Origin of the sequence: Alicyclobacillus suci, from assembly GCF_017329615.1 — a bacterium.
Lineage (GTDB): Bacteria > Bacillota > Bacilli > Alicyclobacillales > Alicyclobacillaceae > Alicyclobacillus > Alicyclobacillus suci.
This window is the reverse complement of sequence record NZ_JAFMTW010000023.1, coordinates 1-56,356: the sequence shown is the minus strand read 5'-3', so window position 1 is coordinate 56,356 and position 56,356 is coordinate 1. Positions and strand designations below refer to the sequence as shown.

Here is a 56,356-nt window from a genome sequence, read left to right as displayed (position 1 = left end):
GTCGGATCACTGAGCGAGCGATCTGAGAAGTGGCACTTACTTTCAAACTGCAGCTCAAACAGCGGTGCAGTCGGATCACTGAGCGAGCGATCTGAGAAGTGGCACTTAAGTTCTTCAGGCGTTTCGGCACGCTGCATCACGTCGGATCACTGAGCGAGCGATCTGAGAAGTGGCACACGAGGCACTCGCACAACTCCAGAGCGGCGAATTTGGTCGGATCACTGAGCGAGCGATCTGAGAAGTGGCACGAGCCTCGATGGTATTCGTAACCGCAACGTTCTGCGTCGGATCACTGAGCGAGCGATCTGAGAAGTGGCACTGGCTGTGTTCCATTAACTGTCGTAGCCGAATTGGCGTCGGATCACTGAGCGAGTGATCTGAGAAGTGGCACCGTACATCATGATCATCGCTCTGAGCGGCCAGAAATGTCGGATCACTGAGCATAGTAAAATACGTTTGCGAGGTGCTGACATGGATCAGGAATTGAAAAACTACCTGGATGAAAAATTTAAGGCGCAGGAAACAAGGTTCACCAAAGTCATCGAAGAACGATTTACCAAAGCGCTTGAAGAACAAGAAAAGCGGTTCACCGATACGATGACGAGATTCGCGACAGAGATAATCGATCAATGAAAGAGCTACGCCGAGAAATCCGACCTAAATGTAGATCAAAGGCATTTAGCGGAAATGTACGGCACTCACGAACTAGTACTGAAACGACTGAAAGAACGTCATTCCGTCGAGGGGGAGCTACGCTAAACGTTGGCACTCAAGTTGGATAGTCATATGCTCTAGGCAACCTCAATAACCGCTAGGGGACCTACGGATAAGATAAGTAAAGTCCGATAGAGCTTTCCCAAACCGCCTCCTGCGGGATTCGAATCCCTTTGAGTGTGTCACAAACATAAGTAAAACGCCGGATTCAGTTTATCCAGTCCAGCGTTTTTCTTTTACTGTCGCGTTCTACGCATCTTACTATGCCATTGTAATACGAAGATTTGCGAACATGTTGGAATACAGGGCATGTGCATCTCCATCTGTGATCAACGTATGTGTTTCGGATAGGGTTCCAAATGTTCCAACGGAATATTTTCCTAATTTTGAAGAGTCAAGTAAGCAGTAACGCTGCATACTTTTATCAAACATACGCTTTTTCAACTCGACTTCATGTAAATCAAAATCCATCAGATCTCCGTTAGGAGATGCCGCTCTTGCTGAGAAGAAAAACTTTTTTACATACACTTTGTCAAGTAATTCTGCACCCAGCGTTCCTTCGACGTTGTTTTGATTACGCAAAACTCCACCAATTAACATTGTTGTAATGTTCGGGTTTTCTACAAGAATCTGGGCGGCATGAAGGCCATTGGTGATAACAGTCAGCGTAATGTTGCTCTTGCGGATGAGTTTTGCCAGTTCCAGACAAGTGGAACTTGCATCAAGGAGAATCGAATCGTGATCGTGAATGAATTGAAATGATGCCTCAGCAATCCTTTGTTTTTCCTGAATGTGTTGTGTAATTCTATTTGCAAAACTGAGATCATTCTCCTCGGATACGATAGCTCCGCCACGTGTGCGTTGAAGTAAATTTTTGTCCTCTAGGTAACGGAGATCTGAACGTATGGTTGCGCCCGACACGTTAAAGTGTTTGGCGAGTTCTCCGACTGATACCCGTGAATTTTCTTCGACCATCTTAAGAATCAAAGCGCGCCGTTCTTCTGTATATAAATCTTTCACAAGTTCCCTCCTGTGACGTTGTATCAGTTCATGCTTCTATTGTATTTCATATCAATTGTTTTCGCACCTTTTTAATTTACTAAATGAAAGCTAATGAAATATAATAAAAGCATAATTGACAAATAATCGATTATGAATAAAAATTAAAGAAACAAATTGAAATGCGGTGTACGCGGTACAATGAGAAGTCAGAAATCGGTTCTTCGTCTGTATATTCTCAATTGTAAGCGTTACACTTTCATTTCTCATCCCAAATTTAGAAAAGGTGTGATGTTTGTGGCACTGCCGCAGAATATGAAAGCTGTCGTTTGTCACGGCCCTGGGGACTATCGCTTAGAGACTGTCCCGGTTCCAAGAGCGGGTAAGGGTGAAATCGTGATCCGCGTTGAGGCGTGTGGTATCTGTGCGGGAGATGTAAAGGCGTGGGAAGGGGCGCCGAGTTTTTGGGGTGGCGATGGGCAACCAAAGTATATTAAAGAGCCGATGATTCCAGGTCATGAGTTTATTGGTGAAATCGTTGAGCTGGGGGAGGATGTAAAGGGTGATTTCTCTGTTGGGGACAGAGTGATTTCGGAACAGATTGTGCCTTGTTGGGAATGTCGCTTTTGTAACCGCGGTGAGTATTGGATGTGTGAGAAGCACGATTTATATGGCTTTCAAAACAATGTGAACGGCGGCATGGCTGAATATATGAAGTTCCCTATTGAGGGGATTAATCACAAAGTTCCGAAGGATCTCGCGTTGGAACAAGCGGTATTAATTGAGCCATATGCGTGTTCCATGCATGCTGTTCAGCGGGCAAATATTCAACTTGGAGATTTTGTTGTTATCTCTGGAGCCGGAACGCTTGGACTTGGCATGATTGGCGCTGCGAAACTGCGGGGGTCGGGAAAGCTCGTTGTGCTGGATTTGCGCCCCGAACGACTTGAACTCGCGAAGAAGTTTGGTGCGGATTTGGTAATGAACCCAAAAGAAGAGGATGTCGTTTCAAAGATTAAAGAAATGACAGACGGTTACGGCGCTGATGTGTATATCGAAGCGAGTGGTGCGGGTTCGAGTGTTGTACAGGGTTTACAGCTGATTCGGAAGTTGGGGCGTTTTGTGGAATTTAGTGTATTCAAGGACCCTGTAACCGTAGATTGGAGCATCATTAGTGACAGAAAGGAACTAGATTTGCTCGGTTCGCACTTGGGTCCGTACTGTTATCCGCTCGTTATCGAGGGAATTCAGAACGGCACGTTGCCCACGGAAGGCGTTGTGACACATAAGTTGCCATTGGAAAGATTCCACGAAGGTTTTGAAATGATGAAAAAAGGTGTCAACTCTCTGAAGGTTGTCTTGATTCCCTAACCACTGACGAATTCGCGTGAAGGGGTGGGCTCATTGCGTAAGGAAGTGCAGGCAACAGATTTTAACGTGGCGGGTAAAACGGTTCTCATTACTGGCGGTGCGCGGGGGCTTGGACGAAGTTACGCGGAAACATTTGTCCAGCATGGCTGCAATGTCGTACTTGGAGACGTAAATACAGAGCAGGTGAAACAGACGGCAGCAGAACTTCAGAAGCTGGCCTCAGGAGAAACGCAGTGTATTGGTGTTGGACTGGACGTCACGCAAGAGGCGCAAGTTGAACAAGTGGTCGCCGATGCTGTGCAGACTTTCGGGTCTATCGATATTGTCGTGAATAATGCTGGAATTGTTGATCGCGTCGGGATCGAGGAGATGACACTTGACGCCTGGAATCGGACGATAGGCGTCAACTTAACAGGTGTGTTTCTCGTTTCGAAGCATGCTGCACGGGCGATGATTGAGCGCAAGATGCGAGGGTCTATCATCAATATGGCATCCATGTCGGGCATCATTGTCAATGTTCCAATGGAGCAAGCAGCCTATAACACGTCGAAAGCCGCTGTCGCGATGTTTACGAAATCCTGCGCGGTGGAGTGGGCTGAGTACGGCATTCGAGTAAACGCGATTGCGCCAGGTTATATGAAGACGGATATGACGGGATTGGATTTTGAACCGGGAGGCAAATATTATTCGCTTCTCGACATGATTCCGATGCGCCGCCTGGGATTGCCGCAGGAACTGAACGGACTGGCACTATTTCTGGCCTCTGAGGCTTCGTCGTACGTGACAGGTGCTGTACTGAGCGTCGATGGTGGTTATACGTTGATATAAAGCTAGGATGGCTTGTTCGGGTTCACCGTATGAGTCGTTAGTAGAGAAAGGGGAGAACATCATGGACATTGCAATTGGTTGCGATGACGCTGCCATTGAATTAAAAGAAATCATCGAGGAGCATTTGAAGTCGTTGGGACATAATCCTGTGGACTTTGGATGTAGTGATTGCGATAACGTCGATTACCCGGATGTGGCGTACAAAGTTGCCAAAGAGGTTCAAAAAGGCCGTTTTGAACGCGCGATTCTCATTTGTGGTACGGGTCTTGGTGTTGCCATCACGGCAAATAAAGTAAAGGGCGTGCGTGCTGCTGTTTGTCACGACACATATTCCGCTGAACGGGCCAGAAAGAGTAACAATGCACAGATTCTCACATTTGGATCTCGAGTCATTGGTCCGGAGCTTGCTAAAAGCATTGTCAGTGTGTGGATGACGAGTGAGTTCCAAGGTGGCAACTCGGCACGGAAGGTCGACAAGATTGCACACTACGAGTCGGAGGAATTAGGTGAAACAAATGGCCAAAAAACTTATTAACCACCCTGATGAAATTATCGACGATATGCTTGTTGGTATTCTGCGAATGCACGGCGATGTGCTGCGTAGATGTGAGGACGACCCGCGTGCAGTTGTTCGCACAACGTTAGAGCCCGGTAAAGTCGGTATCGTCATTGGCGGCGGATCCGGACACGAACCCGCCTTCATTGGTTACGTTGGAGAGGGACTCGCTGATGGTGTTGCTGTAGGGAATATTTTCGCTTCGCCTTCACCTTATCCAATTTTGACAGCCGCCAAGGAAGTCGATCAAGGCAATGGTGTTCTACTCATCTACGGTAACTATTCCGGTGACAATATGAATTTCTCGATGGCTGCAGAGTTAGCTGAGATGGATGGTCATCAAGTTAAGGAACTTGTGGTTCATGATGATGTGGCATCTGCTCCGAAAGGTGAAGAGCACAAACGGCGAGGGATTGCTGGCGAGGTCTTTGTTTACAAAGTTGCTGGTGCCAAGGCAAGAACAGGCGCATCGTTGGATGAAGTCTACGCGACGACTGAAAAGGCGAATAACTGGACGAGAACGATTGGAATTGCATTGGAACCTTGTTCACTTCCTCAAACTGGGAAGCCGATTTTTTCGATTGGGCCCGATGAGATGGAGATTGGCATGGGTGTGCATGGCGAACCTGGCATTCATCGCGTGAAGTTGATGTCAGCTGAAGAAGTTGCCAATCGTCTCGTTGAAGCAATCTGTGAGGATTTCGATTATGACGGCTCTGATGTGGCGGTCTTGGTTAATGGACTAGGAGCGACTTCCTTGCTTGAACTTTATATCCTGTATGACAACATGGCGGATGCGCTCGCGAAGAGAAACATCCGCATTCACCGTTCGTTTGTCGGAGAATACATCACGTCTCAGGAAATGTCAGGGTGTTCTTTGACGATGATGAAGTTGGATGAAGAGCTAAAGGCCATGATAGACGCACCTGGGAAAACGTGTTGTTTCCATTTCTAAGAGCGCCTTCGGAGGGGAAAACGATGATTGGGACTCAGCAATTGCACGAACTGTTTTTGGAGATTTCAAAGTGTATCCACGAGAAACGCGATGAGCTGTGCGACCTGGATGGTTTTGCTGGCGATGGGGATCACGGCATCAGCATGGACATTGGGTGGGCTGCAGCGTGTAGCGTGTCCCCAACGGACTATACGGACATTGGGGAGTATCTCAAGGTTTGTGCTAAAGCGTTTATTCAGGCTGTCGGTGCATCGATTGGGCCATTGTATGGCACGGCACTTCTTCGCGCGGCTAAATACGCTGCCGGAAAATCCGCTGTTTCTCCTGAGGATTGCGCGCAAATGATTCTGCTCGGGGTTGAGGGGATGCAGGAGCGCGGCAAGGCGAAAATCGGAGATAAAACGCTGATTGACACGTTGCTCCCATTTGCGACGACATTTGCAGAGTCGATAAATCGTTCGGGACCGCTCGAGCAAAAAGTGCTCACAGCACTGGATGCGGCCCGGGATGGAATGGAGTCCACTCGCGATATGGTTGCAAATATTGGTCGCTCTAGTCGCCACGGCGAAAAATCGCGAGGTAGGTTAGACCCAGGGGCAGCCTCGGCGTTTGTAGTGTTGCAGGCTGGAGTTTCTATGTTGGTGAAAACAAGGGTTTCTTAAAGAGGGACATTTTGGAAGAATCATAACTGCCATTCCATAAGGAAGATGAACTTGTGTATGGACTGAGACGTCTCAAAGAACTAGGCCAAAGCGTTTGGTATGACAACATCGAGAGAGGGTTGATTCAATCCGGTGAATTGGATGGGTTGATTCAATTGGGCTTCACTGGCGTGACATCTAACCCAGTGATTTTTGAACGTGCAGTAACGCAGTCTCAAGTCTACGATGAAGCGATTATGGACGGTTTTCAACGCGGCCTGCAGCCAGAGCAGTTATACTGCGAGCTTCTTACTCAAGATATTCGAAGTGCGGCAGATATTCTGCGTCCTGTGTATGATGCGTCCGGCGGCCAAGATGGATACGTGAGTGTCGGCGTTTCACCGAAACTGGCTTATGACGCTCATGCGACAATCGATGAGGCGCTTTCTAGGTGGGCGGCGGTGAGGCGCCCGAATGCCATGATTAAAGTCCCCGCGACAGATGAAGGCATTGATGCAGCGAGACAATTGACCCGTTTGGGCGTGCCCGTCAATATCACATTGATTTTTAGTTTGCGTCAGTATCGCAGGGTGTTACTTGCGTATCTAGAGGGGCTTGAGCAACGGTTGCAAGATGGCAATAGTATAACAGGGCTTGCATCTGTAGCTAGTTTTTTTGTCAGTCGAGTAGATGATGTGGTTGATAGGCTTATCATTGAAGAACGGCTAGATAGGAAGTATCTGGGGTGTGCCGCGATTGCGAATGCTAAACTGGCCTATGCGCAATTTAAAAATACTTTCGTGAGTGAACGTTTCGCGCCACTGCGGCAACAGGGCGCGAAAGTACAGCGAATATTATGGGCTTCGACAGGGCCGAAAAATGCGGCATACCCTTATTTGATGTACGTCCGTTCACTGGTTGGCAAGGATTCGGTGAATACCATGCCACCACATATTTTAGATTTATCAGCTAAGCAACACAACTACGAGGCACTTGTAGAAATTGGACTATCCGATGCAATAACATGCGTAACCGAATTGAAGAATCATGGTATTCATCTTGAAGAGCTCTCAGCAGATCTGCTTTTGAAGGGTGTTGCAGCATTTACAGATTCTTATCAGAACTTATTGGAGCAGATTCGAAAAAGGGCGATACGTGTGAGCCATAGATAGCGACTTTGCTTCCATCGAAGCACCAACTGGACAACAGAATAAACAGGAAAAGAGGGATGTTTAGTGTCTACCCATGTACAAAGCTCGAGAGAGCGTGAAATATTAGGAATGCCCACCAGTTTATTTTGGGGCTTTGTGGCAGTTTTTCTCTTTATGGTTGGCGATGGCGTAGAACAAGCCTTTTTGTCCAAGTACATGGTACAGCTAGGGTTTAGTTTAAATCAGTCCGCCATGGTTTTTAGTATTTATGGCGTTACGCTAGCCATTGCGTCTTGGCTGTCAGGGGTTCTCGCTGAGGTGTGGGGGCCTAGACGTGCGATGATTCTTGGATTCATCATATGGGTTGTTTTTGACATTGGATTTTTGTACTTCGGATTAGATCACAAAAACTATGCCATGATGCTCATTATGTATGGATTACGAGGTTTCGGATATCCGTTGTTCTCTTTCTCCTTTATCGTTTGGATTTCCTACGTATCTAAAACAGATAAATTGGGTAGTGCAATGGGGTGGTTCTGGTTAGTTTTTGCCGGCGGACTTGGTTTTATTGGCTCGTACTATCCGAGCTTCACAATTCCCTTATTCGGATTTATGGGAACGCTATGGAGTGCACTGGTTTGGATCATCGTTGGCGGCCTAATGGGCATCTTGTTGATTCGTGAAAAAGGTGACCGCAGGGAAAGCGTTTCCAATAAATCTGTCTCCGAGAGTAGTCATAGTGTTCGAGGATTAATGAAAGGTATTACAATTGTCTTTGAAAATCCACGCATTGGAATGGGTGGTATTGTTCGCGTAATTAATACTTCAGCTCAGTACGGATTTGTTGTTGTTCTCCCAATTTTCTTTACTCAGACACTGCATTTCTCTACGTCGCAGTGGCTTCAAATCTGGGGAGATATGTCTATCAGTAACATGATATTCAATTTAATTTGGGGAATGATAGGCGATAAAATTGGTTGGCGGACACAGGTAAAGTGGTTTGGTGGTGTAGGGTGTGCCCTCACATCGCTCTTCTTTTACTACGGACCCCTCGCTGCCGGCCACAACTATTGGGTTGCTGTCCTCGCCTCTGTACTATTCGGCATTACACTGGCAGGATTTGTACCCCTTTCAGCAATTATGCCGTCCCTTGCGCCGGATCATAAAGGTGCTGCGATGTCAGTCCTGAATCTAGGTGCAGGCTTAAGCACATTTGTCGGTCCGGCAATCGTCGGCCTATTGAATGACTCTTTCGGCTTGAAGGGAATTGTTTGGACGTTTGCTGTTTTGTATATTATCAGCGCCGTTCTAACGCATTTTCTTGAAGTGCAAAATACGACTAAAACTTCAAGGCAACTGGGTGAAGTCGGAACGGATTCTACGAGCGGTAACATATAGTCCCACATTCATATTAGATGTTATGCGAGCGGCGTAGTTTGCGCCGCTCTTTTTTGCGATTGGTTTCCTATCTGACCAAGCCGAGTCGAATCCCCCGTCTAGACAGACATATATTTCTGTGCGAATAATATAAACACTATGACCACTGCGGAGGGATTTCGTGTTTGATGGACTAGACGGCATTGATGCGGTCGATTTGAAGATTATCAAGTTCCTTCAGGAAGATGGACGGATGTCGTACCGTGAAATCGCTGACCAGATTGGGGTAGCGGAACGTACTGTCCGGTTGCGGGTGTCCCAGCTTCGAAGTAGCGGTGTATTGCAAATTGTTGGCGTGGTCAATCCGATAAAGGTCGGGTTGAAGATGATTGCAGCGATTCAATTGGCCATCGCGCCAGAACAACTGGATTCTTGTATTCAGACATTGAATGAGATGCCTGAGGTGCGTTTTGTCGCACTGACCTCTGGGGAATACCACCTAATGGTGGAAGTGATGAGTCGTTCGCATGAGGAACTCGGGGAATTTATTCAAAAGCGATTGAATGGCATCGCGGGGGTGCAGAAGACCAACGTGATCATGGAGTTAAAGATTTTGAAGAACCAGTTCCGTTTTGTGCGGTAGCTGCGCATTTACACCACTTTGCACGACATCATGTACACGAACCCATGCTGTACGCAAAGTGTAACGATGGCGGTACATTTAGATTTTAAGTTTACCTCTTTCATCGGTTCTAAACCCTACTTTCTGAAAGCCACCCACCTTTGTGTTTCTATGAACCACTCATTCGTGCGATATGCGTGCTACATCGGTAGCTCTTCTATGTAGACTGCCAATTCAGAACAAAGTTATTGACATTCAGTGATTATTCAGTAATATTTGAGTAATTCATTAACGGTTTGAGCAGAACAGAGTCGCATTATCTGCCGAAAATGGAGGTGTGGTGATTTTCGGAATCATTTTTGGAATCGTAGATAGGCACTTTTAAGCGACGACGGGGAGGTTACTGTATGAAACAATTGCTGCAAGAGTTGACAGGGCTATTGGGACCGTGTGGGCATGAGCATGAAGTAGCACGCTATATTGCCAAGAGGATAGGGAAAGTTGCGGATGAAGTGACCGTTGATGGCGTGGGAAACGTCATCGCGACCAAGCACGGCGTGTTGTCTGGGCCGACATTGCTGGTGTCGACGCACATGGATGAGGTCGGTTTCATTGTTAAGAAAATTGAGGAAAATGGATTGATTCGCTTTGACAAGTTAGGTGGTCACGATGACCGCATCTTGCTTGCGCAACGTGTGCGGATTGGGACGGAGAACGGTGTGGTGCCAGGGGTGATTGGTACGATATCGGCGCATATGACCAAGTTTGATGATCCTGACAAGGTACGTCGTCATGCGAAACTTTACATCGACATTGGGGCGAGCAATCGGCAAGAGGTAGAAGAATTGGGTGTCCAGGTGGGGGATCCGATTTCGTGGGCGACGGAACTCGAATCTATCGGTAAGACGCGGATTGCTGGGAAGGCATTTGACGATAGGGCTGGATGTGCGGTGCTGATACAGGCCTTGGAGGAACTGGATTTTTCGAAGGTCAATGGGACGGTACATGCGGTGTTCTCCGTTCAGGAAGAGGTGGGCCTGCGCGGTGCACGTGTTGCGGCGCATCAGTTGCCGGCGGACGTTGCGTTGGCGATTGACACGACGGCGGTCAGCGACACGGGCGAGGAGATGATGGATGATACGCTTGGACTTGGCCGGGGGCCGGGGATTAAGGTGATGGATTTCAGCTTGATTGCGAGCGTGGCTGTGCGCAAGAAACTCGTATCTCTTGCAAAAACACACGACATTCCGTATCAGCTCGAGGTATTCAGCGGCATTGGTACGGATGCGGGGGAATTGTCTCTAGGGCGGGCTGGCGTTCCCACAGGGGTGTTGTCTATTCCGTCGCGTTATGCGCACTCTCCGGTGGAGGTCATCGATTTGAAGGATCTTATGTACACCAAGGATTTACTTGTGCGCTTTATCGAGGATTTCACATCGGACACCACATTCCGATTCATTTGACATCTCAAAAGCGCGCGTCGATGTGGCAATGTGTATTGAATGTCGCCGTGAAATGATGGATAGCTTTATCAAATATAGACAGAAAGTTTATGGAGTTTGGAGGAAACATGATGCCGAAGAGATATGTGTTGGCGACAGCCATTGCCGCGTTGGTCGCCGTGCCTTCCGTGGCTGCTGGATGTGGCACGAGTGCTGCGAGTTCAAATCAGGTCAGTGCGAGTGGTGCGAGTACAACTGCTGCGGCTGGGAAACCGTCCGAGGGCGGATCCATCACGTTGGATGCCATCCAGCAGGTGAAGGACTTAGATCCGGCGCGCGCCGACGACACGCAGTCGATGGAAGTTGTGGAACAGTTGTACGACCAATTGGTCACGTTTAACAAAGACGCGACGAAGGTTGAGCCGATGTTGGCGAAGTCGTGGGATATTAGCAAGGATGGCAAGACATACACGTTCCATCTGCGCGACGACGCAAAGTTTTGGAATGGGGATGCGGTCACCGCCCAGTCGTTTATCGATGAGTTGCAGCGCGTCATGACAAAGCGTGTTGGCTGCCCCTACGTGAGTTACTTTGACATCATTCAGGGTGCGCAGGCGTACTACGATGGCAAGGCTTCGAGCATTAGTGGGGTTCGTGCACCGGACAAGGACACGCTGGTGATTACATTGACGCAGCCGCAGCCATTCTTCTTGAAACTCCTGGGCATGCCGTTTATTTCGGCTGTGGATGCTTCCTACATCAAGCAGGTGGGCAACGATGCGTTTGACGCAAATAAGGCGATGGGGAGTGGCCCATTTGAACTTGCGTCGATGAATCAAAGCCAAGTTGTTTTGAAGAAAAATCCGAATTATTGGCGAACAGACAGTGTTGGTAATCGGTTGCCGTATCTCGACCAGGTGACTTTAAACGTCAGTGAGAATTCACAGGCAGATGCGATGCGTTTTGAAGCGGGAAACACCGCGTGGCTTGGCTGGAATACGAACGGGATTCCCACCTCGGCTTACCCGACCTTCAAATCGAATCCGAAGTACTCACAGCTCATGGTGCAGGCGCCGGAACCTGGTGTTCAATACCTTGGGATGAACGTGCAAATTGCCCCCTTCAACAACCAAAAGGTGCGCCAAGCGCTGGAGTACGCGATTAACAAGAAGCAGATTCTCGATATCGAAGGTGGGCGTGGAACCATCGCAAACCAGCCACTTCCGCCGAGTGTTGATGGAAACGTGAAAGACTTGCCGAGTGACGTGCAGTACACGTACAATCCGGCAAAGGCAAAAGAGCTGCTGAAAGAAGCTGGTTTTCCAAACGGGTTTACGACAACTCTCTACTCTAGTAACGACTCGGATCAGTTGCGCATTGACACGGCCGTTCAAAGCATGCTTGCGAACGTTGGTATCAAAGTAAAAATCAGCGCAACCACGTGGGGCACGTTCCTGACTAAGAACGAAAGTGGCAAAACAGGCCTGTTCTGGTTAGCGTGGATGGAGGCATATCCGGATGCATCCGACTTCCTGTACGCGCTGTTTGACAGCAAACAGCAGCCCGTGGACAACTCGACGCTCTATTCGAACCCGCAGGTGGATGGTTGGTTGAATCAGTCGCAAGTGGAGATGAACGATGCAACGCGGACAAAGTTGTTCCAAGAAGCTACCGTGCAGATTATGAAGGATGCGCCATGGGTGCCGGTGTATTATCCGATGGAAGATTTCGCGGTGCAATCCTGGGTTCACAATTTCTACATCAACCCTGTGATGATGGATCCACTGGAGAACGTCTGGGTCAATCCCGCCCACGCCTAAGCAACAGACCAGACAATCTGATTATGTGACAAACGGGCCTCCGGTTCGGGGGCCTGTTTGTTGCGCTTAGGTAGTTGCTTATTACGTATATTCACGTACCATATAAAGCGTAGGTTAAGCGTTTTCCAAACGACTACAACGGGAATCTATTGCATGCGCTGTTCTATTGACACATGGGGAGGGGAATCCTTGTGCATTCCACTGGCAATGAAGAGGAAGTGACGAAACTCGAAAAAGATATCCACACAGATTTTCAAAATGATATGACCTATAGCGATTATCTCCAACTAGATAACATATTGAACAGCCAACATCGCTTGTCTGATCACCATGATGAGATGTTGTTTATCATTATTCACCAGTCGAGTGAATTGTGGATGAAGTTGATTTTACATGAATTGTACGCCGCCATCGGTTGCATTCGGGAGAACAATTTAGAGCCTGCCTTTAAGATGCTGTCACGCGTCGCCCGAATTCAGCAGCAGTTAATCCAGTCATGGGATGTACTTTCTACGTTGACACCGGCTGAGTATATGCAGTTCCGGGATAAATTGGGGTACTCGTCCGGGTTTCAGTCTTACCAAAATCGGTTAATTGAGTTTGCACTCGGATTGAAGACGCCTCATATCTTGTCTGTTTACAAGCATCAGCCTGAACTTCATGAACAACTTCAACGCGCCATTCACGAGCCTAGTATTTACGATGTGTCCATTCAGGCCTTGGCAGCGCGAGGACTGCCTATTGATAAAGCATGTCTTGAGCGGGATTGGTCACAAGATTATCAGCCAAATGCCAGTGTGGAAGCCGCATGGCTTACGGTTTACCGCGATGTGAATCAGTATTGGGATCTCTACGAACTCGCCGAAAAACTCGTCGACATCGAAGGACGTCAGCAGCAGTGGCGCTATCATCACATGCTCACGGTCGAACGAATCATCGGCCATAAACAGGGGACTGGCGGGTCATCTGGGGTGACCTATTTAAAACGGGTGTTAGATCATCGCTTTTTCCCAGAGTTGTGGAGTTTGCGCACGGCGCTTTAAGCGGTCATCCTGCATTCATATCTTGAGTAAGCATTCAAATGAGAAACGAGAGGCGATGTGCATGGCAATGTCAGATACGTCCCGGACATACGCAGAACAACTCGACAGAGAAGACGTCCTAGCCTCCTATAAGGCAGAATTCTACCTGAAAGAAGGCACCATCTATATGGATGGAAACTCGCTCGGATTATTGTCCAAGCGCGCGGAGCAGTCGTTGCTCGCTGCGCTTGATAGCTGGCGCACATACGGTATCGACGGTTGGACGGAAGGAGAACATCCCTGGTTTTATTACGCCGAGAAACTTGGGGCGTTGATGGCCCCCCTCGTCGGGGCAGGGGATGGGGAGGTGGTGGTGACGGGATCAACAACGACAAACCTCCATCAACTGGTTGCCACGTTTTATCACCCTGAGGGCAAACGTACCAAGATTTTGGCGGATGAACTCACATTTCCGTCCGATATTTATGCGTTACAGAGCCAAATTCGGCTTCATGGGTTAGATCCGCAAGTACACCTCATTCAGGTAAAAAGCCGGGATGGCAGAACGTTGAACGAGGACGATATCATTGCCGCGATGAGTGACGAGGTTGCCTTGGTCTTGCTCCCGTCGGTTCTCTACCGCAGCGGTCAGTTGTTGGATATCGAGCGGTTGTCTGCGGCTGCTCGGGAGCGAAACATCCCAATCGGATTTGACTTGTGTCATTCGATTGGCGCTGTTTCGCACGAACTGTCGCGTTGGGGAGTCGATTTTGCCGTGTGGTGTAATTATAAATATTTGAATGCTGGCCCTGGCAGCGTCGCGGGCCTATATGTCAATCGGCGGCACTTCGGGCGGACTCCGGCTCTTGCGGGTTGGTTTAGTTCGAACAAGGATGTGCAATTTGATATGAGCCACCAACTTACACCGGCAGAACACGCAGGGGCGTATCAAATTGGGACGCCGCATATTCTCAGTGCGGCGCCACTGATGGGCAGTCTATCGATGTTTGTGGAGGCCGGTATCGATAGATTGCGTGCGAAGTCGCTTCGTATGACGCAATACCTGATGGATTTGGTGGAAAGCGAACTGTCGGGTATGGGTTTTGTTATCGGCAATCCCATGGAGCATCACCGCCGCGGCGGCCACGTCTGCTTGATTCACGAGGAAGCGGTACGTATTTGTAAAGCGCTGAAGGACAATGGCGTCGTCCCTGACTTTCGCGCACCGGATGTCATTCGGCTTGCACCGATTCCGCTTTACACCTCATTCCAAGATATATGGGATATGGTACAACGGTTGAAAGCCATCATGACGGAGAAACAATACGAGCGCTACGAGAAAAAGCGAGGTGTCGTGGCATGACGAAGTGGATGGACATCTCGCAACGCTTGGACAGTCACGTCCCGACCTGGCCTGGGGATACCCCTTTTTCTTATCGTTTGACGTGGACCAAGCAAATGAGCGGGTCCGTCAATGTTGGCCAATTTACCATGAGTACACACACGGGCACACATATTGATGCGCCCTTCCATTTTGACGAAAATGGCAAGCGGGTGCTGGAATTGGACGTGAATTTGTATGTTGGCCCTGCTCGGGTGATTCATTTGCTCGACGTGGAGCGCGGAAAAGTGGCGAGGATCGGTGTGGACGAGGTGGCGCAGATAGATTTGCAGGGTGTCACCCGGCTATTAATTCGAACCGGTGCTTGGGCGGATCGTCGAGTTTTCCCAGAGAAGATTCCCGAAATTCACCCAGACCTCGCGGAGTACTTGGCGAATTGTGGTGTGCGGCTGCTTGGACTTGATCTTCCGTCGGTCGATCCGCTGGACAGCAAAGCACTACCCGCCCACCACGCGCTTACGAGACATCACATTCACATTTTGGAGGGTCTCGTGTTGGACGACGTGCCTGCGGGGGACTACGAGCTCGTCGCATTGCCACTACCGCTGGCAGACGCCGACGGCAGTCCTGTGCGGGCCATTCTGCGGGCCATGTAATGGAGTGACTCAGTGACACATGGAGGGGTAGTGGATGGCTAGCGATTTTGCATCTCAAGTCGGGGAAGTTGTGTCAGTCAGCCTGAGTGTAACGCATACGTTTAGTAAACGACCGGTCCCGTCTATTCGACTTCTAGCAGGGTTAGGTGTCGAAGGCGATGCGCATATGGGAACGACCGTAAAGCATCGTTCGCGAGTGGCACAAGACCCGACTCAACCTAACCTTCGTCAGGTTCATCTCATTCATTCGGAGTTGTTTGATGAATTACGAAGTGGGGGCTTTTGCATTGAGCCTGGGCAAATGGGCGAGAACATTACGACTCGTGGGATAAACTTATTGGGCTTGCCATCTGGAACAAAGCTGTACATTGGCCAGCAAGCGATTGTGGAGATTACGGGACTCCGAAATCCCTGTGCACAAATAGACAACTTTCAGTCGGGACTGTTGAGTGCTGTGTTAGATCACGATGAAAACGGAACCCTCATCCGCAAGGCTGGCGTAATGGGCATCGTGTTAACTGCCGGAGAAGTCTTGGTTGGGGAGCCGATTCGCGTCCGTTTACCAGCGAAACCCTATCGTCCCTTAGACCTGGTATAATTACCATAAAATTCACGCGAGTAAAGTGGCGAAAACGTGGGGTAGCCAGCTTAAGTTTAGTAGTCGCTTTTGTCATTGTATTGAAACTATCAATATGACACAAAGTCAGCAATGATTTGATGAACACACTGTATCCTCAAATGCTCGAACATGTATCGGTACATTCCAAATCTTAGGCGTTTGGGTTATCATATGCTGCCAAAGTGTTGATCAACTTTGATTTGACAGCGTCTTTCAGTTCTTTCGGTTGAAGCACGACTGCTTCCGCTCCAAATGAGAAAAAGTATTCAGCGAAAAATGGTATTTCCGAGGCAAGCATTCGTGCCTTGAGGATACCTATCCCGGCATCAGATACACTGAGTTTCCCCCATGGGAACAGCCAGCTCCTATCGTGGAATAAATCAATTCCTTTTTCTGACAGTTTCACTTTGACATCCATACTTTCTAATTCGCTTTGAAAATAAAGTCCAAAGTTCGATAAATTCACCTTGTCGACATTAACAGGGGCTGAAATCGTTTGGGAATCCGCTATGGTGGCTGACCATATACGATCCACTCGGAACAGCCGATATGCCTGTCGCAGATAGCAGTAGGCTGGGCAAAACCAGTATCCATCATCTGCGTATATTCCGATGGGCTGTATGGTCCTGAGTATGGTTTCATCTGCCCGAATGCCATACTGAATGGTTACCGGTAGTTTTTCAATGGATGCTTGAAGCAATATCTCAAGGTAGGCGGCTTGTTGCGGGCGTTTACGTGTAAAGAAGTCAACACGGTGTCGCATTTCATCGATTCGATTTTTCATATCATCCGGTAAATACGCGAAGAACTTCCGGAGTGCAGATTCTGCGGATGCCTTGAAGGGAAGCGAACTGTAGTGTCTTAATGCGTGGCATGCAAAGAATATTGAGAATGCCTCGTTTTCTGTAAAGGAAATTGGTGGAAGGCTTCGCTCCGTAAGCACCCGGTATCCACCTCCCACGCCAACTTCGGAGTATAGGGGCACACCCATTCCACTCAATTCTTGCAAATCACGTAGCATGGTTCGCGTCGATACGCCAAATTCCTCTGCGAGTTCTTTGATTGTGAATTTTCGTTTTCGATTCACGGCCATCATCAATTCAATCAGACGTCTCGATTTACTCATGGAGCTCACCTCAATAATAGTGACATGTTTTGTCACTATTATATTCTACACTACGAATGAGCAGCGGGCAGGGCGAGAGAATGGAGGAAAACAAGATTTCGTTTGTGTTACTGGCTGCATATTCGTTTGGAAAGGAAGTGGGTATTTATGAGTAGAGAGCAGCGTCAGGCGGTGGATGCCATGCTACGTCGCCGTCGACCGTCCAAGCCACAAACTATTGAGGAGATGCGAGCAAACTTTGCCGCCATGATGGCGATGATGACGATACCTGCGGGCGTGCGGACTACGCAGACGACGTTGGGTCATCGCCCTAGTGTGCTTGTTGAACCTGAGCAGACTGCTCATCCAGGAATGATTCTTTATTTCCATGGCGGATCATTCATATTCGGCTCTCCCGAAACCGCCATGTCGCTCACTGCGAATCTTGTTTGTAGGACCGGTATCCGAGCGATGTCGCTTGATTATCGTCTTGCCCCGGAACATCCGTTTCCGGCGGCGCTGGAAGATTCGCTTGTTGCTTATTGTGCACTCCTCGACAGTGGGGTCGAAGCTACGTCGATTGCGTTCGCCGGTGACTCTGCTGGCGGCGGAATCGCAGTCTCGACGTGTCTCATGGCACGCACAGCTGGTTTGCCGATGCCAGCTGTGGTGGTGGCGTTCTCACCAGGCTTGGATAAGACGCATTCCGGAGCGAGCATGGATAGTAAAGCCGGAATCGACCCGTTCTTCACCCGTGAGAGCTTTGACTATACGGATGCAATGTATCTCGCCGGACAGAACCCGAATCAGGAACTCGTGAGCCCCGCAAGATTTGCTGATCTCACTGGATTCCCGCCGCTTCTGCTCCAAGTTGGAACCAATGAGGTATTGCTTGATGACTCCACGCAGATGGCAGAACGAGCACGGGCAGCAGGCGTGGACGTAATCCTCGATGTTACTGCTGACGTTCCACACGTCTTTCAAGCGTTTGCTGGTGTGCTAGAAGAAGCCGATCAAGCTTTGGATCGCGCCGCGCTATTCATCACACAACATCTCCGTTGATGTTGTGTGAGATTGGCACGCTTCACCGAATAGTCATCTGTGCATTAGCTCATCCATCTAGCTGGCGATATTTAGACCAAGTAAATCCTTGCAGACCTAAACTGATTGTTGCGATGGATGCAACGGTCATGACCATCTTCGTTCCATAGTGGGGGAGCAAAAGGCCTGTTAACCATGCACCCAGGGGCATTCCAATGCTGCAAGCTGCTCTTCATCTGATGATAGCTCTGCGTCAACTGACCAATTTCATCATTCGAGTTATCCGCCAATGTCACCGTAAAGTTACCGGTACCCGCTTCGCCTAATGCACGACCGATACCTTGCAGACGTTTCTTCAATCCATTCGTAAACCATAGAACGGCGACAATCGATAAGAACGTGACGATTCCCAACGCAATCAGAATCACAGTGAGGACAGATGTTACGATGTGGTTGATGCTGGCTACCGGTGTTCCAACAAACCACATGCCAATGACTTGGCCGTTGGTGTTTCGGATGGGATCGTAGTTTGTAAGATATTTTTGTCCTTCAATGATATCCCCTTCCCAATGACCCCGTCGCGGATGTTCCGCTGTCTTTTTTCCAATAGAAAACGATGGCTGTGAGGCCATCGTTGTTGGTCATATTACCAATAACTTATCACCTTAATCATTAAGAGGAATTATTTATATCATCTGACTCGCCAAATAATCCCTAACTATGTAATCGGTTCGTTGAGGTGCACTTTGAGTGAAGTTTCGTTATTATTAATAGGAGTAGGAAGTCACATATATGCTAACGTTTTCGCCCTAAGGTGGCTTTGATAAAATAGAGATTGATGAATTTTGTCCGAGAGATGCTATGGAGTACGGGACTTATGCGTCATGTGAGCATGAGTTTATTATCCGAGCGGTAAAGTCGCATAATGAGATCATGCCTATTCTTTTGTAGAGATAAGGAAGAATACAATGAGCAAAATACCGGAGAAGACAGATGTAATCTTGATTGGTGCCGGAATCATGAGTGCAACGTTAGGTGCGCTGCTGAAAGAGCTTGCACCGGAGTGGGAAATCAAAGTGTTCGAGAAACTCGGGAACCCAGGCGAAGAGAGCTCGAACGAATGGAACAACGCCGGAACGGGACATTCCGCGCTATGTGAACTGAACTATACGACCGAAAACCCTGACGGATCAATGGATATTAGCAAAGCCATCAAAGTTAATGAACAGTTTCAGCTTTCCAGGCAGTTTTGGTCCTATCTTATCAACAAGAACCTGATTCAGAACCCACAAGATTTTATTATGCCCTTGCCCCATATGAGCTTTGTAGAAGGGGAAAGAAACGTCGCGTTTTTAAGAAAACGTTTTGAAGCACTCTCGAATAACCCCTTGTTCCAAGGAATGGAATATTCTGATGAACCTGGGAAACTCAAGGAATGGATTCCGCTGATGATGGAAGGTCGCACATTGAGCGAACCGATTGCGGCTACGAAAATTGACTCTGGAACGGATGTCAACTTTGGCGCTTTAACGCGCATCTTGTTCCATCACCTCAAGGAAAATGGCGTCGAAGTGAACTACAATCACCTTGTGAAAGGCATTAAACGCACGAGTGACGGATTGTGGAGACTGAAGGTACGTGATACGCACAGTGGTGAAATGAAATATCACGCTGCGAAGTTCGTGTTTATCGGCGGTGGTGGGGGAAGCTTACCTTTACTGCAAAAAACCCGTATTCCGGAGTCCAAACATATCGGCGGGTTTCCGGTCAGCGGGCTCTTTATGGTGTGTCAAAATCCAGAGATTGTCGATAAGCATCATGCCAAGGTGTATGGTAAGGCGAAAGTGGGGGCGCCGCCGATGTCGGTCCCACACTTGGATACACGGTATATCGACAACAAAAGGTCATTGCTGTTTGGACCATTTGCGGGCTTCTCGCCGAAGTTTCTTAAAACGGGTTCGTATTTTGATTTGATTGCTTCGGTGAAACCGAATAATGTCCTTACTATGCTTGCGGCAGGCGTGAAAGAGATGGCATTGACAAAGTATCTGATTCAACAGGTGCTGTTATCGAATGAAAAACGTCTCCAAGAACTGCGAGAGTTTATTCCAACCGCCAAACTTGAAGATTGGGATGTTGTTGTGGCAGGTCAACGCGTACAAGTGATTAAGGATACGGAAACGGGCGGCAAAGGGACGCTCCAATTTGGCACGGAAGTGGTCACTGCAGCGGACGGATCAATTGCCGCATTGCTTGGGGCCTCTCCAGGCGCCTCGACGGCAGTTCACGTGATGCTTGAGGTATTGGAGCGGTGCTTCCCGCAACAGATGGGCCAGTGGATGCCAAAAATTAAGGAAATGGTGCCTTCCTATGGTGTATCACTTGTGGAACACCCGGATTTATTCTGAGAAGTTCAGGCATCAACCGCGCAAGCACTTCGTCTAAATGAGCCGGAACGGGCAAATAGCTGAAGTCACGTATCGCGTCGCACACGTTAAGTCTATTTTCGGTCCTTCTGTACAGGAAGGGCCGTTTTTTCATCCTGTCGATTCTACATAGAGGTATACTGCCCTAGACTACTCAGCACGCGATTAAAAATATTCAACAACGTTATCTTTCGTTACATATCCCCTTGACGTGCGAAATCAATCGTGACTAAATGAACGTAACCATAAAAACTTGTCGGACATCCGACAACATTGGAGATGCGACGTGGATAGTTCTGTCTTAATGGTGAAGCAAAAACTGCGAGCAATGATTTTGGATGCGGTTCGGCAAGGTGTCTCAAAACTTCCTTCAGAGCCGGACTTGGCACATCAATTGGGGGTGAGTCGGGAGACCATTCGAGCGAGTGTGGCGGCCCTTCAAAAAGAGGGAATCGTGAATCGGCTGCATGGGAAAGGAACGTTTGTAAATGTTGGGGCGGTTCGACAGACTGGCAATTTGATTGAAGGGAAGCCATTCTTGACGATGATTGAGGAAGCGGGGTATGAGGCAACGACTCGAGCGGTCGATATGGGCCAAAGGGCGTTCGATGACGCGAGCGACATTGGTGACATCGGTCGCAGATTTGTACGCAGTGAGTGTATGGGAGATGGTACGTATCGCGCCGTGAAGCGGCATTTTTTTGGGGATGATTGTCCGATTATTTTGGCGATTGATTTTATATTTCGCAATTGGTCGGATATGGAGAAGCACGATTTGGAGCCGGGTGAGTCGATTTATGCAATGGCGAGGTTAAACATGGGTGAGCAGATTGCTTATTCCGTAGCAGAGATTCTACCAGCGATTGCGTGTGATTATCTTGCAGGCCAACTTCATGTGGATGTGGGGCGTCCCTTGCTTTTGCTGAAGCACGCACACTATTTCCAGTTAGAACATAACCCAGTGGCTATCACGTGTGCATTTGTAAATACCGGAAAAATGAAAATGAGTATTGTTCGTACAGGCTATGACGTTTAGATGCTGATATATCTTCTTATGTCGTTATGACATCATATAGAAATTGTTAAAAACCTAACATGAATAGGTGTAGTTTGTTGACTGTGTATGACCGCGTCTATATATTGTGCCTTAGTCAATTCGATGGGGGTACGTTATCCCGCGGTTCATCATTGATGAAGGAAACGGGTGGAAAATTGATGTAGGGAGAGTGTCTTTCATGGGACAACCTCACGATGAATCGGCGAACCTTGAGTTTACCGATTTTATCAAAAAACTAGCTTTTTTGATTGATCACAGTGCGAACGACGATGAGCGCGTAATGGGTGCGGAAGATTTGGTGAAAGCGCTGATTCGAGGAGCGTGTTCATGGCTGACGCCAGATAAACGACAGCCAAGAGATGACCATTACGCGCGGCATAGTTTATATCGTGATCCAAAAGACAGGTTTGAGTTACTCGCACTCGTCTGGAAGCCTGGACAAAGTACTTCGTTACATGACCACGACGGTACGTGGGGCGTCGAGGCTGTTCTGGAAGGGCAGATAGAAGTTTCGAACTATTTCATCGTGGAAGAGCATGCCGATAAAACTGTGAGATTGGCTCATACTGGAGCATTTACGATTGGTCGATTGAGCACTGGTAGACTCTTGCCGCCTGCTGACTGTCACATTCTCAAAGCACATGGAGACGAAACAACCATTACGCTTCATGTGTACGGGAAACAGCTTCGTAAATTTAAGGTGTTTGAACAATCAGAAGATAGTGATTACTATGTGGTGCGCAACCACTACGTGGATTATGTATCACCGCAGTAACACTACTTTCGCTCACGTGGCTGTTTTTCCGGTGTGTAATGGTTGTTTTGTATGGCACGACGATTCAAACAGGGTGGAGGTATGGTTTATGAATTCGGTATGGCTGGCGGATCACACCTGGCAGGAAGTTGAAGAATATATCACTAGTAAACATTCCATTATTGTACCCGTCGGTGCAACGGAGCAACATGGCCCTGCTGGACCGCTCGGGGTAGATACGTATGTCGCTATGGGGTTAGCCGAGGATGCCGCAAAGGCTACGGGCCTTTTGGTCGCACCGCCAGTTTGGTTAGGGGATTCATTTCATCACAGCGCATTTCCTGGGACCATCTGGTTGAAAAGTTCGACCATGATTGCGGTGATTACGGATATTGCACACAGTTTGGCGGAGGCCGGTTTTACTAGACAGATTTATGTGAATGGTCATAAAGGTAGCAATTTACCCTCGTTGACTTTGGCGCTGCGTGAGGTGCATGAATATCAGCATCCTGAGGCGCTGTTTGCCATTGCAGATCCGCTTCATCTCGGCAGGGCGGTGGCAGGTGAAATAAAGCAGGCGGCCGAGCATCATGGAGGCGCTTTGGAACTATCGCAGGTGATGTATCGTTATCCCAATAAAGTGCGGGAAGACAAACTGACGGATTCGTCTGTAGACCTAGAAGCTATTGGCGGCGGATATATTGCCTCCGATTTGTTTGGTCAGGGCTCAATCGTCGAGATCAGTTGGAATAGTAGAGAGGAACGCGCCTTTTCACCGTCTGGTTCGATTAGCTCGTCACACACCGCTTCCGTTGATTTGGGAAAGAGATTTCATGAAGCGATGGTCGGGGAACTTTGTCGGTTTATTCGATGGTTTGAATCGTACACGGGTCCGCTTGGTGTCGTCAGTGAAGACGAAGTTTAAGGACTTGGTAGATATACTACGAGTCACACGACTGTGGGGATGGAAGGTGAAGTAGATGGGGAGCAGCGAAGTGAGTCCTGTTTCAAACACCGGCGCGTGGACGGCGCATGTACAGCGAAAAGATTGGGCTGTCCTTGCAATCACGATGCTCTTCTGGCTCTTTGATGGCTACGAAACATATACACTCTTGGTCACTGTGAGTCCTGCGCTGAACCAGCTGTTACCTGCTTCACATCTACCGAATCTATCGCATTACTCGGCGTACCTGATATCCATCACCCTGTTTGGTTGGGCCACTGGTGGTATTCTTGGAGGCCTGCTTGGCGATAGACTTGGACGTCGCAAAACCATGATTATCGCCATTTTACTCTATGGCGTTTTCACAGGGTCCAGTGCCCTGGCACATAGCTGGGGGTTTTTGGCGATTACTCGTTTGCTGACGGGAATTGGCATTGGCGCAGAGTGGGGTGTGGGCACGTCTTTACTTCAAGAGGCTTGGCCAGCGCAGGCGCGCACGAAAGGTGCCGGATTACTCCAAGCTGGATTTTCCTTAGGCTCTCTTTTGGCTTCCGGGTTATGGATTCTTCTAGGGGGGCACTTCGGCGTATCCTGGCGAATGATGTACGTCATTGGCATTGTTCCGGCCATTCTGATTGCTGTACTCGCTCGGCGAATTCCCGAGTCAACACGATGGGCCCGGGTGAAGACAGCGGCGGATGCGGGTATTCGTTCTATCAACATGAAGTATCTATTTTGCGCAATAGGTGTATCCATCTCCATTACGTTGGGATGGTGGGCAATTTCCTCCTGGGTTCCAAGTTACGCTGCGTCGCTGGTGACAGGGACGAAACTTCAGGCTTACTACTCGGGCATGGCTGGGGTTCTGTATAATGTCGGAGAAATTTTCGGGTGCATTCTCTTTGGGTTCTTCGCAGATTCCATGGGTCGGCGATGGACAGGCGCTCTGTATTTGCTGGGGTCGCTGATCATCACGCCCATCGTCTTTCTGGTATTGCACAATGCTGTAGCGGTAGTGGTGTTGCAGTTGGCAAATGGATATTTAACAGGCGGGCTCTACAGCTGGTACACGATTCACCCACCGGAATTATTTCCCACACGCGTCAGGGCATCGGCCATTAGCACTATCTTTAATATCACTCGATATTTAGCAATGCTTGGCCCCATTTTGTCTGCATATCTCCTACAGGCGTTGGGGGGGTTTGGACCAGCCGCATCTACATTTGGTCTGATCTATGTGTTGGGCATCGCCCTCATGTTTTTCTTGCCTGAGACCAAAGGATTCCCGTTGCCGGACTGAATCTTTCATTTGTTTGTCGCTGAGAAAGGAGGGGCAGTGCATGGCGTGGTATCAACCGCAAGAATTGACTGAGGCTTTGGACATGATGGCAACGCGCGAACCCGTGATTGTTTGTGGCGGCACGGATGTATTTGTAAATTGGTTGCGGCGCAAGCAGCAGTTCCAGGGGCGGGACTGGCTCGATATTCATCGTATTCAATCTGTCCGCGAAATCCGGCGGGTTGAGGATGGATTGTTGATTGGAGCAGCCGTCAACGCAGCGGAAATTTGGCAGAGTCCCATCTGTAATGCCATCCCCAGCTTGCAGGAAGCGGCGCGCGTGGTTGGGGGATGGCAAATTCAAAATCGCGCGTCGATTGCCGGGAATGTGGCCAATGCATCGCCGGCCGCAGATATGATGGTGCCCCTGTTCGCCCTCGGCGCTCGTGTGGTTCTACAGTCCGTACAGGGTGAGCGAAGGATTCGGATTGAGGATTTTGTGCTGGGGCCTAAACAAACGTCCATCCTAAAGCACGAACTCATTACACACATCCATATTCCGGAGACTGGTCTATTTGCTCCTCAGACATTTTTGCGCCTAGATCAGCGAGGGGGTACAGACATTTCACTTGTATCGGTAGCAGTAGTCGCGAAGGTAGATAGGCAAGCCTCACACGTCAATATTGTAGTGGGCGCTGCCAGTCCGAAGCCATTCTCGGTACCTATGGCTGAAGAAATGGTACACAAGGATGCAGCATCTGATGTGATGAAACGCGTTGCCGCATTGTATGCAGCGCATGCGGCACCTATCACGGACGTTCGCGCGAGTGCTGATTACCGCAGGGCGATGGTTGGGGTGTTGGTTGAGCGGGGGCTTGGTAAAGTCTTGCTGGCGCCTCAGACGACAACGGGTTGAACAGAGATTTTCGAAAAATCGCGCTGCGCATTAAGGAGGGATTACACTATGAGAACACCTATCAGTGTTGCGATGTCCATCAGTGACAGGACGCTCCCCTTGCTCACCAATCAGGTGGAATTGAACGACGTGCAACTTTCCTTGCAAAGTACCATGGTGGAGGAGATCTTTGAGCGCCAGCTTAACGATGCACCCTATGGGATAGCTGAACTATCCTTGGCCTCGTATTTGATTGCTTTGGCAAAAGGTGAGCACCGCCTGACTGCAATTCCTGCTTTTTTATCCCGCTCGTTTCGTCATAGTTCCATCTATGTCCGCTCCGACAGCCCCTATGTCCACCCCAGCGAATTGAAGGGGAAGCGATTTGGTTTCCCGGAGTACCAGATGACAGCGGCCGTGTGGGTGCGAGGGTGCTTTCGTCACGAGTGGGGCATCAGTGCACAGGATTTGGAATGGGTAACCTATCGGCCCGAGCGGATTGCCGTGGATACACCCGCGACAAGGGGAAAGGCCAAGGATCTATTTGAAGGTCTCGTCACCGGAGAAGTCGATGCTATGATGTCGGCGCGCCGACCGCCGGAGGCGTACTTTCCAAAAACGGGGGAACCGGGATTGATTCGCCGAATTTTTGTCGATGCTTGGGCGGAAGAGCGGCGTTATTACGCGCAAACAGGTATCTTTCCCATTATGCACCTTACCTCCATCCGCAAGGATGTGCTGACGCAGGCACCGACGCTGCCCCGTGATCTCTATGATGTGCTGTGTCAATTGAAAGAGGATGCGTTGAACAATTTAGCCGAGACGGTCAAACTGGGGGCCGCTTTGCCATGGATTGTGGAATCGTTTGAGCAAGCGTACACACAATTGCACCAAGATCCGTGGTCTTATGGTGTAACACGCAATTGGCCGATGATTGAAACATTCATGCAGTATCTTATGGAAGATGGATTGCTCGACCGCATGCTCACCCGCGAAGAAGTATTTCATCCATCTGTCTTGGATACATGATGCTGGCTGATGAGGAGGGCTGCAGTCATGCAGGAACAGCACATAATCCTCAACCTTAACGGTGAGGAAAAGATGTGGGTGGGCGACCCGACGACACCTTTGGCAGATGTGATTCGCGAGCACTTCCAACTGACTGGCACCAAGGTTGGGTGTCGTACAGGTGAATGTGGCGCTTGTACCATTATTTTAGATGGCGCACCGATGAACTCGTGCATCCTGCCGGTCGCGATGGCTGAGAATTCGGTGATTCAAACCATCGAGGGACTCGCCGACGATAGGAGGTTTCAATGGCTGGTCACCGCGATGGCCGAAGAAGGAGGCGCCCAGTGCGGGTTTTGTACACCTGGCATCATGATGACATTGTGGGCGTCTTCACAAGCGTCGCATGGGGGACAACACCCGGATTACCATGCGATTTTGAAAAACAATTTGTGTCGTTGTACCGGCTACCAGAGCATTTTGGCTGCAGCGAAACGCGTGTTGGGTCGGGAGGTGAATGCGATTGAGCAGTGAAGTGACGATGGCCTCGGACTTCCCAGCAAAAATCAGTGGTAGAACCCAATACGTCGATGATTTGCACTTACCTGGTGAACTATACGGCGGTATTGTCAGAAGTCCACATCCCTATGCCAAGATTACGCGCGTTGATATTCGCGAAGCGCAGCAGGTGGCGGGGGTCAAGGCGGTCATCACAGGGGATAATGTTCCGCACCACGCCTATGGTCCGACAGTTTATAAGGATTGGAATATATTAGCCTGTGAGAAAGTCTTGTTTGTCGGTGACGAAGTGGTCGCCATTGCAGCGGATTCTCGCGATGCACTGCGGCAGGCACTCGACAAGGTCGTGGTGGAATATGAGGCGCTCGAACCGATTCTGAACCCACATGCTGCTTTGCAACCTGGGGCAGCGGTCTTGCATGAGGCTGTACCCGATAATCGGCCAGTCAAAATCGAATTTGAACGGGGCGACGTGGATAAGGCGTTTGCACAAGCGTACATCGTCCGCTCAGGCAGATACACGACCAACCGCATCTACCATGGGCATCTTGAGCCCATCGCGGTGATTGCCAATTGGGATGAGCAGGACGGGCTGACGCTTTGGGCAGGTTCCCATATCCCCTATCGCGCTCGGGAGACCTATGCGGCTGCCTTTGGTCTGCCAGAGGAAAAAGTTCGTATCAACGTCCCGCCGATTGGCGGTTCATTTGGTGCGAAATATGTGTTAAAAGTGCACGTCATCGCTGCTGCGCTCTCAATGCGGGCGGGTGCGCCAGTGCGCATCGCCTTAGATCGCTATGAAGATATGCTCACCGCGCATCCACGTGTACCGCTGGAGATTGATATTCGCATTGCTGCGGATAAGGACGGACATTTTTTGGGTAAGGACGTCGTTGTATATGGCGACGCAGGGGCCAGAATTTATTGGAGTCCAAACGTGTTGGCATCTGCTTGTACGCGGGCCGATTCCTTGTATCAATTTCACAATGTTCGAGCAAAAGGAAATTTGTGCTATACCAACAACAGTCCGACCACATGCATGCGCGGATTTGGCAACGCCGAGATGCTGTTTGCGGTGGAAAATGTCATTGATGAAATCGCGGAAGGGTTGGGCATGGATCCCGCACAATTGCGCCTGCAAAACATCGTACACAAGGGTGATACGACGATTGGCGGCTACCATCTGGATAGTTGTGAGTTAGAGGCGTGTATCCGGCAAGTGATTACCCTATCTGGTTGGGCGCGGCGGCGTGACTTTAAGAAGTATCACGGTCTTGGAATGGCGATTGGCAATCATGTGTCTGGTTATCGTGGCATTGATCCACGCTTTGATGGCTCGACTGCTGTCGCACGACTATTGGCTTCAGGGCGTGTTGAGATTGAAACAGGCGAGATTGATTTGGGTCAGGGTATGTCCGGTACGTATGCGCACATTGCAGCCCGCGTACTAGGGATTGACCCAAGTTTCATCACGGTTCAATCGGGAGATACCGGACGTTATCCGTTTGGTATTGGAACACTGGCTTCACGCAGCACCGTAATGGGCGGGAATGCGGTGAAGCAAGCCTGCGAGCGGTTGCGGAACGAACTCGCAAATTGGGTGAAACAACATTACGGTCCAACCGCCGTACTCACAGGCGGTGGTGTGGAGGTTGGGCAGGAACAGCACGCACTGGCCGAAGTTGCACGTGACTTTATTTCCTGTCACGGCGGTGATGCATTTTCGGTTAAGGAGACCTACACTCCGGCGACCGAACTGCCAGATAGAACATTGTACGGCAATCCGTCGCCATCCTATCCATTTGCTGCACACGTCGCGGAAGTCGAGGTCGACCCCGATACGTTCCGGGTAAAGGTGATTGGCTATTGGGCGGTACATGACGCGGGGATGGTGTTAAATCGACCGGCGGCCACGGGGCAAGTGGTCGGTGGAGTGGCTCAGGGAATCGGCTGGGTGACGATGGAGGATTTCAAAGTCAGCCAGGGGCAGGTACAAAATCGGTCCTTGCTTGATTATCGGATGCCAGGGAGTAGCGACGTGCCTCCGGTCACGGTGGAATTTTTGGAGACGGAAGATCCCAACGGCCCTTTCGGCGCCAAGTCGGTGGGCGAAATGGCCATTGACCCGGTACCAGGGGCGATTTCAAATGCAATTGCACACGCGTTAGGGGTGCGGGGGCACGATTTGCCGCTTGCGCCTGAACGATTGTGGCGAATTATGCAAGAACAACCGCAGGTCTGACAAAGGAGTGGATGGCATGCAGGAATTCAGTGCAGATGTGGTCGTCGTGGGTGCAGGTGCAGCCGGGCTGATGGCGGCTCGTGCCGCAAGCGATGCGGGTGCGTCGGTTATCTTGGTGGACAAAAGCATTGTCGGACGGGGTGGAGCAACCATTTTGGCTCAGATGACCGTCGCCGTGGCACTGGGGGACGCGGAGGAAGATAGCCCGGAGATTCATGCCAAAGACACGATTGAGGGCGGTCGCGGACTTTGCGCACCGGAGATTGTTGAGGCGATTGTCGAACGAGGGCCGGAAGTGATTTTAGAAGTGGAAAAATACGGTGTGCACTGGGCGAAAACCAAGGATGGGAAACATTCGCAAGTCATGGCACCTGGACATTCGCGCAAACGGTGTGTGTACGTCGATGTACTCAATACAGGGGGTGCTACATCGGCGGGGTTACGGCGTGCGACCTTTCGAGATTCGAACATTCGTAGGCTGAAAAATGTAATGATTACTCGACTGGTTAAACAGGATGAAGAAATTGTTGGCGCTGTAGGGTTCTCCATTGAGTCTCTCGAACCTGTCGCTTTGACTGCCGCACAAGTGATTATCGCAACAGGTGGTCTCACGGAAGTCTATGAGCGCAACAGCGCGACCGCGAATATGACGGGTGACGGGTTTGTGCTGGCGGCTGAAGCTGGCGCTGAATTGCGCGATATGGAAATGGTGCAATTCTTCCCGATTGCGCACCTCTACCCGCCTCTTGTGGGCTTGGATCCGATTATGTGGGATCCGTTTCGGTATAAATTGGGCGGTCGATTGCTCAACGGAGAAAATGAGGAATTTATGCACCGATATCATGGCGAGGTCGCCGGAAAGTATACGGCGGCCAGAGATCAAACGACTTTGGCGATTTTTGAAGAAGTGAAAGCCGGGCGTGGATCTCAGCACGGAGGTGCCTATCTTGACTTTCGAATGGTGCCGCAAGAGGCCCTTTACGAAGCATTTGGCCCGGTCATCGGGATTTTGAATGACAACGGGATCGATTTGCGCAAGGACCTGGTAGAAGTGGCACCGATGGCGCACTTCATGATTGGTGGAATTCTTGTCGATAGGGCGATGCAAACCTCTGTGCCAGGCCTCTTGGCATGTGGAGAAGCGATTCGCGGTATGCATGGTGCGAACCGTTTGTCTGGTAATGCTATCACGGAAGCGTTGGTGACTGGACGGATTGCGGGTGAAACGGCTGCCAAACACCGGCATGCGCGGGTACAGGCGGGCGCCGAGATGGTTCATCGCGCGGCGGTGGATGAATGGAAGCGTCTCGATGCTTTCTGGTCGCCATCGACGGTTGCAACACAAGGGATGACTGTATTGTCGTTAAGGCGGGAATTGCAGCGTGTGATGTGGGAATTTGCGGGCCCTTTGCGCACGGGGGAGCAGTTGCGCAAAGGATTGGATGAAATTCATCGGATTCAGTCTTTGTGCAAGGATTTATCCTTGCAGAAAGAAGAACGGTTTTCTCTGCAACGGGCGGAGAAGGTGGAGTTGTGGAACATGTTACAAGTCAGCGAGCTCATCGTTCGGGGGGCGGAACTGCGTCAGGAGACCAGGGGATGCCATGTTCGCTTGGACTACAACGCCACATTGGAGGAAGCGAAGAGTACTCAATTTATGCTCGATGACAAGGCAAATTACACGGTGCAATGGAGTGCGCAGGAAGGGGTCAGTAACCATGCCTGAGATCACGATGTATATTGTTCAGGGCTCACCCGACAGTGGTCCGGTGGAGCAGGAATATCAAGTTCCTTATCGGGACGGAATGAGCTTGTTGGACGCTTTACTGTGGATTCGAGAAAATCGTGATCCGACATTATCCGTCCGGTACTCGTGTCGAAGTGCGAATGCATGCAAGGAATGTTCCGCTAGCATCGACGGTAAAGTGGGTTATCTTTGCAATACGAAGGCACACGCAGGTGCTCAAGTGCACGTACGGCCAATTCCCGGACGGCAATGGATTAAGGACCTCGTGACAGAGTTGGATTAATTGCGCGATGAATGTGCGCCTGTCATTAACGGCATGGTGGTCAGAAGGGGAGTGGAGCGATGCGTGAGATACTCGAATGCTTGATGGAAGCGCGGGATTTGGGTGAATCGGTTGTGGTTGCAACCATTGTCGATGTAGAGGGTTCCGCCTACCGGCGTGAAGGCACGAAAATGGTCTTTCGCGCTTCTGGGCCAACGAGTGGCACGCTCAGCGCGGGATGCTTGGAGGAAGACCTAAGGTATCGTGCAGCCGAACTTCTGCAAGCGAATCGTGCGGCTATTCTTACGTATGATTTGTCTGTTGAGGATGATCTCTCTTGGGGCCGGGGGCCAGGATGTAATGGCGTCTTGACGGTTTTAGTCGAACCGGTACATTGGTTTGACAAAGGTTGTTCGGGTAGCTATTGGCGCACTGTGCTCGATGAGATGAACACCGGCACGTCCATCTCGACTATCCGCAAAATCGACATGTCATCCAATCGCATCTTAGACCACGCGGTTTTCAGACAAAATCATTTCGCCGTTCGCTCATTTCAACAATCCGAGCCCTTTGCAAAGACAAAGCTGCAGTTGTTTTCAGATGTTTGGCGCAGCGCGTCGGCCCAAGTCGGATCACAGCTTTATTTTCTTGACTATCTTGAACCAAAGGAACAAGTGATGATTTTTGGCGCGGGGCCGGACGTCGAGCCAGTTGTTGCACTTTTGACGAAAGTGCATTTTGATGTGACGGTGGTTGATCACCGACCGGCCAGACTCTCCTGTGCGCGGTTTCCAGACGCGAAAAGACGAATCTGCGCACGGCCAGAGAACGCAAATTCCATTTCCCTTCCCGAGGCCAGTTATGCGTTGATTATGACACACAGCTTTCAAGATGATGTCTTATGGTTAGGGCATCTGCTTCGTTTTGATTTAAGGTATCTCGGTGTTTTAGGGCCACAGATACGGACGCAGAAATTGTTCGACAGGTTGGGGATAGAAAACGCGGCGCAGCGTGCCCGTGTTCATTCGCCAATGGGTGTGAGCATTGCTGCGGAGGGACCTGAGGAGATTGCGGTTAGCGTGGTCGCACAACTAATTGCACAACGCCACGCAAATGACCGTCAACGGTGGATGTACACTGCTTGCACATCAACGATTCTTTGAACGGAGACGACAGTGATGTCCAGATTCGCGAATGGCCTTCATATCTGTGTGGCTGTGTTGGCTGCAGGACTGTCCAGGCGGATGGGGTACCCGAAACAGTTGCTTTTGTCATCTAATGGGATGCCCTTGGTCCGCTGTGTTGCTCAAACAGCGGTGGCGAGTACTGCCGATACTGTGGTTGTCGTCGTTCCACCGAAAGGCAGCGGTGTAGCGGCCACCTTGGAAGGGTTGCCCGTATGCACGCTAGAGAACCCGCTAGCGCATGCGGGTTTGAGTACATCCTTGCACGTTGCCGTGCGAGAGGCGGTGAGGGCAAACGCAGATGCAATCGTCATTCTCTTGGGGGACCAACCTGGGATAAGTTTGGATTCTATTGACGGGGTGATTGCTGCATTCGCCCGTCATGGCAAACCGTTCGTACAAGTGAAGTACCGAGATGGTTATGGGCATCCCGTGCTATTTTCGCGTAAGTTGTTTCCCGAGTTGATGAATTGCAAAGGCGACGAAGGTGGGCGACAAGTGGTTGCGCGTCACCGCGACGAGCGACTTGCAGTTCCGATGGCGAGCGTGTCGCCCCCAGATGTCGATACACCAGAGGATTATCAGATGTTTTTGAATGCATGTGCACGTAAGTAACAGGCATTTTGTACGTGCAATCGTAAACAGGGTGGCATCCATTGTGTGGACGCCACCCTGTTTGGCGCGGGCAACAGGTGCCGTGCGGTTCATGTGAATCACTGGAGCGCGGATAGACGTTTCGTATGTGTTAACGTGGGGGTTTAGCCGTAATAAACGGCACAGGTTTTCAATTGGCTGTAGAAGTCTAATGCAGCCTGTCCTTGTTCACGGCTATGCGAACTGGAGCGTTTCATGCCGCCGAATGGCGCCTGGTATTCGACGCCGGCAGATTCGAGGTTAATCCGAACCATGCCTGCTTCGGCTTCGTCAAGGAAGCGGAATCCCTGTTGGATGTCATTGGTAAAGACGGATGCGCTCAGTCCATAGACAGTCTGGTTGCAGAGAGATACGGCTTCCTCGAAGTCGGTGGCTTTCAATAGGGTGATGAGCGGGCCGAAGATTTCTTCTTGGACGAGTGCGTGACTGGACGCAACGCCCTCGACAATGGATGGTGCCACATAATAGCCACGACTCGGGTCAACCTGGAGCGCACCTTCCGCGACGATTTGTGCCTCCGTGTGGGCTAGGTCGATGAACGATTGGACTTTCTCGTACTGCGTCTTTGAGGCGACGGGCCCAAGGTAGGATTTTGGATCTAACGCAGAACCTGTATAGACGTCGGCGAGCTGGCGGCGCAGTTCGTCAATCAACGGGTTGTAGATGGACTCCTCCACGATGACGCGGCTGGTGGCCGTGCATTTTTGTCCGGCGGATCGGAAAGCGCCACTCAAAATAGCAGATGTGGCCAGTTTCAAGTCTGCATCGGCAAGGACGACCGCAGCGTTTTTGCCACCCATTTCGGTCTGATACTTGATATTTCGCTTTGCGGCGATGGATGCTACGTGCATTCCAGTTTTTGTCGATCCGGTGAAGCTAATCACATCGACGTCCACCTGTTCTACAAGCGTATTGCCCACCGTATGTCCTTCGCCGATGACCAGATTTAACACACCGTCCGGTAAACCGGCTTGTGCAAAGATTTTAGCGACATAGGTTGCAGATAGAGAAGCGATTTCTGCTGGCTTCCAGATGATGGTGTTTCCACAGATTAACGCCGGCGCAATTTTCCAGATAGGAATGGCGACAGGAAAGTTCCATGGGGTAATCAAGCCTGCGACGCCGAGTGGCACGCGCTTTGTATATTGAAGGACGCCCGATTGGCTGGCTGGAATGACACTGCCGTGTGCTCGAACGCCTTCTGCGGCGTAGTACTTGAGGAGATTGACGCCGCGCATGACTTCCCCTTTCATTTCTGAAATGGGCTTGCCCATTTCACTGCTGGCGACGTGGGCAATCTCTTCTAGGTTCTGTTCTAACAGACTTGCAGCCTTATCAAGAAACGCCGCTCGTTCACCAGGTGTGCGTCTCGCCCATTGCTGCAATGCGGTTTTTGCCGCGACGCCAGCCTCTATCATGTCTTCGTTGGACGACAGATGGACAGTACCTACCATTTCACTCGTTTCTGAGGGGTTGTAGACAGTCATTTCCCCGGCGCTTGGCGTATACCATTTACCACCAATCCAATTTTGCGATTGCATATGTTTATCCTCCTCGATGTTGTTTTTATATGAGCCTTTTCACGTCCCCGATGGAGTAGGTGCGCTCATCTTTGTCCTACGTCGCATCGTTATATCTATGTGAAGATTCATGGTGTTTTTACTTGTTCCTGCGACTTGCGCCATTGTTGATATTCAATGAGTGTGGACTCATCTGGTGGATACGTCCCGCGAATGCTGGCTCCCTGGGCTACCTTGTGCTGTAACCAGTTTTCCAACGCATCTCGCTCATACGTCTTGTGGGCGACTTCTTCTGCAACATGAATCGGAATCACCACAATGCCTTCCGAATCGCCAACGATGACATCGCCTGGTTGCACCATGACGCCGCCACATCCTATCGGAACCTGGAAGTCGACGGGATGGTGCACCACTGAACTGGTGGTTGCATGTGCGCCCCGAGCATAGGTGGGGAAATCCAACTCGCGAATCGATGGCGTGTCGCGGAGGGCCCCATCTGTGACTAAGCCTGCTACGCCTTTGTACTGCAGTCTGGTGCAGAGAATATGGCCAAATGACGCTGCACTGATATCTCCCCTTGCATCGATGACGAGGACTTCGTCTGGACCAATGGTTTCGACTGCAACGCGCTGTGGGTTCTTCCAATTGTCATATTCTACTTCCAGATCTAGATCGTCTCGTGCTGGGATATATCGGAGTGTGAAGGCGTATCCAACGAGACGGGATGCTGAACGGACCGGATGGACACCTCGCATGAATGTGTTCCGAAAACCCAACTTGAGCAACTCTGAGGTTAAACTCGCTGTCGATACTGTTTGCAACTTGTCAAAAGCCTCTGCTGATAATTTCATGTGGTAAACCTCCTCGTGGTTGAAAAGTATGGTCGAAGGGCGTCCGGAGATAATTTTGTTCCGGTATCAGTTATTCGTCGTTATCTCTAGTCACTCACCGATAATGATTTGGGTTTAGGTTTTTGAGCACTTTGCCGGTGGTTCTAAAGATGTGTTCTCGCATACGCAGTTCGGCGAGTTCCCCATTTCGGTTACAAATCGCTTCACAAATGCTGCGATGTTCATAAAAACCAAGTTCTACTTCTCCCTCGTATTGCAACGCGCGTCTACGAAAAGACCGGTCAACCGAGGTGATATTCCCTAAAATCTGAGTGAGCATTGGGTTTTCGGAAAATTGATGAATGGTTCCATGAAAACGGGTGTTCAGGGGCTCCAGTTGTTCGGTGTCACCGCCATCTACTAAGGTCTTCATGCGGCTCACAATTCCACGAAGTGTCTCAATCTGCAGGTCTGACACCTTTTCTGCTGCAAAGCGAGCTGCAAGACCCTCAAGGTTCGCACGTATCATGAAAAATTCCGATAATGTATTGGCGATGTCTGATACAAATGTCCCTTTTCGCGGGATGGTGGTGACAAATCCGATTTGTTCGAGAACCCGAAGCGCCTCTTTGATGGGTGTGGTACTGATGCCCATGATGGCGGATAGCTCACGCTCCTTCAAATGTACTCCGGGGGCTAATTCGCCGCTGATGATAGCTTCTCGAATTGTATCTACTGCAGTATCGCGAAGGGATTTCACTTTCTTCGTCGTCAACGCTTTTAATCCAATGTTGACGGAGGTTGCGGTTTCGGCCTGACGACCGTCCATCGGCTTTTCCTCCCATCTAGGTGATGTAAAAGATGCTATATCGTCTTGTACACCACAGCATTTGAATGTCTAATGCCCATCCACTGGGTGGGGCATTTCTCGGACCGCTTGTATCCGCCCGTTACCGCGCTAGCGTGTGGAAGTCGACATCGCACAGTTTGTAACTGCTTTCATCCTCGATGATGGTGGGTCTCTGTCAGTTCTTAAAAAGAATTATACATGAAACCCTCGTGTTCCTAAGTCATTTCGAACTATTGAGCAGGACCATTCTTGCGGGCGTCAATATCGCCGCTTGTTGATATCTGATATATCACATCTTAGGGGATGATCTTGGGGAAGGCAATACTTAATTTTCCTGGTGACATCCATGAGACAGGGTTTTTTAGAGTTAAACTGGATTCTCACTCTATATTCCGGGAGTTTTTGGCGTGTGGAATTTCTAGGCGGAAAAATTAGAGTTGACAATATATTTCGCCGAACACCATAATGTGATATATCATATTTCACAAATCTGTTTCCGAGATCGTGAAAGCGTATTCCTTTCATGTGTGGGAGAGATGGCGATGAGCGGTGAGACGATAGTTGAAAGTGAGGGGTGTGCAGAAGGACGGGTTTACAAGTTGGTAGGAAGTATATGAAAGCGCATTCCATCGTTGGGTGACGTTACTCCACTTGCTCAAGTCAGCAATATCCAGGGTAACGACTCGCTTTTGCAGCGCGTTTTCACGCTCACTTCCTTATCGGATGAGTACAAAGGAGGAGTATTGTGAGTAATCAAGCGATAACAACCAAGAAGAACAGGTTGGCTCTCTATATTGGTCTAGGCGGCGGTGTCGCTCTGGAATGGTACGACTGGAGTATTTACGGCCTAATGGCTACGTTTTTCGGAGCACACTTCTTTCCATCTAATAACAATATCACTTCGACGCTGGACGCATTGGCGGTGTTTGCACTGGGTTTCGTAATAAGGCCCATTTCGGGGGCGATTTTTGGTCCTGTGGCCGATAGGATTGGGCATAAGAAGGTTCTTTTGTGGTCCATTGGTGCGATGGCGTTGAGTTCGTTGGCGATGGGGATTATGCCTTCGTATAGCGAAATCGGCACATCTGCAGCCATTTTACTGACGCTGGCACGATTGGTTCAGGGCGTCTCAACAGGCATTGAAAACCCTGCGGCCAGTGCAGCACAGTTGGAGATGGGACGTCCGGGGCGCAGAGGGTTCTTTGCGGGTATCATCACTGGGTCATTCAATCAAATTGGTACGTTGTTGGCAGCGGTCGTCGCTTTTCTAGCGAGTATGGTATTTGGGAAGGAGATTATGGCAGATTGGGGTTGGCGCGTCCCCTTTATTATTGGTGGCGTAAGCGCAATCATCGTGTTGCTTGCGAGGTTGTCTCTGCCGGAGACGGGGGCGAGTGTGTCTTCCAATAAAAAACTGGAGTCCACAGCGAAGGTGTGGAGCAAGATTTGGGATCACCGACTCGGCGTATTGGCCATCATATTCGTAACCGGTGGGACGATGATTGCGAATTACTTATTTCTCACGGGATTACCTAATCTTGCAAATACGGTTTTTAAAGAGAACTCGACAAGCGTGTTCGGTCTAACTTCGGCGTTTTACGTCATTATGGTGGTTGCGGGGCCGATTGCTGGGTATTGGGCAGACAGGTTTGGGACTTCCAAAGTTTATCTGATTCTTCGCATCCTACTGGTGCCTGCGTATTTCGTCGTTCTCCTTTACTCACAACCAGGTCTAGGCAGACTTGCTGTCGTCATGCTCGGTGGAGGTTTAGTCGTAGCCTTTAATCAGACGTTGTTCCTCTATATCAATGCAACACTGATGCCGCAGGAAATTCGTACAACAGGTATTGCGATTGGGTACGGTATCGCGACAGCAGTCTTTGGCGGGACTGCTTCGTACTTGTTCATTGATGCGCAACAAGTCGGCAAGATGTGGTTGTTCCTGACCTATAGTGCAGTAGTTTGTGCCCTGAGTGTGGTAATTTACGTATGGGCTCGCCATCGCGGGGCTGTTTCAGAAGAGGAGCACGTCGTGCAACCGCTGGAGCAGGGGGCTACGATTTAATCATTCTTCGTCGGATTGAGCATGCGTTGCAGAATGAATGATGGTGCCAATTTTCACCATGCAAGGGAGATGCAGTTGATGAAATATACACAACTCGGTAACACAGGAGTGGATGTCTCGGTTCTGGGGCTGGGCGGCCATGAGTATCTTCCCGATGGGAGATCTCGAGGTTTTAACGAGGATTTACGATTGGCGACGACACCAGGGTATATTTTTGAAGGGTTTGGCGGAGAAAAGCGCCTTCAGGTGTTACAAGCGGCGTACGAACTTGGCATTAACTTCTTTGATGTAACCATGGATTCTGAGAAAGAGGCTTTAGGAAGGAATCTAAAGCAACTTCCGCCCCCGTATGAGATTTTTGTTCAAACGCGGCCTGAGGGCATGGTTTACACTTATGATGAAAACAATGTCAAGATGGCACAGCTTGAGACGTTGCGCGATGAAGCAGCCCGAATTTTAAAACTACTGAAACGAGACGCAATCGACTTTTTCAATATCGCGCCGATGAAGAGCGCCTTTGATAACGACCCGGAATATCTCGATAAGATTGGCTACAACTTGAGTGTGTTGAAACGCGAAGGGTACATTCGCTTTGCCTGCGCGGATACGTTTTCTGGGGAAGGCACGTATGTCAAGATGATTGAATCAGGTCACTTTGACGTGGTGTATATCAATTTTAACTTCGGTGACGATAAGGCATTGCACAAGGTGCTTCCGCTAGCGAAGGAAAAACGCTTAGGTGTGATTGTGAGAGAAGCCTACATGAAGGGCGAATTGTTTCAAATAGCGCAAGAAGCTGGAATTCAAGATACGTCTCTTGTGGCAGATGCCGCACTGAAATGGTGTTTATCGCATGACGTCGTCAACACCGTCATGTATGGGACGGAATCTGTCGATTATCTGCAAAATGCTGCACGCGTGCTGAGTCAAGGTACGTTGACGGACGCAGATAGGGATATTCTTAATAAAATCAGGGGGACGGAGCGATTTAAACAGTTTGAATCCAAGAAAACAGCTGAATTTCTTGGAGATTAGGGCTGTATGTACCGTGGTGTCTCTGATTTGCTCCCTCTGTCCACCGACCGTCTTTCGGAGGGTTTGCTTGGCGACACGCCAGGCGATGACCTTGTGATTGACAGGTACTTGGGCAGAGGGTGTTATTTTGTACCCTCCCATTACGTCATAGTATCTATTTACTCGCACTACCATTGATGATGAAATCTAAAAAGAGTCTGGTTGCTAACGGGACACTTTTCACACGTGGGATGGCAAGTCCGTTTTGACGTTTGATAATTTGTTTCAGATGCACAATAGAGGTGAGTGGACTGGAGATATTTTGCGCAATACGCAGGCCCATGAGCGCTACGCCCATTTGCTCCTCCACAAATCCACGAAGGATTTCCACATGGCTGCTTTCAAGGATGATGTCGGGGTGGAATCCAGCATCGTTGCAAGCCTCAATCAACCTTGACCTAAATCCTGAACTCGATTTTATCATCAGGAATTTTTCCTGATAGAGATCATGAATATCAATCGCTTGGTCGCTGTTTGCAAGTCGATGGGAAGCCGGGACGAGTGCTACGACGGTGTCTTCAACTAGTGGGTGAAAGGTTACGTCGTATTGGTCGACAAACGGGGAAGTGATAAACGACACATTGACTCTTTTTTCGTACATCCATTGGAGTAAGTCATCTGTGTTTGCCTCGTGAATTTCAACGGATATACCTGGGTACGACTGGATAAACTTAGTAATAATTCTGTTAAATCCCAGATAAGCGATTGTGGGGATGGCACCGATTGATAAATGTCCCTTGATGTAATTGGTATATTGCTGCATGGCTTCTTGCGATGTCTTGATTGCTGCGAGGATTTTTCGGGTGTGCTCCAGGAATTCCTCACCCGCAGGGCTCAGTCTGACAGATCTCGGCTCTCGGATAAATAGTTTTACCCCTAGCTCATCCTCCAGTTTTCGAATCTGATGCGATAGTGTTGATTGAGAAACGTTTATCTCCATAGACGCGGTTGAAAAACTCATACAGGTACTGACTGCTAGAAAGTATTCTAATTGATGTATCTCCACATAATTCCCCTCTTAGGTACGGTTTCTAGCGTGTCAACTGACTGCAAGGCGAATGTGTGCAATCCGCGTAATGATGCCTTTCTTTGAGTATACAGGTACTAGGTTGCAATGCACAGATGTTCTCACGTCTGGATTGTAGTTCTTTCGTGGATGGCTTCGAAGACATCGATTTTATCGATATATGGTATGGCTAATTTGGATTGCAAATAACAAGGCGATTTCATACCGTTAGTTCAAGGACAGCACATGCGCATTGGACAACACGATTTGTGAAGGGATGTTTTCATGGGAGGACAACAGCACTTAGACAAACAGCAAAGTTTCACGCGCGTCGTGACCCGAGAGGCGTCCATCAGACAGGATGTCCGTGCTGACATTTGCGTTGTGGGATCCGGCATCTCGGGTGTATCCGCAGCGGTGGAGGCAGCAAGGCTAGGCCTTCGCGTGGTGTTAGTTGATGGATTTCCGGCACTAGGTGGGCAGGCGGTTCATTCTATCATTGGGACTTTTTGCGGACTCTTTCATCACGGCGAACATCGTTACCAGTTTACACACGGCATCGCCGACGATATTTTGAGTGATCTTGGCAAGGCTGGTGCTCTACATTATCGACACGGGCCTTCCTACACGACCGTGATGTACGACGAGATCGCATTGTCTCGATGGATAGAACGAACAGTCTTTGAAAGCGGAATCAAGCCGATTGTTGGGGCAATTTTATTGGACGTCAAAGTAGCCGAGAGACGCGTGCATTGTATTGATCTCGCCACACGTTACGGGACGGTTCGGGTCACCGCGAACGCCTTTGTCGATGCGACCGGTGATGCAGCTTTGGCATGGCTCGCTGGATTACCTTGTCGGGAGCCTGCGAACGGTCGGATATACGGTAGTCAGATGCTTGTTGTCGAGCGGATTAATCAGGCGAGTGTGCCAGACAGGGATGCGATTGCGCAGCGGGTTCGCGAGAGAGGTGCAGTGTACGGTCTAGTACGAAAAGAGGGATTTGCGTTCGTGTTCCCAGAGCGCGGCGTGGCGTTAGTCAACTTAACGCATGTGGAGACTCCGCTAGATGCGATTGACGCGACACAGCGTGGTCTGGAGGGCAAAAACCAAGCGGATGTGGCGTTTGACTTTTTAAAGAAAGAATTTCCGGATGCCTTTGGGCAGGCTCGAATCCGTTCATACGGCTTCCCAGGTATTCGGCAGACACGGTGGATTGTCGGTACGCATCATCTCACTGTGGATGAGGTGCGCGCTGGAACGCGTTTTGCCGATGCAGTTGCCCGTACGGCTTGGCCTATCGAACTTCATAACCACGTGGAAGGACACATTTGGGAGACATTCGACGATGACCATGTACATTACGTACCGTTTCGAAGTATGTTACCGCCGGATACAGACAATTTGTTGGCGGTGGGGCGCTGTATTGATGGAGATGCTGCAGCACTGTCGAGTGTGCGGGTGATGGGGCCGTGTATCGCGATGGGGGCGGCAGCGGCACATGCCATCGAGCTCGTGGGTACCGGGAGCCTTCACGATATCGATTATGAAGCCCTTCAACGCCGATTGTACGACAATGTGTCCCGTGTGGATTGAGGAGGAAGAGTATGGTGTCTAGACAATTACGCAGCAATTTTGAACGTGGAAGTTCGCCGTGGACTATGCGGCGCACACAGTGGCGGGCCATGGGCATTTCCGAGGAGGATATGGAGAAACCCAAAATTGCTATCGTGAATTCATCTTCTGACCTAGCTATCTGTTTTCATCACTTGGACGGCATTGTCAGCAAGATGAAAGATGCGATTCGTGCCGCGGGAGGATTGCCGTTTGAAATTCGCACGGCAGCGCCAAGTGATTTTATCACCAGCGCTGGGCACAAAGGGGGCTATATTCTCGCTGCCCGAGACTTAATCGTCAATGATATTGAGGTGGCCGTTGAAGGAGCGCTATTGGACGGAATGGTTTGTTTGGCTTCATGTGATAAGACTGCACCAGCTCACCTAATGGCTGCGGGTAGGTTGAATATTCCGACACTTATTGTCGCTTGTGGATATCAGCCGAGTGGCCAATTTTGCGGACACCCCTGTGATATCGAGGATGTTTTCTTACAAGCGGGGCACTATCGAGCGGGGAATCTTACGCTATCTGAATTGCGGGAGATGAGTGATACCGCAGTGCGTGGCCCTGGGGTATGCCCAGGCATGGGAACTGCGAACTCGATGCACATGGTCTGCGAAGCGCTGGGGATGGCCCTGCCTGGTAGTACCCCGGTATTGGCCAATAGCGACAAAATGTGGAGTGTTGTGGAAGAGGCCGGACAGCGAATTGTCGAAATGGTGTGGGAAAATATTTTGCCGCGCGACATTCTAACCCGCGACGCGTTTGAAAACGCTATCAAAATGATTTTGAGTGTCAGCGGATCGATTAACACCGTCAAGCACTTGCAAGCTGTCGCAGTGGAGGCAACGTGTGATGTGGATGTTTATGGCATGTTTCAAGAATTCGCTGGCAAGGTGCCATTGCTAACGGCTGTGCGACCGAATGGCGATAGAACCATTGAAGAACTGGAGCAGGCCGGGGGAACACGCGCGGTGATGAAACAGTTGCAACAATTCATGCAGCTTGCCGCGAAGACCATTACCGGGCAGACAGTGGGCGAAGTATTGAGGGATATCCAAGTGGAAGATGAAGAGGTGATTCGACCGGTCGGACGCGCGTTTGGCTGGCGGCCTACCATCGTGTTAATCAAGGGGTCGTTAGCCCCATCATACGGAATCGTGAAGTTGGCGGTCGAGGATGACAGGGTCACGCAGTTTACGGGCCCAGCTGTGGTCTATGAAAGCCGTGAGGAAGCGATTGCTGGTGTCGACAAAGGTGAAATAAAGCCTGGTGCGGTCGTGGTTCTCAGAGGGCTTGGGCCGAAAGGAACGCCAGGTATGGGCACCGCATCTGCTCTGATATTTGCGCTAGATGGCGCTGGTTTAGGGGACAAGGTGGCCGTCGTCACAGATGGGCAATTATCCGGACTGGTCAATCGAGGTTTGGTTGTGGGGGAAATTTCTCCGGAAGCCGCTGAAGGTGGCCCACTGGCATTTGTGCGCAACGGTGATGTGATTTCCATTGATGTTGAAAGCCGCGAAGTGAATTTCCAGGTCACTGAAGCTGAACTTTTGGAACGACAGGCACATATGGCGGTGGAAACTGGGGCGCGGGGAGAACGTGGTTGGTTGGCAATCTATCGAAATCTCGTCAGTCCCTTGCCGGAAGGGGCGACATTAAAACGGTGATCCGTCCCTGAAGTTCTATGGTCAACTTTGGTTGAAGATTCAAATTGTTCAAATCATAAGGAGGGTATGAGGATGTCTGTTGCAGAGGTTCGGACTGGAGACCATGTACCGTCGGTTGCGAAGCGGTCAATGATTGGAGGCGTCATCAGTCTACTCATTGACAGTTACGATATTTATTTGCCCGCATTTGTTCTTCCAGCAGCTATGGGGTATTTCGAACCTGATACCTTGCCTGACTCTGCCAAGGTTACCTTAAGTACGCTGATTTTTACGGTTACGCTGCTCGCCCGTCCTATCGGTGGGCCGATTCTTGGTAACTTGAGCGATAAGATTGGCCGAAAGCGCGTGACGATGATAGCCGCTATTGGGTTTACTGTCACAACTTTTCTGATAGGCGTACTCCCTGGTTATGCGCAGTGGGGATATGGGGCCATCATTGCACTCATTGCGTTGCGATTGATTGACGGTATCTTCCTTGGCGGGGGCTATGCTGGGCCAGTTCCGTTGGCAATTGAACGCTCACCCAAACATTTGAGAGCATTTATTGCCGGATTAGTCTCAGCAGGTGCGCCTGTGGCGATTGTGTTTATCAATATTGTACAGCTGTTTGTACTGAAGAACCTCTCTCAGAGTGCATTGTTATCCTGGGGCTGGCGCGTGCCATTTTTCTTTGGCGCCTTTCTGGGCATTTTGTATCTCATTTATTACGCTCGTATTCCGGAATTAGAAGTCACAAAACTACCGAGTAGTGGCGATGCGAATAAGCAGCCTATCTGGCGACTGTTGTCAGGGCGTAATATGAAGGGATTCCTTCAGGTGCTGCTGCTCATGTCTGGGATGTGGTTTGCTGCGCAAATGGCGCTGTCTTTTATGCCGGGGTTGTTGGAGGGCTATTTGCATCAGTCGGCAGCGAATGTGAGCACGATGGAATTGCTAGCGAATTTGGCCACGGTCGTCGGGATGGTTGGCTATGCGGTAATCAGTCAAAAATTCGGTCGCAAGCGAGTTCTATTCTGGGTGGGGATTTCGCTGACGATAGGGGAAACCCTCGCGTTTCTCTTTATGATTCTATTCGCCAAAAGTGGTGTGGGCTTCTTCGCAGTCGGCGCAATGGGGTTTATTGCGCTGTTTCTTGCCAACGCTCCTCTAGGCACGGTCATCGTTTATTTGAACGAGCGGTTCCCTGCAGATGTACGAGGTTCAGGCTATGGAACTGCTTATACCATCAGCCTCATACTCCCCGGACTGTATAGCACATGGATTTTCTTGCTCGGGAAGTTCATGCCGTACGAATATACTGCATTGGTTCTCATCGTGCTTGGCGGGCTTTTATTCATTGTCGCCACTTTAATTGGACCTGAGACGAAAGATGTTGAGTTGCTTAGTGAGGACTTACAGTCCAACCAGGAACTCCTTTTATAAGGGAAAGCTTTACAAGGCAAGACAGAAAGGGGTAAACACATGAGACTTACCGCGGATGAAGAGGCGATGCTAGACGGTAAAGAGGGGCGCGCTGTTCAGCGAGCCATGGAGCTACTTGTTCAATATGGAGATGCTCTTGGAGCCGAACGGCTCGTGGATACAAACAATGTCTGTGGTGCAAACGTTTTTTCTCCTGCACCTGGGCTACCAAAGTTCGAAAGCCATGATCAAATCTTCTCGCAAATGAGCTTAGATAGCGATGAAACCTTTGAAATCCCTCACGTGAAGGCATACAGTTGTCAACTCATTGGTAGAATGGACGCGCGTCACTGGCGATTACAAGGAATTGCGCAGGAAACGCATGATCTCATTGCGGAAAGTGAGTCGTACAATGCGGCACACGGCATTCAACTGATGAATACATGTACGCCGTATCAGGTAGGGAATGTACCGGTGAAAGGCGAGCATTGCGCATGGATGGAATCCTCTGCTGTCGTATATATCAACTCCGTGCTTGGCGCCAGAACGAACGTAGAAGGTCGTGAAAGTACTGCGGCGGCGATGCTGACAGGCAAAATCCCATACTGGGGTTACCATTTGGATGCGCAGCGAGTAGGGACGCACTATGTAGATGTGCAGTTCCCCGTCCAGGATTTTATGGATTGGGGAATATTGGGTTACTACGTTGGGAAGATGGTTGGGGATAAGGTGCCTGTGTTAGACCATGTGGACAGCACGCCAAACTTATCGCAGTTGAAACATTTCGGCGCTGCTGCATCCACATCCGGCGGCGTGGAATTATATCATATCCCCGGTATTACCGCAGAAGCTAGAACTGTCGAGGAAGCGTTTCAGGGCCATCCAGTTCAGGCGCGTTTCTCGTTTGGGCAGCAGGAGAGATTGCAGGTCTATGAAGAGTTAAATAGTACAGCTAGGGATTCGCAGGTAGATCTTGTCATGTTAGGTTGCCCGCATGCAAATATCCAACAGATATGGGAGATTTGCAATCTCTTAGAGGGAAAGAAGGTGCATAGTAATACGGATCTTTGGATTTTTACACCTCATCCGATTCGGGAACTGGCTGACCGCAATGGATATACGAAAATACTGGAGGACGCAGGTGCAGTACTGATGAGTGACACCTGTCCTGCTATCGGGAGATTTTTACCGAAGGGTACTAAGGTAATCGCTACGGATTCGGCAAAGCAGGTCCACTATCTACCTGCGATTATGAAGGTACAAGGCTGGTTTGGTTCCACAAAGGATTGCGTACACGCGGCGATAACGGGGCGATGGGCAGGGGGGATTTCATGAATTCCGTGATATTGCATGGGCGACCGATAGTCGGTGGGTATGCGGAAGGGGAGGCGCTGGTCACCAGCCAAGAGATCTCTGGATGGGGAGGCGTCGAAGCTGCAAGTGGTACTATCATTGAATCGAGGCATGAGTTGCGAGGTGAGTCGTTTAAGGGAAAAGTCCTGGTGTTTCCTGGCGCAAAAGGTTCCTCAGGGTGGTCGGGGATATTTCATACAGCGCGCCTGGCGGGGGCGGCGCCGAAGGCGATGCTGTTCAATACGATGACAAGTAAAGCCGCCTTGGGGGCGATTGTGACACGCGTACCAGCGATTACGGATTTTGACCAAGACCCACTTGCTGTGATTCATACGGGGGACTGGTTAAAGATAGACGGGGACCGCGGTGTTGTTGAAGTGATTAAGCGTGGAGACTTGTCGCATAGCCGAGTTTGACTTTGTAATGAGGTGCCTCCATTGAACACCTCAGTGGAGGCACATTTGGTTTTCAAGGGTTGCGACTAGGAAGATTGCGCGGATACGATGGATACTTTACCCCTCCGTCGCGAGTTCTTTTAACTTCCTCCATAGCGTTGCCCGACTGATGCCAAGGTGCTTGGCAGTGAGATCTTTATTTCCTTCAAACGCCTCCAGTCGGCGAAGGATGACTTGCCGCTCGATATCCTCTAGCGTTCCATCCAAAATAGGGAGCGGATTCGGATCTCGTTCACGCAAGGGGCTTGTCGCGTTATCACTTGCGGATAACTCCTCTACAATCTCCTGCAGCACCTGTTCTTGCGGAATGTCTGCGTTGAACAACACGACGATGCGCTCTAGTACATTTTCGAGTTGCCGGATATTGCCTGGCCACGTGAATCGCGTTAATTGGTCAATGAATGACTTGGCCAGTTGTGGTTTTGGACGTTCATATCGTTTACAGATATTTGTCAATAAGGCATCCACGAGCAGCGGGATGTCTTCTTTGCGCGCCCGAAGCGGTGGGATGTATATGGTCAGGATGTTGAGTCGGTAGAACAAGTCTGCACGAAACCGTCCACTTTGAATGTCCGATTGTAAGTCTCTGTGTGTAGCCGCGATAATGCGCACGTCGACAGGAATAATGGCGCTTCCGCCGATGCGCATGACTTCGCGTTCTTGAATTACGCGCAGGAGTCGTGACTGCAAATCCAGTGGCATTTCGCCAATTTCGTCGAGAAAGATGGTGCCAGTATGCGCAAGTTCAAAGAGCCCAGCCTTGCCATTGCGATTTGCACCTGTAAAGGCGCCTGGCTCATATCCAAACAATTCGCTTTCAAGCAAGTTGCTAGGCAGCGCGGCGCAGTTGATGGGGACGAACGGTCGGTTCTTTCGGTGACTGTGATTATGGATACTCTGGGCGATTAATTCCTTGCCGGTGCCGGTCTCGCCGAGCAGGAGCGTGGTAGCGTCAGCCTTGCTGAAGTGTCTTATTTTTTCTATGACAATCTTCATGTTTGGGGAGACTGCCGCGATATCCTGAAGACTACGTTTTGCGACGAAACCGGTGTGGCTCAATTTTCGGCGGATAGTTTGTTCGAGTTTTTGAATTTGTGTGACGTCTTGCATCGTGAGCACCCATCCAATCGGGGCACCCGCCACTGTGATCCGGCGTTTGGACACCGACAAAATGAAATTGCGAACCTGGACAATTTCTTCTCGAAATTCTTCCGATTGAGCGATGAGTTTCAATAGGTTTGGTTCGTTCTGGAGGACTTCGGAAATCGGGTAATTGAGGATATCCTCGCGATCTTGGCAGAGCAAATGGGTGGCCCGGTGGTTTGCAAGCAGCACTTGTGACTCATTTGAAATAATCAGGATGGCATCCTGAGCGGTTTCGAGCACCATACGAAACTGTTCATTTTTAGTACTTTCAAGAAAGCGGGCGCGGAGGATATTTTCGGCGAGATCGATAGCCTCTTGGACACTTGCGCTGGAGGGCATCAGTTTAATCCCTGGTAGCCCGAATCGCTTGGCGTAGTCGACAGACATCCCGTCACCGACGATACATTCCATCCCATCCGAGATAGCTTGGCGGACGCGCAGATCTAAATCGTCTTCGTATGAAAACACTGGGTAGATTTGAATGTCGATATAACGACCTAATTCCCGGTAATCACAGATGATATTTTCAACGCCGATTAGGCCGATACGTCGGTATTTCGTCTTCAAATTGTGAACCGTCCTTAAAATGTCGAGGATGGTCATTTTGACTTCGACAACGGGGATGCTGACCTTTTGTTTCAATAGGGTCGCTTGCCCGCCTCGCGTGATAATGACTTCAGCCCCACGGGCTTCCTCCTGTTGAGCGATGGGGACGGTTTCCTCAAAGGGGAAGTCGCGGTCATCTTGTGGTGCGTAAATTTTCAAATGATGTTCACCTACAACGGTGCGAACGGTATCAGCGAATTCCTTTGAAGGTGCGATGACCACGATTTTGCTCATAGTAAACTCCCTCCAAGACGCCTTGTTTGACTCAAAATGAGACGATTCGTTTCATTTTGCTACGATTGTATCAACTTGAACAAGTGTTGCGCTACCCTCGTTGTTTTCATGTTTGAAAGCGTTCACTTTTGCGTGTCACGAAGATCATCGTCACTTCGCGGAAATCACGTCTTTTTTGCGTGCGTTAAAAAATATTTGAGTTTTTTCGTATGCCCCCATCCTTTTGGCACGGTTCTTGCTTATTACCTTTGTGCAAGGCTGAAGGGGGTGAAATGGTGGAATTCAATCAATCGGAGATTGCACGGCAGTTGATTGACACGGGGAAATACATGTTGGCCAATCAACTTGCCTGGGGGACGTCCGGTAATTTGAGTGCGAGAGTTGACAGGGAGCATATGTTGATTACGGCGTCTGGCACGGAGATGGGGAACTTGCAAATGGATGACTTCTCCTTGTGCAATTTCGTCGAAGGGACCTGGACGGGAAGTCGCAAGCCATCCAAGGAAGTTCCAATGCACACTGCAATTTATCAAACGCGCGAGGATGCAAATGTGGTCTTACACTCGTCGCCTTTTTACACCACGTTAATGGCATCCAGCCAAGAGCCGATTGTGTCGGAGTTGTTCATCGAGACGATGTACTTTCTAGAGGACGTCGCGTATGTCGACTATTACCATCCAGGTACATCGGAGTTAGGGGATGCGGTCAAGGAACAGGCTGAAATCGCCCATGTCATTATTCTTAGAAATCATGGTGTCATCTTATTTGATGACTCGTTTGCCGATGCGCGTATGCGCCTGGAAACGTTAGAGATGGCCTGTCGCATGATTGTGACGGCGAAATCGGCTGGTATTCCATTGACGAAGATACCAGATAACGTGGTCAGAGATTTCTTGGAGGGCGCACGATATAAGCCACGCAAGCGCGTGCATCGCAAGTAACTGCGCTTCCTTCAGGTGAACAGTGCAACAAGAGCAGGGATTTATACAGACATGAAGACATGCAAAGGAAGTGTCGCAATGAAAGCGGTTATGATAGAGAGCCCATATACAGTGGTGATTACGGACGTGGAGAGCGCGCCACTTGGCGACGACGAGGTTCGCATTCGGGTGAAGGCGGCGGGGATTTGTGGTTCTGACATTCACGCATACAAGGGGCTTCACCCATTTCGCAAACCACCAGTGATTATTGGGCATGAGGTTGCTGGAGAAGTGGTGGAGATAGGGCCATCTGTAACCCGCGTCAAAGTCGGCGACAAAGTGACCGTGGAACCACAAGCTGGCTGTGGGAAATGTGAGTATTGTCTACGTGGGGATATCAACTATTGCGACAATCGCCAAGCGCCTGGCATCGGAAAGTGGTACGGTACGATGGCAGAGACCTTTGTTGCACCAGAACATGTCGTGTTTGCCCTGCCGGGTGACATGGATTATCAGGTGGGGGCTTTGGCAGAACCGCTTGCCGTGGGTGTTCACGCTGTTCGTCGCGCAGGGATTGAGGTTGGAGACAAGGTGGCAGTCTTGGGCGCAGGACCCATTGGTCTGTTGACGCTCGCGGTCGCGAAGGAAGCGGGTGCGACGACGATTCTTGCAACCGATGTATTTGATTATTGCCTGGATACAGCGAAGAAACTCGGTGCAACGCACACCCTCAATATCGCGGGTAAAGATGATTGGGTTGAAGAAGCATTGGAGACTATCGGCGGTCAGTTTGACAAAGTGCTGATAGCTGTGGGCGTGCCAGGGATTTTAAACCAAGCGCTGACACTGGTTAAAAAGGGCGGGCGCATTGTGACTATCGCGATGTTCCATGGTGATCAATCGTTGGATATCATGCAACTTCAAGGCCAGGAAAAGGAATTGGTCGGCTGCTTCTGCTATACGCGTCAAGACACGATGGCGGCCGTTGCGTTGTTGGGAGCAAACCGAATTCTCAGTGACGCCGTGATTACACATGTATTGCCATATGAGCAAGCGGCTGACGGCTTTAGAATGGTAGAGAAGAAAGAGGGCAACCCCCTTAAGGTTCTAGTGACGTTTTAAACGGTCGAGAATGCACGTCACGTGGAAGAAGGATAGATGATTTGATACGGACGTGTTTGGATGGGAGGACCTAGATTGACTGAGGCGCGTGTGCTGGCGACGTATCGAATCGAGACGCCTTACCCCCTTGACTATGCTGCAGCGGTCATGGCCGGCGAGCAATCCACGGGTACATTTGTCTCTGTACCCGGGGAAACGCCATATATCAAGCAGACGTATGGGGCGAGCATCGTCCGAATTACGGAGCTGGATTCGGTACAGACGCCTTCCTTGCCGGGGGTTAAACTACCCGCTGATAAGGCGCAGGTTGTATTTCGTCGGGGTGAGGTTGTTCTTTCCTTTCCATATCACAATTTTGGCGCGTCCATTCCCAATTTACTGGCGACCGTCGCCGGGAACCTTTATGAGTTAAGGGAATTTTCGGGTTTACGGTTGATAGATCTCGATTTACCTATTTCATTCATCGAGAAATATCATGGTCCACAATTTGGAATTGAGGGGACCCGAAGACTCGCCGGTGTCTATGAACGACCGCTTGTTGGCACGATTGTGAAGCCGAGTATCGGGTTGTCGATGGATGAACTCCGCGCGTTGGTAAGGGAGCTTGCGCTTTCTGGCATTGATTTCATGAAGGATGATGAACTCAACGCAAATCCTCCATATGCGCCACTCAAAGCAAGAGTTCAGGCCGTGATGGAGGAAATCGAGCGGGCCGCTGACCAGACGGGCAAAAAAACGATGTACGCGTTCAATATTACGGGGGATATGGATGAACTTCGGGAACATCACGATACGGTGGTTCAAGCAGGCGGGAACTGTGTCATGGTGGGCATCAACAGCGTGGGCTTTGCCGGTGTATCGTATTTGCGCCAGTTTGCAGAGGTGCCGATTCATGGGCATCGCAACCAATGGGGGGCGATGACTCGATGCCCGTACTTGGGGATGGAGTTCCGAGTGTATCAAAAGTTGGCCCGTTTAGCTGGGGTCGATCATCTGCATACGAACGGCCTAAACAATAAATTTTTTGAGTCGAACGATTCCGTTGTTCAATCTGTTCAAGACTGTTTGACACCGATGTTCGGCGACGACACGGTGATGCCAGTGCTCTCTTCAGGGCAATGGGCCGGAACAGCGGTTGAAACCTATCGAGCGATTCAAACCGTAGATGTTTTGCATTTGGCGGGTGGAGGCATTATGGCCCATCCCGGCGGTATTGCAGCGGGCGTGGAAAGTATGAAACAAGGCTGGGAAGCGGCTTTGCATGGGCAAACCTTAGAGGCGTACGCCGAAACTCATGTCGAGCTGGCCCAGGCGATGGAGAAGTTTACTCGTTCTTGATGAAAACAGAGTAATTTTACTTTTCTTGTAAGCGCTTAACAGAATGTGACTATAGGCGGTGTCAGAGATGCAAGCAGATCAGGTGAAAACCGAGGGAAATGTGCAGAAACAAGCACGGTTGCGCGTTCCGGGATTGCGTTGGTGGATGTTCAGTTTCTTTATTCTAGTCATGATTATCAATTATATTGATAGATCTTCGCTGTCGATTGCCATGCCGTTGATTGGCAAGGATCTTCACATTAGTTCATTGACCACGGGGGTTATCCTCAGTTCGTTTGGTTGGACCTATGCCCTGATGCAGTTGCCCGGTGGCTGGCTTGTCGACAAATTGAAACCGCGCAAAGTGGTCTCTACCAGTCTCATTGGTTGGGGCATCGTTGAAGGTCTGACTGGTTTTGTTGGCGGTGTTGCATCACTTGTAGGCATGCGAATGTTTCTTGGCGTTTTTGAGGGACCCGTTCAGAACGGCGCGAACTCCTCACTCACGCGCTGGTTGCGCAAGCATGAACGCGCTCGAGGCAGTACGTTGGTCGACGGCGGTGGCCCATTAGGAACGGCGTTTGGCGGTCTGCTGGTGACCGGTCTTATCGTCTGGTTGGGTACCTGGCGTCTTGCATTTGGAGCAGTAGGACTTTTGACAGTTCTCATCGGCATTTTGGCTTGGGTGCTTATGCGCGATAATCCGGCTGAACATCCCCTGATTACGCAGGAAGAAGTCGCATATCTCGACAAGATAGAGACAGAGGATGACCGCGATGAAAACGCCTACCCATCTTCTATCCACTACTTCAAGCATGCCAGTCCATGGATGTTGCTTCTGGCGTTCTTCGGTTATGATGCAGTACTTTACGGGCTTTTGACATGGGCCCCTTCATACGTCAGCAAGGTTCAACATGTATCGTTTGGGATGACCGGAATCTGGACATTTGTAATTTTCGGTGCAGGATTCGTCGGTGAATTGTTTGCGGGTCAGTTGGCGGATCGGTTGATTCGCGCGGGTGCATCTGTCAATGCCGTGATGAGGACGTTGCTGGGATTCGCCGGCGTGGGTGTTGCTGTGGCCATCATCCTTGTGAACTACGTTTCGACGCCGACTGCTGCGATTTTACTGATCAGCCTCGCGAATTTCTTCTTGCGTTGGGGTGGCTTGTACTGGAGTGTTCCGGCGCGGCTTGCGGCCAATCAACACGTTGGTCAATTGACGGGCGCTATGAACTTTTCAGGTAACGTGGCGGGGATTTTGGTGCCGATTCTCGTCGGTTGGATTGTCCAGCAGAGCGGTGGCAGTTTCGTTGGCGTCTTCGTGATGTTTGCTGTGGCTGGTTTACTGATGGCGGTATCGTCTGTGGCTATCAACTATTCGCGGAAGCTGACGTCATAAGTCGTAAATAGAACAGCACATTGGAGGTTCGACACAGCATGCGGGATGATTCAATAGAGAGTGGGAAAATCGTTCTTTCGTTTTACGGAGATGACTTCACCGGATCGACCGATGCCATGGAGTCACTGACCGTCCATGGCCTGCGAACCGTATTATTTCTGGATGTGCCGGACCGGGCGGTGTTGGCGCGTTTCCCAGGCATTCAGTGTGTGGGCGTTGCGGGGAATAGTCGCGTGATGAACCCCAGTCAGATGGAACGCGAACTGCCGTCCATTTTCCGGGCGTTGCGGGAATTGGGCAGTGATTATGTACATTACAAGGTTTGTTCGACGTTTGATTCCTCTGTGGAGATTGGGAATATCGCGACGGTGCTGCGCATCTCCCAAGACACCTTCAAACAGCAATCATGGACGCCAGTGTTCGTCGCTTCGCCAGACCTTCAGCGGTATACGGTGTTCGGCAATCATTACGCCGCGATGCGCGGAGACGTCTACCGCCTCGACAGGCATCCAACGATGTCGCGCCACCCGATTACGCCGATGCACGAGGCAGATTTACGCCTTGTTTTGCAGCAGCAAGGTGCAGGGGCTGTTGAACTCATTGATGTCCTCCATCTCAATGGCACCCAGGCGGAAGTATGGGATATCCTCCAGCGCAAACTCGCAAACCAGCCAGAGGCGGTAGTTTTCGATGCGCTGACGAAGGAGCATGTGCAACAAGTCGGCGCTGTACTCGCGCGTGCACGGCAAACAGATGAGCCCATGTTTATTGTGGGGTCTTCCGGTATCGGCCATGCCATTTCTGCGATTCACGGCCATTCGCATACGGCCCCGAAGGCGGCAGATAAAGACGTCGAAATGCACAAGGTAGATCAGCTCCTTGTGGTATCGGGAAGTTGCTCGCCCGTCACCCAACAGCAATTGCAGTGGGCACTGAATCATGGATTTGAGGGCATCCACCTGTCTTTGCAAGCGGTGATGGATGAAACGGACAGCAAGGCTGGGCTCCAGGACATCGTGAAGCGAGCTTGTGACGCCGTGCGCCATGGCAAAAGCTTGATTATTTATACAGCGCTCGGGCCAGATGACCCGAGTATTCAGGAAAACCAGCGGCAAATGATTGATAGTGGTTTACAAATTTCCGACTCGGGTCGAATTCTTGGGTCTTATTTAGGGGAAGTATCCAGACAGGTCATTCAAGAGACTGGGATTCGGCGATTGGTCATCTCTGGTGGCGACACGTCGAGTTATGCAACACGGCAATTGGGGATTTACGCGATGGAAATGATTACGTCGATTTCACCTGGAGCGCCACTGTGTCGCTGCTATTCTGACGATGTGCGCATCGATGGTTTGGAGCTCGCTTTAAAAGGTGGTCAGTTTGGCGGAGAAGATTATTTTATGCAGGTTTTAAACCTGTAAATGGCGAGGGTGGCGGGATGGCGAGTGCCATCCCGTTCGCCGCGAACGGCTTTCTATATGGACGGATGGGGATCTTGCGCTGTCTTGTTTGTGACGAATTGATACTACATAATTTATTTTGAGATACTGTACTTATAGATGAGAAAGAGGAGTGGACCATCATGTCTAACTTGTTTGACAAGCGAAAGACCGTTCGCCGTTATACCGATGAGCCTGTGCCAAAAGACGTGATTCTGGATGTACTGAGGGACGCTCAAAAGGCGCCATCTTGGGCCAATTCTCAGCCATGGGAAGTCTATGTGGCTAAGGGAGAGACGTTGGAGCGGCTGCGCAAGGCTTATTTGGAGGCATATGACAGTCAACAGGCCCCGGATGACCGTGATATGCCAAAGCCGAAAGCGTGGCCAGACTATTTGCAAGAGAGAATGAATGCGTCATATGCGAGGGTGTTTGAGCAAACCGGTATTGCTCGCGATGACGAGAAGGCGCGTGCCGAAAATTGGCGGAATAACTTTGCGTTTTTCAATGCACCTGTCGCTGTGTTTTTATGCCTGGACCGCTCCCTCACAGAGTGGTCGACGCTCGATGTGGGGATTTATGCGGGGAACTTGATGTTAGCTGCGACACAGCATGGGCTCGGTTCCACGCCTGCGGCCAGTTCTGTGTCATATCCCCATTTGCTGCGGGAAATCCTTGAAATTCCAGAACATCATCGGATTATCGTCGGTATCATGATGGGGTATGAGGATAAAGACCACCCGTACAACCGCGCGTCCAGTATCCGGGTTCCAGTGGAAGAGACCATTCACTTCAGAGGACTTTGATAGATAGCGTTTTTCGATTTTAGATATTGTGCAGATTTGGGCCCGTTGCCAATAGGCGAGGGGCCCAAACGCATGGTCGCGCGAGTGACATTCAACCAATCACCTCGATATTTCCTGACTCTGGACGATTTCGTGCTACACGCCTCTTCTCTACGAGTTCACACCCTTGCCTTACAACCTTCACAAAGAGTTCTGGTATTAAGTCAATATGGTGGACACACCAAACCGAGAATGTATGAAAATCCCATTTCGTTTGCTTAGGCTGCAGGTTTGTGTGTCCGTTCGTACGTCG

The 56,356-nt window shown here is 50.1% G+C and carries 49 protein-coding genes, 1 pseudogene and 1 CRISPR repeat array; of the genes and pseudogenes, 42 read left to right on the top strand and 8 right to left on the bottom strand.

Annotation, left to right across the window (positions count from 1 at the left end; genetic code table 11):
• Positions 1-391: direct repeats of the CRISPR family, unit length 36 nt; unit sequence GTCGGATCACTGAGCGAGCGATCTGAGAAGTGGCAC.
• An 80-nt stretch (positions 392-471) separates the two neighbouring features.
• The gene (locus J3482_RS12305) at positions 472-633 is read left to right on the top strand and encodes a hypothetical protein (protein WP_188332359.1); all 162 of its coding nucleotides are present in this window, start codon (positions 472-474) and stop codon (positions 631-633) included.
• 342 nt (positions 634-975) lie between these two features.
• Here J3482_RS12305 and J3482_RS12300 read toward each other — a convergent pair whose 3' ends face one another.
• Positions 976-1,734: a DeoR/GlpR family DNA-binding transcription regulator gene (locus J3482_RS12300; RefSeq protein ID WP_206918969.1), complete on the bottom strand. Its 759-nt coding sequence runs from the start codon at positions 1,732-1,734 to the stop codon at positions 976-978.
• Positions 1,735-2,028: 294 nt separating this feature from the next.
• Here J3482_RS12300 and J3482_RS12295 point away from each other — a divergent pair, with 294 nt between their 5' ends.
• The 14 genes from J3482_RS12295 (at position 2,029) to J3482_RS12230 (ending at position 16,094) form a co-directional block, all read left to right on the top strand.
• Positions 2,029-3,084, top strand: coding sequence for an MDR/zinc-dependent alcohol dehydrogenase-like family protein (locus tag J3482_RS12295; RefSeq protein WP_438938620.1), 1,056 nt, complete (start codon positions 2,029-2,031; stop codon positions 3,082-3,084).
• A 33-nt stretch (positions 3,085-3,117) separates the two neighbouring features.
• Positions 3,118-3,912 carry an SDR family NAD(P)-dependent oxidoreductase gene (locus J3482_RS12290; protein ID WP_206922479.1) on the top strand — a complete coding sequence of 265 codons (795 nt, stop codon included), beginning with the start codon at positions 3,118-3,120 and terminating at the stop codon, positions 3,910-3,912.
• 61 nt (positions 3,913-3,973) lie between these two features.
• A complete protein-coding gene (gene rpiB / locus J3482_RS12285; RefSeq protein ID WP_146824398.1) occupies positions 3,974-4,447 on the top strand; it encodes a ribose 5-phosphate isomerase B in 474 nt (157 codons plus the stop codon).
• Positions 4,428-5,423, top strand: a complete 996-nt coding sequence (locus J3482_RS12280) for a dihydroxyacetone kinase subunit DhaK (RefSeq protein ID WP_146824397.1) — start codon at positions 4,428-4,430, stop codon at positions 5,421-5,423. The genes rpiB and J3482_RS12280 overlap by 20 nt, the downstream gene beginning before the upstream one ends.
• Positions 5,424-5,446: 23 nt before the next feature.
• Positions 5,447-6,085, top strand: a complete 639-nt coding sequence (gene dhaL, locus J3482_RS12275; protein ID WP_146824396.1) for a dihydroxyacetone kinase subunit DhaL — start codon at positions 5,447-5,449, stop codon at positions 6,083-6,085.
• 53 nt (positions 6,086-6,138) lie between these two features.
• Positions 6,139-7,236 carry a transaldolase gene (tal, locus tag J3482_RS12270; protein WP_206922478.1) on the top strand — a complete coding sequence of 366 codons (1,098 nt, stop codon included), beginning with the start codon at positions 6,139-6,141 and terminating at the stop codon, positions 7,234-7,236.
• Positions 7,237-7,299: 63 nt separating this feature from the next.
• Positions 7,300-8,613, top strand: coding sequence for an MFS transporter (locus J3482_RS12265; RefSeq protein WP_223204275.1), 1,314 nt, complete (start codon positions 7,300-7,302; stop codon positions 8,611-8,613).
• Positions 8,614-8,773: 160 nt separating this feature from the next.
• The gene (locus tag J3482_RS12260) at positions 8,774-9,235 is read left to right on the top strand and encodes an Lrp/AsnC family transcriptional regulator (RefSeq protein WP_328702328.1); all 462 of its coding nucleotides are present in this window, start codon (positions 8,774-8,776) and stop codon (positions 9,233-9,235) included.
• Positions 9,236-9,621: 386 nt separating this feature from the next.
• The gene (locus tag J3482_RS12255; RefSeq protein ID WP_206922477.1) at positions 9,622-10,677 is read left to right on the top strand and encodes a M42 family metallopeptidase; all 1,056 of its coding nucleotides are present in this window, start codon (positions 9,622-9,624) and stop codon (positions 10,675-10,677) included.
• 110 nt (positions 10,678-10,787) lie between these two features.
• Entirely contained in the window at positions 10,788-12,476 is a 1,689-nt protein-coding gene (locus J3482_RS12250) for an ABC transporter substrate-binding protein (protein ID WP_206922476.1), read from the top strand.
• 191 nt (positions 12,477-12,667) lie between these two features.
• The gene (gene kynA, locus J3482_RS12245) at positions 12,668-13,519 is read left to right on the top strand and encodes a tryptophan 2,3-dioxygenase (RefSeq protein WP_223204271.1); all 852 of its coding nucleotides are present in this window, start codon (positions 12,668-12,670) and stop codon (positions 13,517-13,519) included.
• Between the two features lie 67 nt (positions 13,520-13,586).
• On the top strand, positions 13,587-14,861 hold the full coding sequence (gene kynU, locus J3482_RS12240) for a kynureninase (protein WP_438938619.1): 1,275 nt from the start codon (positions 13,587-13,589) through the stop codon (positions 14,859-14,861).
• Positions 14,858-15,496 carry an arylformamidase gene (gene kynB, locus J3482_RS12235; protein ID WP_146824385.1) on the top strand — a complete coding sequence of 213 codons (639 nt, stop codon included), beginning with the start codon at positions 14,858-14,860 and terminating at the stop codon, positions 15,494-15,496. Before kynU ends, kynB begins: the two co-directional genes overlap by 4 nt.
• A gap of 34 nt (positions 15,497-15,530) precedes the next feature.
• Positions 15,531-16,094 carry an MOSC domain-containing protein gene (locus J3482_RS12230; RefSeq protein ID WP_206922475.1) on the top strand — a complete coding sequence of 188 codons (564 nt, stop codon included), beginning with the start codon at positions 15,531-15,533 and terminating at the stop codon, positions 16,092-16,094.
• A gap of 172 nt (positions 16,095-16,266) precedes the next feature.
• Here J3482_RS12230 and J3482_RS12225 read toward each other — a convergent pair whose 3' ends face one another.
• Positions 16,267-17,277 (bottom strand): helix-turn-helix transcriptional regulator, encoded by a 1,011-nt coding sequence (locus J3482_RS12225; RefSeq protein ID WP_328702699.1) that lies wholly within the window; start codon positions 17,275-17,277, stop codon positions 16,267-16,269.
• Positions 17,278-17,388: 111 nt separating this feature from the next.
• Here J3482_RS12225 and J3482_RS12220 point away from each other — a divergent pair, with 111 nt between their 5' ends.
• Complete coding sequence (locus J3482_RS12220) at positions 17,389-18,282, top strand: alpha/beta hydrolase (RefSeq protein ID WP_206922474.1); 894 nt, start codon at positions 17,389-17,391, stop codon at positions 18,280-18,282.
• Between the two features lie 71 nt (positions 18,283-18,353).
• Here J3482_RS12220 and J3482_RS12215 read toward each other — a convergent pair whose 3' ends face one another.
• On the bottom strand, positions 18,354-18,893 hold the full coding sequence (locus tag J3482_RS12215; RefSeq protein ID WP_206922473.1) for a HAMP domain-containing protein: 540 nt from the start codon (positions 18,891-18,893) through the stop codon (positions 18,354-18,356).
• Positions 18,894-19,214: 321 nt separating this feature from the next.
• Between J3482_RS12215 and J3482_RS12210 the strand changes: the two are divergent.
• From J3482_RS12210 to J3482_RS12150, 13 genes and pseudogenes are all read left to right on the top strand, one after another.
• Positions 19,215-20,732, top strand: a pseudogene (locus J3482_RS12210) (malate:quinone oxidoreductase).
• A gap of 241 nt (positions 20,733-20,973) precedes the next feature.
• Positions 20,974-21,723 (top strand): GntR family transcriptional regulator, encoded by a 750-nt coding sequence (locus tag J3482_RS12205; RefSeq protein ID WP_146823868.1) that lies wholly within the window; start codon positions 20,974-20,976, stop codon positions 21,721-21,723.
• Positions 21,724-21,922: 199 nt separating this feature from the next.
• Complete coding sequence (locus J3482_RS12200; protein ID WP_146823867.1) at positions 21,923-22,519, top strand: cysteine dioxygenase family protein; 597 nt, start codon at positions 21,923-21,925, stop codon at positions 22,517-22,519.
• 88 nt (positions 22,520-22,607) lie between these two features.
• Entirely contained in the window at positions 22,608-23,423 is an 816-nt protein-coding gene (locus J3482_RS12195; RefSeq protein ID WP_146823866.1) for a creatininase family protein, read from the top strand.
• A gap of 55 nt (positions 23,424-23,478) precedes the next feature.
• Positions 23,479-24,741, top strand: coding sequence for an MFS transporter (locus J3482_RS12190; RefSeq protein ID WP_146823865.1), 1,263 nt, complete (start codon positions 23,479-23,481; stop codon positions 24,739-24,741).
• Positions 24,742-24,781: 40 nt separating this feature from the next.
• Complete coding sequence (locus J3482_RS12185; RefSeq protein ID WP_206922472.1) at positions 24,782-25,636, top strand: FAD binding domain-containing protein; 855 nt, start codon at positions 24,782-24,784, stop codon at positions 25,634-25,636.
• Between the two features lie 48 nt (positions 25,637-25,684).
• Positions 25,685-26,644: a substrate-binding domain-containing protein gene (locus J3482_RS12180; RefSeq protein WP_146823863.1), complete on the top strand. Its 960-nt coding sequence runs from the start codon at positions 25,685-25,687 to the stop codon at positions 26,642-26,644.
• Positions 26,645-26,671: 27 nt separating this feature from the next.
• On the top strand, positions 26,672-27,157 hold the full coding sequence (locus J3482_RS12175; protein ID WP_223204210.1) for a (2Fe-2S)-binding protein: 486 nt from the start codon (positions 26,672-26,674) through the stop codon (positions 27,155-27,157).
• The gene (locus tag J3482_RS12170) at positions 27,147-29,384 is read left to right on the top strand and encodes a xanthine dehydrogenase family protein molybdopterin-binding subunit (RefSeq protein WP_206922471.1); all 2,238 of its coding nucleotides are present in this window, start codon (positions 27,147-27,149) and stop codon (positions 29,382-29,384) included. The genes J3482_RS12175 and J3482_RS12170 overlap by 11 nt, the downstream gene beginning before the upstream one ends.
• Before the next feature lie 16 nt (positions 29,385-29,400).
• Positions 29,401-31,110: an FAD-binding protein gene (locus J3482_RS12165; RefSeq protein ID WP_146823860.1), complete on the top strand. Its 1,710-nt coding sequence runs from the start codon at positions 29,401-29,403 to the stop codon at positions 31,108-31,110.
• A complete protein-coding gene (locus J3482_RS12160) occupies positions 31,103-31,414 on the top strand; it encodes a 2Fe-2S iron-sulfur cluster-binding protein (RefSeq protein ID WP_146823859.1) in 312 nt (103 codons plus the stop codon). The genes J3482_RS12165 and J3482_RS12160 overlap by 8 nt, the downstream gene beginning before the upstream one ends.
• A 59-nt stretch (positions 31,415-31,473) precedes the next feature.
• Entirely contained in the window at positions 31,474-32,556 is a 1,083-nt protein-coding gene (locus tag J3482_RS12155) for an XdhC family protein (protein WP_206922470.1), read from the top strand.
• Positions 32,557-32,571: 15 nt separating this feature from the next.
• Positions 32,572-33,192, top strand: a complete 621-nt coding sequence (locus tag J3482_RS12150; protein ID WP_146823857.1) for a nucleotidyltransferase family protein — start codon at positions 32,572-32,574, stop codon at positions 33,190-33,192.
• A 143-nt stretch (positions 33,193-33,335) separates the two neighbouring features.
• On the opposite strand, the gene J3482_RS12145 is transcribed toward J3482_RS12150, so the two are convergent.
• From J3482_RS12145 to J3482_RS12135, 3 genes are all read right to left on the bottom strand, one after another.
• On the bottom strand, positions 33,336-34,772 hold the full coding sequence (locus J3482_RS12145) for an aldehyde dehydrogenase family protein (RefSeq protein WP_146823856.1): 1,437 nt from the start codon (positions 34,770-34,772) through the stop codon (positions 33,336-33,338).
• Positions 34,773-34,879: 107 nt separating this feature from the next.
• The gene (locus J3482_RS12140; RefSeq protein ID WP_146823855.1) at positions 34,880-35,602 is read right to left on the bottom strand and encodes a ribonuclease activity regulator RraA; all 723 of its coding nucleotides are present in this window, start codon (positions 35,600-35,602) and stop codon (positions 34,880-34,882) included.
• Positions 35,603-35,696: 94 nt separating this feature from the next.
• Positions 35,697-36,410 carry a GntR family transcriptional regulator gene (locus tag J3482_RS12135; RefSeq protein WP_206916584.1) on the bottom strand — a complete coding sequence of 238 codons (714 nt, stop codon included), beginning with the start codon at positions 36,408-36,410 and terminating at the stop codon, positions 35,697-35,699.
• Between the two features lie 766 nt (positions 36,411-37,176).
• Here J3482_RS12135 and J3482_RS12130 point away from each other — a divergent pair.
• The gene (locus tag J3482_RS12130) at positions 37,177-38,496 is read left to right on the top strand and encodes an MFS transporter (RefSeq protein WP_206916585.1); all 1,320 of its coding nucleotides are present in this window, start codon (positions 37,177-37,179) and stop codon (positions 38,494-38,496) included.
• Positions 38,497-38,574: 78 nt separating this feature from the next.
• Positions 38,575-39,531, top strand: coding sequence for an aldo/keto reductase (locus J3482_RS12125; RefSeq protein ID WP_206916586.1), 957 nt, complete (start codon positions 38,575-38,577; stop codon positions 39,529-39,531).
• A gap of 154 nt (positions 39,532-39,685) precedes the next feature.
• Here the strand turns inward: J3482_RS12125 and J3482_RS12120 are convergent, their stop codons facing one another.
• The gene (locus J3482_RS12120) at positions 39,686-40,576 is read right to left on the bottom strand and encodes a LysR family transcriptional regulator (RefSeq protein WP_146823853.1); all 891 of its coding nucleotides are present in this window, start codon (positions 40,574-40,576) and stop codon (positions 39,686-39,688) included.
• 285 nt (positions 40,577-40,861) lie between these two features.
• Here J3482_RS12120 and J3482_RS12115 point away from each other — a divergent pair, with 285 nt between their 5' ends.
• The 5 genes from J3482_RS12115 to J3482_RS12095 all read left to right on the top strand — a co-directional run bounded on the left by J3482_RS12115 (position 40,862) and on the right by J3482_RS12095 (position 47,033).
• Positions 40,862-42,172, top strand: a complete 1,311-nt coding sequence (locus J3482_RS12115; RefSeq protein WP_206922469.1) for an FAD-dependent oxidoreductase — start codon at positions 40,862-40,864, stop codon at positions 42,170-42,172.
• Positions 42,173-42,186: 14 nt separating this feature from the next.
• A complete protein-coding gene (gene ilvD, locus J3482_RS12110; protein WP_206916596.1) occupies positions 42,187-43,863 on the top strand; it encodes a dihydroxy-acid dehydratase in 1,677 nt (558 codons plus the stop codon).
• 72 nt (positions 43,864-43,935) lie between these two features.
• Entirely contained in the window at positions 43,936-45,285 is a 1,350-nt protein-coding gene (locus J3482_RS12105; protein ID WP_188332304.1) for an MFS transporter, read from the top strand.
• A 39-nt stretch (positions 45,286-45,324) separates the two neighbouring features.
• The gene (locus J3482_RS12100) at positions 45,325-46,599 is read left to right on the top strand and encodes an aconitase X (RefSeq protein ID WP_146823849.1); all 1,275 of its coding nucleotides are present in this window, start codon (positions 45,325-45,327) and stop codon (positions 46,597-46,599) included.
• Positions 46,596-47,033, top strand: a complete 438-nt coding sequence (locus J3482_RS12095; protein WP_146823848.1) for an aconitase X swivel domain-containing protein — start codon at positions 46,596-46,598, stop codon at positions 47,031-47,033. The genes J3482_RS12100 and J3482_RS12095 overlap by 4 nt, the downstream gene beginning before the upstream one ends.
• A gap of 96 nt (positions 47,034-47,129) precedes the next feature.
• Here the strand turns inward: J3482_RS12095 and J3482_RS12090 are convergent, their stop codons facing one another.
• The gene (locus J3482_RS12090; protein ID WP_146823847.1) at positions 47,130-49,058 is read right to left on the bottom strand and encodes a sigma 54-interacting transcriptional regulator; all 1,929 of its coding nucleotides are present in this window, start codon (positions 49,056-49,058) and stop codon (positions 47,130-47,132) included.
• Between the two features lie 275 nt (positions 49,059-49,333).
• Between J3482_RS12090 and J3482_RS12085 the strand changes: the two genes are divergently transcribed.
• The 6 genes from J3482_RS12085 (at position 49,334) to J3482_RS12060 (ending at position 56,064) form a co-directional block, all read left to right on the top strand.
• Positions 49,334-49,999, top strand: a complete 666-nt coding sequence (locus J3482_RS12085; RefSeq protein WP_223204209.1) for a class II aldolase/adducin family protein — start codon at positions 49,334-49,336, stop codon at positions 49,997-49,999.
• Positions 50,000-50,077: 78 nt separating this feature from the next.
• Positions 50,078-51,100, top strand: coding sequence for a zinc-dependent alcohol dehydrogenase (locus tag J3482_RS12080; RefSeq protein WP_146823845.1), 1,023 nt, complete (start codon positions 50,078-50,080; stop codon positions 51,098-51,100).
• Between the two features lie 75 nt (positions 51,101-51,175).
• Complete coding sequence (locus tag J3482_RS12075) at positions 51,176-52,438, top strand: ribulose-bisphosphate carboxylase large subunit family protein (RefSeq protein WP_146823844.1); 1,263 nt, start codon at positions 51,176-51,178, stop codon at positions 52,436-52,438.
• A 67-nt stretch (positions 52,439-52,505) separates the two neighbouring features.
• Positions 52,506-53,819 carry an MFS transporter gene (locus J3482_RS12070; protein ID WP_223204208.1) on the top strand — a complete coding sequence of 438 codons (1,314 nt, stop codon included), beginning with the start codon at positions 52,506-52,508 and terminating at the stop codon, positions 53,817-53,819.
• Positions 53,820-53,857: 38 nt separating this feature from the next.
• Entirely contained in the window at positions 53,858-55,240 is a 1,383-nt protein-coding gene (locus tag J3482_RS12065) for a four-carbon acid sugar kinase family protein (protein WP_146823843.1), read from the top strand.
• A 161-nt stretch (positions 55,241-55,401) separates the two neighbouring features.
• On the top strand, positions 55,402-56,064 hold the full coding sequence (locus tag J3482_RS12060) for a nitroreductase (protein ID WP_206922468.1): 663 nt from the start codon (positions 55,402-55,404) through the stop codon (positions 56,062-56,064).
• The last annotated feature ends 292 nt before the right edge of the window (positions 56,065-56,356 follow it).

What these genes read in the sequence shown, in the direction of transcription:
- J3482_RS12255 (WP_206922477.1), top strand. Translation starts at nt 9,622, where the DNA reads ATGAAACAATTGCTGCAAGAGTTGACAGGGCTATTGGGACCGTGTGGG.
- dhaL (WP_146824396.1), top strand. Translation starts at nt 5,447, where the DNA reads ATGATTGGGACTCAGCAATTGCACGAACTGTTTTTGGAGATTTCAAAG.
- J3482_RS12140 (WP_146823855.1), bottom strand. Translation starts at nt 35,602, where the DNA reads ATGAAATTATCAGCAGAGGCTTTTGACAAGTTGCAAACAGTATCGACA.
- J3482_RS12175 (WP_223204210.1), top strand. Translation starts at nt 26,672, where the DNA reads ATGCAGGAACAGCACATAATCCTCAACCTTAACGGTGAGGAAAAGATG.
- J3482_RS12070 (WP_223204208.1), top strand. Translation starts at nt 52,506, where the DNA reads ATGCAAGCAGATCAGGTGAAAACCGAGGGAAATGTGCAGAAACAAGCA.
- J3482_RS12105 (WP_188332304.1), top strand. Translation starts at nt 43,936, where the DNA reads ATGTCTGTTGCAGAGGTTCGGACTGGAGACCATGTACCGTCGGTTGCG.
- J3482_RS12100 (WP_146823849.1), top strand. Translation starts at nt 45,325, where the DNA reads ATGAGACTTACCGCGGATGAAGAGGCGATGCTAGACGGTAAAGAGGGG.
- J3482_RS12095 (WP_146823848.1), top strand. Translation starts at nt 46,596, where the DNA reads ATGAATTCCGTGATATTGCATGGGCGACCGATAGTCGGTGGGTATGCG.
- J3482_RS12180 (WP_146823863.1), top strand. Translation starts at nt 25,685, where the DNA reads ATGAGAACACCTATCAGTGTTGCGATGTCCATCAGTGACAGGACGCTC.
- J3482_RS12135 (WP_206916584.1), bottom strand. Translation starts at nt 36,410, where the DNA reads ATGGACGGTCGTCAGGCCGAAACCGCAACCTCCGTCAACATTGGATTA.
- J3482_RS12125 (WP_206916586.1), top strand. Translation starts at nt 38,575, where the DNA reads ATGAAATATACACAACTCGGTAACACAGGAGTGGATGTCTCGGTTCTG.
- J3482_RS12145 (WP_146823856.1), bottom strand. Translation starts at nt 34,772, where the DNA reads ATGCAATCGCAAAATTGGATTGGTGGTAAATGGTATACGCCAAGCGCC.
- J3482_RS12160 (WP_146823859.1), top strand. Translation starts at nt 31,103, where the DNA reads ATGCCTGAGATCACGATGTATATTGTTCAGGGCTCACCCGACAGTGGT.
- J3482_RS12220 (WP_206922474.1), top strand. Translation starts at nt 17,389, where the DNA reads ATGAGTAGAGAGCAGCGTCAGGCGGTGGATGCCATGCTACGTCGCCGT.
- J3482_RS12190 (WP_146823865.1), top strand. Translation starts at nt 23,479, where the DNA reads ATGGGGAGCAGCGAAGTGAGTCCTGTTTCAAACACCGGCGCGTGGACG.
- J3482_RS12080 (WP_146823845.1), top strand. Translation starts at nt 50,078, where the DNA reads ATGAAAGCGGTTATGATAGAGAGCCCATATACAGTGGTGATTACGGAC.
- J3482_RS12200 (WP_146823867.1), top strand. Translation starts at nt 21,923, where the DNA reads ATGGGACAACCTCACGATGAATCGGCGAACCTTGAGTTTACCGATTTT.
- J3482_RS12115 (WP_206922469.1), top strand. Translation starts at nt 40,862, where the DNA reads ATGGGAGGACAACAGCACTTAGACAAACAGCAAAGTTTCACGCGCGTC.
- J3482_RS12150 (WP_146823857.1), top strand. Translation starts at nt 32,572, where the DNA reads ATGTCCAGATTCGCGAATGGCCTTCATATCTGTGTGGCTGTGTTGGCT.
- J3482_RS12185 (WP_206922472.1), top strand. Translation starts at nt 24,782, where the DNA reads ATGGCGTGGTATCAACCGCAAGAATTGACTGAGGCTTTGGACATGATG.
- kynB (WP_146824385.1), top strand. Translation starts at nt 14,858, where the DNA reads ATGACGAAGTGGATGGACATCTCGCAACGCTTGGACAGTCACGTCCCG.
- J3482_RS12060 (WP_206922468.1), top strand. Translation starts at nt 55,402, where the DNA reads ATGTCTAACTTGTTTGACAAGCGAAAGACCGTTCGCCGTTATACCGAT.
- kynU (WP_438938619.1), top strand. Translation starts at nt 13,587, where the DNA reads ATGTCAGATACGTCCCGGACATACGCAGAACAACTCGACAGAGAAGAC.
- J3482_RS12280 (WP_146824397.1), top strand. Translation starts at nt 4,428, where the DNA reads ATGGCCAAAAAACTTATTAACCACCCTGATGAAATTATCGACGATATG.
- rpiB (WP_146824398.1), top strand. Translation starts at nt 3,974, where the DNA reads ATGGACATTGCAATTGGTTGCGATGACGCTGCCATTGAATTAAAAGAA.
- J3482_RS12295 (WP_438938620.1), top strand. Translation starts at nt 2,029, where the DNA reads ATGAAAGCTGTCGTTTGTCACGGCCCTGGGGACTATCGCTTAGAGACT.
- J3482_RS12195 (WP_146823866.1), top strand. Translation starts at nt 22,608, where the DNA reads ATGAATTCGGTATGGCTGGCGGATCACACCTGGCAGGAAGTTGAAGAA.
- J3482_RS12230 (WP_206922475.1), top strand. Translation starts at nt 15,531, where the DNA reads ATGGCTAGCGATTTTGCATCTCAAGTCGGGGAAGTTGTGTCAGTCAGC.
- J3482_RS12250 (WP_206922476.1), top strand. Translation starts at nt 10,788, where the DNA reads ATGCCGAAGAGATATGTGTTGGCGACAGCCATTGCCGCGTTGGTCGCC.
- J3482_RS12155 (WP_206922470.1), top strand. Translation starts at nt 31,474, where the DNA reads ATGCGTGAGATACTCGAATGCTTGATGGAAGCGCGGGATTTGGGTGAA.
- J3482_RS12305 (WP_188332359.1), top strand. Translation starts at nt 472, where the DNA reads ATGGATCAGGAATTGAAAAACTACCTGGATGAAAAATTTAAGGCGCAG.
- J3482_RS12215 (WP_206922473.1), bottom strand. Translation starts at nt 18,893, where the DNA reads ATGGCCTCACAGCCATCGTTTTCTATTGGAAAAAAGACAGCGGAACAT.
- J3482_RS12065 (WP_146823843.1), top strand. Translation starts at nt 53,858, where the DNA reads ATGCGGGATGATTCAATAGAGAGTGGGAAAATCGTTCTTTCGTTTTAC.
- J3482_RS12165 (WP_146823860.1), top strand. Translation starts at nt 29,401, where the DNA reads ATGCAGGAATTCAGTGCAGATGTGGTCGTCGTGGGTGCAGGTGCAGCC.
- J3482_RS12090 (WP_146823847.1), bottom strand. Translation starts at nt 49,058, where the DNA reads ATGAGCAAAATCGTGGTCATCGCACCTTCAAAGGAATTCGCTGATACC.